Raw genomic sequence first — 57,671 nt, forward strand, 5'->3', positions numbered from 1 at the left:
GTTCACGTGCAGCCTGTAACCTTGCAGCTATGTAGAAGATTAGAATAAATACGAATGCGATTATACGGATGATTATGAGAAGACTTGGTCAGCGTCATTAAGATACTGAAACGGTCTTTTTTTGTTGTCCACTTTCATAGATATATAAGAAGGGGATATGTTAAAAAGCAAAATTCATTTAAGGAATCATATTTTAAAATGGGGCTTAACCTATATATTACATAAGATGGAACCCACTAGATTTTTGTAAGATTCATGATAAATCTGAACTTTTGTTAAAGGAGATTTATATATGGTAAAACCACTGATATTCATGCGTTGGTGTGAGTACTATAAGTTAAGTGATCGTGAGACGGACTTTGTATCTTTTTTTATGATGAATTTCTCGGCTGCCCGTTCAGGCAATCAACCGAAGCTTAGGGAGCAGTTTGTTGAAATTCAGAAAAAAACCTTTCCTGAGTACCCGTTTGATATTACCCCGGAAGAACTGGATTACTCCAAATTCGAAGGTTTGATGAAGCAGGTGTTGAAAATTCATTTTGACACGGCCGAGCTACTATACTCCTTTTACCTCCAAAAGCTGTGCGCACCTTTGGCAGAATACATTTTATCCACTGGAGAATCAGAGCCTGCGCGCATCTATTATAAGCTTATTCAAAAGGATAAAGTACGGTAGGAAAGACGAGTGTGGATAAGCAAGAGCTATTGGGATACTCAAGCAATATGGTTATTTAAGAAATTAATACTAGCTAATTAAAACAATAGTTAAAAATGTAAATATACCTTTGTGTTAAGGTAATATTATAAATCCAGTTTCAAAGAAAGAGGGTGTTGTCTTCGGCTGGAACATTTCAAGCAGGGATATGACGCTGTACCAGAACGATAAACTCGTTTGGAATCAGGAGCCTTAAAGCCTTGTAGAGCGGCACTCGTATGGGTGCCGCTCTTTTCAAACTTAAAGGAGGAAAGCGGCATGAAGGAGAAAAATAGTAGTGGTATTTGGTCCAAACGTTCCAAATGGCTGCCGGTCGTCATGGCATGCACGATTATAGTAGGGGGGGCTCTACCGACTCCAACTGTAGTTCACGGTCAAACGGCAAAGACCGTTACCATTAAAGTCGATACATCCAAGGATCGTAAGCCGATTAGCCCTTATATTTACGGTACGAATCAGGAATTGACAGGCGATGAGAATCTGACTGCCAGACGACTTGGTGGCAATCGAATGACCGGATATAACTGGGAAAACAATATGTCCAATGCAGGAAGTGACTGGATGCAGTCCAGCGATAGCTATTTATGCGACAACGCCGGATTGACAAAAGCCGAATGTGAAAAGCCAGGTGCGGTGGCAACCTCGTTTCACGATCAATCGCTGAAGCAGGGCACATATTCTTTAGTCACGCTGCCGATGGCTGGTTATGTGGCCAAGGATGGAAACGGAAGTGTGCAGGAAAGTGAAAAGGCCCCTTCTGCTCGTTGGAATCAGGTCGTAAACGCTAAAAATGCGCCGTTTCAACTACAGCCTGATCTGAATGACAATCAGGTTTATGCGGATGAATTCGTCAACTTTTTAGTGAAAAAGTACGGCGTTGCTTCAACAAAGACGGGCGTGAAAGGATATGCGCTCGACAATGAACCCGCTCTCTGGTCGCACACGCATCCGCGCATTCATGGTGAAAAGGTCGGAGCCAAAGAGTTGGTAGACCGGTCGGTAAGTTTATCCAAAGCTGTTAAAGCGGTTGACGCGGGTGCGGAAATTTTTGGGCCCGTTCTTTACGGTTTTGGCGCCTATACAGATCTTCAAACCGCACCTGATTGGAACTCTGTAAAAGGCAACTACAGCTGGTTCGTGGACTATTACCTGGATCAAATGCGCCTTAGCTCGCAAGCTGAAGGCAAGAGATTGCTGGATGTTTTCGACGTCCACTGGTATCCCGAAGCGATGGGCGGAGGCATACGAATTACGAATGAGGTAGGCAATGACGAAACGAAGAAAGCCAGAATGCAGGCGCCTCGTACTTTGTGGGATCCGACCTACAAGGAAGATAGCTGGATCGCTCAATGGAACAGTGAATTCTTGCCTTTATTGCCTCGATTAAAGCAGTCGGTGGATAAGTATTACCCGGGAACCAAGCTGGCTTTGACTGAGTATAGCTATGGCGGCGAAAATGATATTTCTGGCGGTATCGCTATGGCCGATGTGTTGGGCATCTTGGGCAAAAACGACGTTTATATGGCAAACTACTGGAAGTTAAAGGAGGGTGCCAACAACTACGTTAGTGCCGCTTACAAGCTTTATCGCAATTATGACGGAAAAAGCTCTACTTTCGGTGATATCAGCGTTAACGCGCAAACGTCGGATATTGTTAATAGCTCGGTGCATGCTTCCGTAACAGATGCATCCTACAAAGAACTGCACCTCGTTGTCATGAATAAAAGCATGGACAGCGCATTCGACGCCCAATTTGATCTTTCCGGCGAGACGACTTACGGTTCCGGTAAAGTATGGGGCTTCGACAAAAATAGCTCGCAAATTAAGGAATCCGCACCAATCACGCAAATTTCAGGCAACCGCTTTACCTATACAGTACCACCATTGACGGCTTATCACATCGTGCTGACTGTTGGCAATGATACACCTGTGGAAGGTCCCGAAAACTTTGCGCTGAGAGCTGAGACTGGCGATGGGAAAGTCGATTTGTCCTGGGACGCTTCCAGCGGAGCTGTAGGGTACAGTGTACAGCGGGCTACGTATGAAAATGGTCCTTTTACTGCTGTAGCATCCAACTTGGTCGAAACGTCTTATACAGATACCAACGTAACGAACGGCACTTCTTATTATTATAAAATAACCGCAAAAACAAAGGCGGGAATGAGCGAATCCAATGTTTTGAAAGCGGTTCCTAGAGCGCCTGTAGACGGATCGAATCGCTATGAAGCCGAAGAGGGCACGCTGAAGGGAACCATTGTGGAATCCAGCGGGACTGGCTTCTCAGGTACTGGTTATGTAACTAATTTCCACAATCCGGGGGATTCCCTGGCGATGACGATTCAGGCAGAGGCGGCAGGCTTGTACAATCTTACAATCGGCTACCGTTCTCCTCATGATGACAAACGCACGAACTTCTCTTTAAACGGCAAAGCGTCTGGCGAGCTGATACTTTCGAAATCGGCTGATTTTAAAGAGACTTCCGGTGGTAAGGTTCTGTTGAATGCAGGGGCCAATACGATCGGTTTTGAAACAGGCTGGGGCTGGTATGATATCGACTATGTCAAGCTGGAGCCAGCTACTGACCGTCCACCGCATGCGGTAACCAAAACGCTCATTAATCCGAATGCGACGATAGAAGCAAGAGCATTGATGAACTACCTGGTTGATCAATACGGGAAGAATATGCTCTCTGGTCAGGAGGAGATAAACGAAATTGATTGGCTTCAAGCCAATGTAGGTAAAAAACCAGCAATTGCAGCGCTTGACCTGATCGACTATTCGCCAAGCAGAGCGGAACACGGTCTTAGTTCCACAGAGACGGAAAAGGCGATTGCATGGGATAAGCAAGGGGGCATCGTTACCTTTGCATGGCACTGGAACGCGCCGAAAGGTCTGATCGATACGCAGGGAAAAGAATGGTGGAGAGGCTTCTATGCCGATTCGACCACATTCGATATCGAATATGCGATGAATCATCCAGAGTCCGAAGATTATACATTGCTTATTCGCGACATCGATGTGATTGCAGGGCAATTGAAGAAGTTGCAGGATGCGAAAGTTCCTGTGCTGTTCCGTCCTTTGCACGAAGCGGAAGGCAAATGGTTCTGGTGGGGCGCCAAAGGCCCTGAGCCTGTTAAAAAATTGTATATTTTGATGCATGACCGTTTGACGAATATGCACAAACTGAACAATTTGATTTGGGTATGGAATTCTGTAGCGCCTGATTGGTACCCGGGAGACGAGTATGTGGATATTTTGAGCTTTGATTCTTATCCGCAGGCAGGCGACTACAGTCCGCAAATTGCAAAATACGAAGACCTTGTTACATTGGGCAAGGACAAAAAGTTAGTTGCCATGAGCGAAAACGGACCTATCCCGGACCCTGATCTGATGAAGGCGTATCAAGCCCATTGGAGCTGGTTCGCTACATGGTATGGGGATTTCCTGAGAGACGGCAAACAAAACAGTCTTGAGCATCTGAAAAAAGTGTATAACCATCCAAACGTCATTACGCTTGAAAAGCTCCCGACTAACTTAAAAACGTATGGTATTACCGAGCAACCGTCTGTACCGGGTAGCTTCACACTGAAGGCAGCGGGCGAAACGGCGAAAGTAAAGCTGAGCTGGACAGCATCGGCGAATGCCGCAAGCTATGAAGTGAAGCGTTCGACGGCTGAAAACGGTACGTTCGCCACCGTAGCGAGCGATGTATACGAAAGCAGCTACACCGACACAGCCGTAACGGCAGACACGATGTACTATTACCAAGTCGTAGCGAAGAACGATGCAGGTCAAACGGTTTCGAACACGGCTAGCGCAGCACCGAAAGCGGATACTCAGCAGCCGACAACGGGACTGGTGCTCCAGTATCGCGCAGCGGATACAAATGTGGACGACAATAACTTGAACCCGCACTTCCAAATTGTAAACAAAGGTACAGCCTCCGTACCGATCAACGAGTTGAAAATTCGCTACTACTACACGATCGACGGCGACCGCGCGCAGACATTCAACTGCGACTATGCAATGCTGAGCTGCTCAAAGCTGAATGGTAAACTGGTTAAAATGGATAAGGCCGTCACCGGCGCTGATTATTATTTGGAAGTCAGCTTCAACTCGGATGCAGGCGTGTTAGCATCTGGAGGAAGCACGGGCGAAATTCAAACCCGTATTCATAAAACAGACTGGTCGAACTATAACGAAAGTGACGATTACTCGTATAAAGGCACGCAGACTTCATTCGCCGATCATACGAAAGCTACGTTGTATCATAATGGCGTACTTGTTTGGGGAACAGAACCGGTAGCTAATTAAAATGATATAAATACTATCGCTGAAATGAGCAGGGGGATTTAGTATCCTACCTGCTCATTTTTTTATACGAGAAAACACCTATATGATTATTTTGTAAAAAATGAAATGATATGTTTATTTCTATTCTTTTTGTAACATATCAAGAATTAGAATGGAATTAATTAGAAGGGAGGAGATGAAAAAATGTAACAGAAACGTAGCCACAGACATAAAGCAAGGTGTTTAGTAGCTTAAGAACTTTTAAAGAAGACTATTAAAAAGGAGAAATGACAAATGAAAAAAGCAATCTTAGCATTATCTATTTCTGCGTTAGCTTTATCTTTAGGGGGAGTAGCCTCTGCTTCACCAGTAAGTTCAACGGTATCAGATGTAAAACCGGCGACAGTTACGGTAACTTTTAGTCCTGCCAACGGAGAAAAGCCACCTATTAAACCACAAGACGTAGACGTACCTCTGGGTATGGGAAGTGAATACTACATGGAAGGCTCAAACTGGATGCTTTTGTATGGAAGTAACGTTATTAAGCTCACTGGTAATAAGGTTACAGTTATTGGATATGGTACAGCCCAAGTGGAAGCATATAAATCTAATGGTGCTAAGTTGGGAGTCTACACTTTTATTGTGAAAAGATAAATTAATGAAGAAAGTGAATGTATATTTCACTTTCTTCACCAAGGCTGTCGAGGTTCCTCGACAGCCTTTTTATGAACTTATCGGTAAGCTGATCTCTAGATCAGAGAAATACTCCTTTATTGGGTTACCTTCTTTATCCAATTTAAACTGACTTTTATTCCCTTCTTTAAAAATGTGTTTATAAACTTTAATAGTAATAACTTTTGGAGGGGATATAAAGGGTTCAAACTGAGAATCAGTCATTAGAACATTACCGTCTGTTGCGCTCCAACCTTTACCTCCAATTTGTTTTATTTCATTTCCCTTATCATCATAAAGTTCATAGTTTAGAAAAGGTAAAGTAGAGATTTTTAAAGGTTTTGGTAATTCGATTCGTGTAGTTATATTAGTTGTAATTGGGGTCAGCTCAATCTTTTCCAATGTATAATGAATTTTCTCATACTGGCGCTTAAGGTCAGGTGTCTGTACTATATTTTTTTTAGTATTCTTCTCAATAGGGATAATGATTTTGAATGGTTGTTGAATCCCAGACACGGGCATGGAAAGTGTTAAATCAAACTTATCTGGGAAAGATTTCCCTCCCTGGTTACGTAAATCTGAAAATTGTATAATTGTTGAATTAGAATTTTTTCCAGGTATCATATAAGGATCAATGGAGTTGCTTGTGTTAGCAGGTGCATAGGAGTTTATTTCTTCTCCATTAATAGTAAGTATTACATCGTTGATCAGTGATGATACCGTTTCATTTGTAAATCTTTTGTCAGTGGTTTGTCGTTCTAAGGCAATGGATATACGTGTTCCATCAAACATAACTTCCGGTACGCTGAGAGTCAGGCCATCGTGAGTGTCACTAAGATTTGGTTTGGATAGTAGCCCTTTTTCATCCGCTGTTTGTAAACCAAGATCACCAGCTAGCTGGAATATAGAATTCATACCTGGAACTTGTTTTAAGGATGCAGCCATTGTTGGTGAAATAAATCCAGTACTAACGACAAGTGCAAACGCTACTACAAGTGCGGCGGAGGTTCCGAAAAAGGCATTGCGAACTCTTTTTGAACGAGAGTTAGAGCGCTTATAGCGTCTTGTTTTCATTATACTATAGCGTTCCATTGTTCTATCAATTAAATCCACTTGGAATGGGGTATTCCGAATAAGCTTTTGTAAGTGCTCGATTTCTTTATCTTCCGGGTTTAAATGAATGCTCAATTTGTTTTCCTCCCTTTTCATTGTAGTTAATTAGCTTTTTACGGAGTCGCTCATATCTTTTTCGGATCGTGGATGATTTCAGTCCCATAATTGTAGCAATCTCTTCGTAGTTGTAATCCTCAAGCGAACGTAATAATAAAATCTGGCGATCTTTTAATGTTAGCTGGTCCAGTAACTCGTGAATTAAATTTGTATATTCATGTATGGGTTGTTGCTTTAGGTTCAGTTTGTACTGAATGAAGGATTTGAATGTTCTAGCGTTTCTTTTTAATAAGTCAGTGCAGTGATTTTGAGCGATTTTGTAAAGCCAAGCTGAAAAAGAAACTGTAGGTACGAACTGACGGATGTGCTCAAGCCCTTTGATGAATATTTCTTGAGCGGCATCTTCTGCTTCTTCCTGATTTTTAAGTAAGTAGTAGCAATATAAAAAGATCTGTTGTTGATAACGCCGTATGATATGTGTGTATGCTTGTTTGTCGCCTGCTTGGACCTGCTCTATGACAAGATTGATATCTGCGTTTTGATTATTTGTATTTAGCTTTTCCATTAACGCCCCTCCCTTCTGCCTATATAACTGAAAAAGATATGCATTTGTGACATTCAACTAAAAAAACTTGAAGTTTGCTTTTAATGCTTCTCCAGATGTACCTCATTTAACTTTTCAATTATCACGGGATTCATTAAAAAAAGACTTCCTTCTAAGGCATCATAAAATAAAATGACTTTATAGACCATATATTTCACTATTTTAATTATTTTGTAATGTAATGAAGTTCTTATGGTCGAAATCACATGTTAAGTATGACTTACGATATATCTGTAACTATATTGAGGGGGATTGAAATGGAACATACACCTACGATCCGCTCGACGATAGAGACCGAACTCAAGCAGAGAGGCTATACATTTAGCAGCTTCAGTAAAATATCCGGTATTAACCGTGGTACATTCAGTACCATGCTGAACAGTAACCCACCCAAGCCAATCTCCGTTCGGCAGATGGACCTGATTACCAAGGCATTGGAATATCCCGAGGGCTGGCTGTATGAGTTGTACATAGATGAATGCTTTTACGAGGGAAAAGGGCACTGGAAACGGATTAAGCCTTTTTTATTGCGTTGTGTAGAGTTAGGAAAGGTAGACTGTATTCAAAAGGTATTGTCGAGACTGACCGAGGATTTGTCCTATGTGTCGATGATATTTGAGCTTGCAGAAGAACTACACGAAGCAGGTAAGGAAAAAGAAGCTGTCCCTTTTTACGAATGTGTGGTAGAGAACGAAAGATATTACCACTCGGAGAGGCTGGCGATCAGCCAATATCGTTTGTTTTGTTATTCTCTAAATACTGATTTGGATAATAATCGTCAAGCAGCTATAAAATTTGCCCCGTTTCGAAGGAATCTTCCTGAAAATTACCAATTAGACGCTTTATTAAAACTGGCTAATGCCTATTTTCAACTTTATGATTGTGAGACGGTTATACAGTATGCTGAAGAACTGAGAGTACTAGCTACGAGTATCTATCAACAGCAGGTTAGAGGAAAATTAAAAAATCGTGAAGTTAAGCCTCTAAATACAGAAAGACGTCTAATCGTTTATTATGGTCAGTCCTTTTTACTGAAAGGGAATGCCTACGAGATACAAGGGCAATATAAAAAAGCTATGGAATTTATCCCCTACTATGCAGATTTAACTGATTTTGAAGGACTGGACGATATAGGAAAAATAGAGGCACAAAAATTTAAAGTGTGGGCAAAAGCAAATCAGTTGAGTATGGAAATCTTAATGGGGAATATGGAAAGCTTGCCTGCCTATGTTGAGCTTCTTAGAGATAATTCCCAGGAGATATTACATGGGCTACTGACTATTGTTGAGTCAGCTAATATTTACAATTATCCAATAGATGATATTTTAATTCTCTTTGCTGAAAAAATTGATGAATTCAGAGAACTAAATGTAAATATTTCTTACTATCATACGAATTATAATCTGGTCACTTATTCTCGTTTTTTTCTTGAGCTTAGTCGCTACTATTTCAATACAGGAGCTTATTCGAAAGCTATGGACGGTATGCTGAAGAGCTTCAATGCATCTTCTCAATTGAATGATAAAGCGTACTATATCAAGTCTATTACATTATTATTTGAAAAGTATAAAGATCATTCCACATACGAACAACAGGAGGAATATGGAAAATTGCTTGAAGAAGTACAGTATAATGCGAAACACATGCTTCCTTGAACTACAAAAAGGCTACGTATTTTGCTACTTAATTGAGCAGAACAGCGTAGCCCTTTTTAATTTTTCTTAGCCTAGATGGCTAATAGAGAACAATATTAAACTTATCCTTTTCCTTTGGAATCATCAGAGTTATTTTCAGAAAGCTCATTCTCTGTCGAGAAAAGCTCCTTTAGAATGCGATAAGCTTTATTCTGTTCCGCTTCACTCTGCTGGGAAAGAATATGAATACATCCCCATATCCAGGGCTGGCTTTTGAGTTCTTCATATGAATTAAAGTTAAAAAATGCAAATACGTTTGTGTTCAGCGCCTCTGCTATTTTCTCTAATGTTTTAATCTGTACATTGACTTCACCGCGTTCCAACTTCCCTATGTAGGAGCCTGTTGAATCGGATGCTTCTGCCAGTTGTTCTTGAGTAATATCACGCAATTTTCGAAATTGGCGAATCTTCGTTCCTATAAGTTTCGTCGTTTCCATAGACCTCCACACTCCTATAGTATGAGTGTAGACAAAGCTAGATCAGGCGTGGAGGTAATTAAATTGCCTAAATTAATATATATTTAGTCTCTGTGAGGACTATTTAAAAAGCATCAAATACCATAATATAATAAAACAGTGTAGAAAAGGGGTTGACCATCATCCAATTTATTCATATAATTTCTAGTATATTGTAATTGATTATCGAGGAGGGTGATTTTTTAAAATCATCTGAATATGCCGGGGGTGTTTTTATTGGAAAATGCAACCACGATTCGTTCGGAAATTGAGAAAGAATTAAAACTTGGTGGCTACACGTTTAATAGTTTTGGACAAGCTACGGGGCTTAACCGGGGCATATTTAGTGCGATGCTTAACGGAAATCCACCTAAACCTATTTCTGTGAGACAAATGGACTTGATTACCAAAGCCTTTAATTATCCAGAGGGCTGGTTATACGACCTGTATGTGGATGAATGTTTTTATGATGGAAGACCACATTGGAAAAGGGTCAAGCCGTTCCTGATTCGTTGTGTTGAAGTGGGGAACTTGCGATGTGTTGAGAAAGTGCTTTCACGCTTAATGGAAGATCTTAACCACATTCCAACGATCTTTGCTTTGGCAGAGGAGTTATACGAAGGGGGGAAGCTGCAAGAGGCAATTCCTTTCTATGAATGTGTCATTGAAAATGAAAAGTATCAGCATTCTGAGAGATTGGCGATAAGCCATTATAAATTGTTTGTTGCTTCTGTGGGTCAAGATCTGGAGAAAAATTTGGAATCTGTTCTGAGATTTATTCCTTATCGTAATCGCTTACCAGAGAGTTATCAGCTAGATGGGCTTTTAAAAATTATCAATATATATTTTTATCTACATAAATGGGACAGCGTTAAGAAGTATGGAGATGAGTTGTGTACTCTCGCCAAAACTGTTTATTTAAATCGATATGAAAATAATAATACTAAAAGACGTGTTAAGGACGAATTTAAAACAGAGAAAAATCTTGTTTTCTATTACGGCTACGGATATTTATCTAAATCTACAGCTCTCCAAAAAATGGAGAAATTTGAGGAAGCACAATCTTATATTAAATATTACGCGGATTTAAGTTGGTTCAAAGGACTTAACTCAGAAGGTGAGCAATATGTAAAGATGTTCAGCCTTTGGGCAAAGGCAAACTCTTATACACTTGATATGCTTTTAGGAAAAAGAGATGTTTTAGTAGAATATATTTCTTTTCTCAATCAACATCCGGAAGAAAAATTATCTGGTCTTTTAACTATCTTGGAATCAGCTAACAAATATAACTTCTCGGTAGATTATGTACTTGAAAGTTTTTCAGCAGAGATTGATCAGTTCAAGTTTCTTGATGATGTAAAGAATAGAAACTATTATTGTTGTTTTTTATATCAAAGGGCAATTTATGAGTATAGAAGTAATAGCTTGGAGAAAGGAACAAACTATGTTCTAGACTGTCTTGCACTTTCATTGATTAGTCGGAATGATAGTGACTTTAAACAATGTGTTGCGTTGTTTGAGGTTTACAGAGAATTTGCTACTTATGAACAAACAAAGAGATACGAAAATATAATTAAGGAGGTGAATATCTATGAAAAAAGGTTATTTAGTGGTACTAGCCTTAGGTATTCTATTTTTTAGTATATTCCCTTTCTATAATCCAAGCAGTGTAGAAAGTTCTAATGAAATTATATTATTTAATCATGGCATGGGTTGAATTTGTATAGATGTGTATAATTCATAGAAGAGAACCACCGTTCTCGAAGCCAATTCCTATGGATTGGCTTTTTTGATTTATCCCGTTAAAGGGATGAATTGGGTTTTATTATATTTTTAACCTGTAGGGAAGGTATCAGCTTGTAAACTAATGTAAATACCACACCGAACAGGAGGTTTATTGATGTGAAATGGAAACAATTGGAGGAATGCATCGAAGAAAAGCGGAAGGAATTAAATGATTTGGCGAATGAGGTGGGATTGAAGGATCGGCGGGTGTTAATCAAGTCCATGGAGTTAGATAGACTCCTTAATAAGTACAGCGACTGGAAATATAGCTATCGTAGACAACAGAGCATCCCCCAAAGTTCACAAATACAAGAGAAGCAACACGAGCTTGTCCTATCTTATTAATCTTCAAGCATCATGACAAGATAGAATCTAACTTCACCAGGGCTTCTAATACATAGTGGGATATAGAATAAACAAGATAATCTCTATTGCATCTCGTACGCTGCTCTTATCCACGTTGTTCGTACGGTTTATTGTTCTGCGTCTACATCAGGCGGAAGCCATGTATTAATGATGAATATGTATCAAAAAAACCTCCCGATTCACGTTATTACGTGACTCAGGAGGTTTTTGGGTTTTACTGTTGAAGTTGGCGTAGTACGGTGATTTCGACACGGCGGTTTTTTTGTCGTCCAGCTTCGGTACTATTGTCACCAACCGGTCGGGTATCTGCATAACCCGCATACTGAAATCCTGAGGGTGAAAGTTGCTCTCTGTCGAGAAAGAATCGGAGTACAGATAGTGCCCGTGCGCCTGAAAGCTCCCAGTTATCCTTATACATCGATGAGTTCGAGGAACGCGTGAACGGAATGTTGTCCGTATGGCCCTCAATGCTAATCGGTGTTTTCAAATCTCGAAATAGACTGGCCAACTTGGATAGTGTGTTGGCAGAGCCTTGCTTGAGTGCAGCTCTACCTTGATCGAATAAAAAGCGGTCATTTAGCGTAATGACAATACCACGCGGCTGATCTGACACAAAAATCTGATTTTCCAGTTTGTTGTCCGTAATATATTCTTGAATGACACCCATTAAATTTTGCAGTTCTTTTTCCTGCGTGCGGAATGCTTGTTCACGTTCGGTAAGCTTTGTCGATCCGGCTTCCTTTTTATCGGCTGCTGGTTGCTTGGTCGCGGGTGGATTCTTGCTGGTATAACGATCGGCAGTACCTGTAATGCCCGAGCCTTGCTCCAAAATAGAATCTCCCTTGTGGAACGTATCCTGAAGGGATTGAACAACGACATCGTATTTTTTAGCATCCAAACTACTCATGGCATACATCACAACGAAAAATATGAGCAGCAGGGTGATTAGATCGGCATAGGTAATCATCCAGCGGTCACGATGGTCTCCGCCGCCTCCTTGACCCCCACGGCGCTTACCGCGCGTTCTCATGGAAGTCCTCCTTTGGAGATGCGTCCTCAGTGCGTGAGCGACGAGGCGGTTTGCGATCTATATTTTGCTCTGAGCGGATAAAGAACTCCAACTTTTTGCGTACAAGCTTTGGATTCTCTCCGTTTTGGATAGCCAGAATACCTTGCAGCAGCAAATCCATCGTGATAATTTCACTCTCACTGGCTGCTCTTATTTTGGATGCGATGGGCAGAAAGATCAGATTGGCGCTAGCAACGCCGTATAGGGTTGCGATAAAGGCAACAGCAATGGACGGACCAAGCGCAGTAGGCTCGGTCAGGCTGCCCAGTACATGGATTAGGCCCATAACCGTACCGATAATCCCCATCGTAGGGGCATAACCGCCTGCGGATTCAAATATTTTGGCGTACCCCTCATGTTTGTGTTCAATGGCATCTAACTCAAGCTCTAAGATCTGTTTGATCTGTTCCTGCTCGGTGCCGTCGATGACCAACTGAAGACCTTCGCGCAAAAATGCATTCGGATGCTCTGATGAAATACGCTCTAGCGCAAGTACACCGGATCGGCGTGAGGTGGCAGCCATGGAAACCAAATCTTCTATATATTGCTCCGTAGGATTGTCCTCACGGCTAAATGCCATCCGTAGAGCGGTGGGGATCGTCTTCAGCTTGGAAGCGGGGTAGCTGATCACAACTGCGGCGAAAGTTCCCCCAAATACAATGAGAGCCGATGTACCTTGAAGCAGCCCGGTAAATTCGCCGCCTTCCCATAAGAAGCCACCGATTAATGCTATGATTCCTGCGATGATGCCCAATACGATGGTGATATCCAAAATTTAATTCACTCCTATTCAAGACTTATCGTTTGCATCCGCGGTAAGAAAGAGGTATAATACGGGAACAAACATTCTTATCCAACCATATTTCCCAAGTATCATTGCTCGGGAAATATCGACATAGAGTTACAGGTAAAGACGTTAAAGCTCGACTGGTGTAAAATCATGATGTTTCCATTTTAGACGATAAGGGTGATGCAGGGCAATGAGTGATATCGTTGTTAGCGATAAGACTTTTGAAATTCAGTCGGAATTCCAACCTCAAGGCGATCAGCCCCAGGCCATTTTTGAATTGGTAGAGGGAATTGCAGAAGGAAAGAAGCATCAAACGCTATTGGGTGCTACGGGAACAGGTAAGACGTTTACCATCGCACAAACCATTGCCAAGTTAAATCGGCCTACGCTGGTTATTGCACATAATAAGACTTTGGCTGCTCAACTGGCGAGTGAGTTTAAAGAATTCTTTCCGAATAACTCCGTCGATTATTTTGTCAGCTACTATGATTACTATCAACCGGAAGCATACATCCCGTCTTCCGATACGTATATTGAGAAGGATTCCAGCATCAATGAGGAGATTGATAAACTTCGCCACTCAGCGACAAGCTCTCTGTTTGAGCGTCGTGACGTTATTATTGTAGCGAGTGTCTCCTGCATTTATGGTTTGGGTTCGCCGAAAGAATATTCAAGCCTGCTGCTTTCGCTTAGAGTTGGCATGGAGAAACCCCGCAATCAGATTTTGTCCCGCTTGGTCGATATTCAATATCAGCGGAACGATATCAACTTCGTGCGGGGTACTTTCCGTGTACGGGGGGATGTTGTTGAGATATTCCCGGCTTCCCATGGGGAACATGCTATACGTGTAGAACTATTCGGGGATGAAATTGAACGAATTACCGAGATTAATGTGCTTACGGGTGAATTGATCGGTGAACGTGATCATATTGCTATTTTCCCGGCATCTCACTTTGTTACTCATGAGGATACGATGAAGGTAGCATTGGTCAACATTGAACGTGAGCTTGAAGAGCGGTTAGCGGAGTTGAAGGAGCAAGGGAAGCTGTTAGAAGCACAACGTTTGGAGCAACGTACCCGCTATGATATCGAGATGATGAAAGAGGTTGGTTTTTGTTCCGGTGTCGAGAATTATTCAGGTCCACTGACATTCCGTGAGCGAGGAGCAACACCATATACGCTAATGGATTATTTCCCGGATGATATGCTGATCGTCATTGACGAGTCCCATGTTACATTGCCGCAGATTCGTGCCATGTATAACGGTGACCAAGCACGTAAGAATGTACTGGTGGATCATGGTTTTCGTTTGCCGTCTGCATTGGATAATCGCCCGTTGAAGTTTGAAGAGTTTGAGGACAAGGTAAGTCAGATTATCTATGTATCAGCTACTCCAGGACCCTATGAGATGGAGAAGTGCGAAACGATGGTGCAGCAGATTATTCGTCCTACCGGGCTTCTTGATCCGATTATTGAGGTGCGTCCGAGCAAGGGGCAGATTGACGATCTTATTAATGAAATACGGCTTCGCATAGAACGTGAAGAACGGGTGCTGGTGACCACACTTACGAAGAAGATGTCCGAAGATTTGACTGACTATTTAAAAGAAGTAGGCATCAAGGTCCGGTATATGCACTCCGAGATTAAGACGTTGGAGCGGATGGCTATTTTGCGGGATCTTCGTCTAGGGACCTTCGACGTGCTAATCGGGATCAATCTTTTGCGGGAGGGTCTTGATTTGCCGGAAGTATCTCTGGTCACGATTTTGGATGCAGACAAAGAAGGCTTCCTGCGTTCTGAGCGCTCTCTGATACAGACAATCGGACGGGCAGCACGGAACAGTGACGGTCGTGTTATTATGTACGGCGATAAGATTACCGATTCTATGGATAAAGCGATAAAGGAAACGGAACGTCGGCGTGCGATTCAAATTCAGTATAATGAAGAACATGGGATTACCCCGCAAACCATACGTAAAAAGATTCGTGATGTTATTGAAGCAACTAAGGTGGCAGAATCGAAGAATGATTACCTTCCTAATGAGACGGGTAAACTTTCCAAGAAGGAGCGCCAATCACTCATTCAGCGTCTGGAAGCAGAGATGAAAGACGCCGCCAAGAACCTACAGTTCGAGCGGGCAGCCGAGCTGCGTGATGCTTTGCTGGAGTTGCGAGCTGATTAAACATTGAGAATAAGCTAGAAGCAAAACATATGAAAATAAAATGTTTGATTGCTTTGCTTTTAAAAATAGTGAGGGCGGCCTATGTGGTCGTTCTCTTTGCGATATATCACTTCCATGGGATAATCCAATGCGATATAGCATGACGTGAACTACGGCTAAGGAGATGAAACATTTGGCGAATGAAAGCATCATCATCAAAGGCGCACGCGCGCATAATCTCAAAAATATTGACGTGACGATTCCACGGGACAAGTTCGTCGTCCTGACAGGGCTTAGCGGCTCAGGTAAATCGTCGCTGGCTTTCGATACGATCTATGCGGAAGGGCAGCGGAGGTATGTGGAATCTTTATCTGCGTATGCCCGTCAATTTCTCGGGCAAATGGAGAAGCCGGACGTTGATTCGATTGACGGTCTGTCTCCTGCCATTTCCATTGACCAAAAAACAACAAGTCGGAATCCGCGTTCTACTGTCGGAACAGTTACCGAAATCTATGACTACCTGCGGTTGTTGTTTGCCCGGGTGGGTCATCCTCATTGTCCTGAACATGGCATTGAAATCACGTCACAGACCGTCGAACAGATGGTAGACCGCATTTTGCAGTATCCTGAGAAGACACGACTGCAAATCCTAGCTCCATTGGTATCGGGTCGCAAAGGTGAGCATAAAACACTGTTTACGGATATAGCCAAGCAGGGCTTTGTGCGGGTACGTGTGAATGGCGAACTGCGTGAATTGTCTGAGAAGATTGAGTTGGAAAAGAATAAGAAGCACTCGATTGAAGTGGTCGTAGACCGCATCGTTGTCAAGGAAGATGTGCGTGCGCGTCTGTCTGACTCTATTGAGACGGCATTGAATCTTTCAGGCGGGCAGTTGCTTGTAGACATTATGGGGCAAGAGGAGTTGCGGTTCAGCTCCAACTTTGCATGTCCTATTTGTGGATTCAGCATAGATGAACTGTCTCCGCGGATGTTTTCCTTTAATAGTCCGTTCGGCGCTTGCCCGGATTGCGATGGGTTAGGAGTTAAAATGGTGGTTGACCCTGATTTGCTCATTCCCGATCCTGAAAAAAGTGTGGAAGATGGGGCGTTTCAGGCTTGGAGTGGGGGAACTTCCACTTATTATCCTCAATTTTTACAGTCAGTATGCGAGCACTACGGTATTCCACAGGACATTCCTGTTAGTCAATTGACGACAGAACAAATGAACCTCATTTTACATGGAACGGGTGAGCAGAAGATCCGTTTCCGCTATGAAAATGATTTTGGTCAACGTAAGGAAGCCTATGTGACCTTTGAGGGGATTATCCCCAACTTGGAGCGTCGGTATCGTGATACGGCTTCTGAGGGCATACGTGAATTTATTGAAGGCTTTATGAGTGCAAAGCCATGTAACACCTGTAAGGGACATCGACTGAAAAAAGAAAGCCTGTCGGTAACCATTCAAGAGCGCAATATTGCTTATGTAACAGCCCTGTCTATCGGTGAAGCCTCAAACTTTTTCCATACACTGGAGCTGAGTGAGAAGGAGAAGTCGATTGCCAATCTCATTTTAAAAGAAATTAACAGCCGATTGGGATTCCTCGTTAACGTGGGTCTGGAATACCTGACTTTAAGCCGTGCGGCAGGCACGTTGTCAGGCGGTGAGGCACAGCGTATCCGATTGGCGACACAGATCGGGTCCAGTCTGATGGGTGTGCTTTATATTTTGGACGAGCCTAGTATCGGGCTGCATCAGCGAGATAATGATCGTCTGATTAGTGCTTTGGAGCATATGCGGAATCTTGGCAATACCTTGATCGTAGTGGAGCATGATGAAGATACGATGATGGCGGCGGACTATATCATTGATATCGGGCCGGGAGCTGGAATCCACGGTGGGATGATTATGTCGCAGGGGACCCCGCAGGAAGTTATGGAAGACCCGAATTCCTTAACCGGGCAGTATTTGAGCGGACGCAAGTTCATTCCGGTCAATACCGAGCGGCGCAAGCCTGCTGATAAGTGGCTGGAGATTCGCGGAGCCAAGGAGAACAATCTCAAAAATGTGAATGTCAAAATTCCGTTGGGTGTTTTCTCGGCTGTTACTGGTGTATCCGGCTCTGGAAAGTCGACGCTGGTCAACGAAATTTTGTACAAAACGTTGGCGCGTGATCTGAACCGGGCGAGAGTGCGTCCAGGGCAGCACAAAGAAATTCGCGGGCTAGAGCATATCGAAAAGGTTGTTGAGATCGATCAATCGCCAATTGGCCGTACACCGCGTTCCAATCCTGCAACGTATACTGGTGTATTTGATGATATCCGTGACTTATTCTCGCAGACGAACGAGGCCAAAGTACGAGGCTACAAGAAAGGCCGCTTTAGCTTTAACGTTAAGGGAGGTCGTTGTGAAGCTTGTAGAGGCGACGGCATCATCAAGATTGAGATGCATTTTCTGCCAGATGTGTATGTTCCATGTGAAGTGTGCAAAGGCAAGCGTTACAACCGGGAGACCCTGGAGGTTAAATACAAAGGAAAAAGTATTGCCGATGTGCTGGAGATGACGGTAGAGGATGCGACGGAGTTTTTTGAAAATATTCCGAAGATTCATCGCAAGATCCAGACGCTGATGGATGTAGGTTTGGGGTATATCAAGCTGGGTCAGCCTGCGACTACCTTGTCTGGCGGTGAAGCACAGCGTGTGAAGTTGGCCTCCGAATTGTATCGTCGCAGCACAGGCAAAACCATTTATATTTTGGATGAGCCGACAACTGGTCTGCATGTTCACGATATTGATCGATTATTGACGGTGCTGCATCGTTTGGTTGATTCAGGAGAGACGGTGCTGGTCATTGAGCATAATCTGGATGTGATTAAAACAGCCGATTATCTGATTGATTTGGGACCGGAAGGCGGAAGTGGCGGTGGAACGATCTTGGCTACCGGGACACCGGAGCAACTCGTGAAAGTCGAAGAATCCTATACAGGTCGATACTTAAAGCCGATCCTTGAACGGGATACAGAGCGTAGCCAAGCGCTTCAGACAGTCGATCTATAGATATCATTTAACGTACGCTTTAAAAGCCCTGCACAGGCAGGAAGGCAGAATACGAACTACTGTATTTATGCCTTCGCCTTGGCAGGGCTTTATTTTTTTTGTAAAAAAAGAAAACTTTTATCAAATTCCTGCGTTAAAGCATGTGACACGTAGTTTACCAAGCGCTGGGATAATAAATCTATACGTATATTCATCGACAGAAAGTCTCTGAGTAGTCTCTAAATTTTGGAGTTTTGGATGTTTAGGTTCGGACTTGAAGAGGTAAATATATAAATCGTCATAGCATCATACAAAGTTCCGTGCCCACGTGACACCATTACAAGTTGAAGCGAAACCGTCTCTAGTTTTATCACATCTAAGGTTCATACAACATCTCTGAGGAAGTCATGAAGGGAGCTGGAACGCTTGAAGGTTAAGCAAAGTAGAGTTTTACGTACACGTGTGTATACATGGGCAGCAGGAGCTGCTTTGGCGGCATGCTTGATGGGATATAGTGCTGCACCGTCCTATGCCTCCGAGGTGTCCGAGGCGTTTGTGCCCAAACAAGCCGAAATCGAAACAAGTGCGGCCATTGGCAGTATTAAGGATTTAGGAAACGCTCACAATTACATTCAACCCACAGCAAATGGTGGGTTTTTAACGCTGAACGTCGAGGACGATACAGAAGCAAGTGTAGTACACGTCACATATGGCAAGCTGGACAGTTCTGTGGAGGCTGTATGGAAACATCAGCAGGATCTGAACGTACAGCCTGGAACAAGCAGCAGGGGAGTCCAGCGGGAGACGTCGGATGGTGGCTTGCTGTTTCTGATTGAATATACAAAACCGAACGGAATACGAGAGTTGCAGGCTTCACGATTGGACGAGGATGGAAACACCTTGTGGTCCAAAACATTACCCACAGATGGCTTGATATCTCATGGGGAGGATTCTCAGGTTGGCTTGGAGCCACTGGAGGATGGCGGTTTCCTGGTCTCCTATCTGAACCTTGCGGAACAGTCCTTCACTGTACTCAAATACACTGAAACTGGCGATATACAATGGAATCGAACGACGGCCGGAGTGACCTCGGGTTGGCTGGTCGGCAGTCACAATGGATATTATGCGCTTTTGAACAGCTCAGATGGTCCCGTGGGGGTACAAGCAGATGTATATGGTCGCGATATCCGTGACATCCATCTGGACTTGGGATCAGGTAAAGAAATTGCCGCAGTACGTGAGTTGCCGAGCGGTCATATTGCTGTAACAGGGCTTAAAGGAAACAGCAAGCGTACACAGGTGCTAAGTAATAGTCTGCAATTATTTAGCAATACAGCGGACTACGGGGCTGACCAGGTGTATCTGCCTGAGGAGCAGCTGTATGTCCAGTTCAGTGATCAATATGATCCACTGGGGAAAACGACGAAGATGCATGGCATCACCATTACAGGCTTGAAAGAAAACGGTACGAAGGTGTGGGAAACGAGGACTCATTATAAGGAGGACAATTCCTTCGGCATCCGGTATGATACGGGATTGATATATAAGATACCTTCAGGCTACGCGGTGGTGACATCTACAACAGGCGCTCATAAACCGACAGTGCTTGATTTTGCGAAAATATTGATACCGGAGTAATCCGGTGTCTTTTTTTTGTGAAAGTGAGGGAGACGATATTGCGGGGCTGTATGGCGATAAGAAACAGCCTGCTTGTATATGGGATACAAGCAGGCTGTTAATAGGCTCTATATTTAGGATGCAACGTGGCTGGACTGTAAAATGGCAGACAGCTTTTCCTGGAAAGTCGGAATACCTACACGCTGTACATATGCGTAAAAGCTTTCGCCAGCGCTCCTGTTTTCTTTGTAGAACAGAATGAGCTCCGCCAGCACAGGTCCAACCTGATCCCCACGTACGCGACCTTTGAGCGCCTTGTTAAACTGGGCGCCTGCCCCAAGCGCTCCGCCGACAGCGATGTCGAACGCGTCGACCAAGCCTTCCGGTGTCTTTATGAGCGAGCCTTGCAGACCGATGTCCGCAATATGCTTTTGACCGCAGGAATTTGGGCAACCGATAAAATGAATGCGCACCTTTTCATCCAATTGTACGTGCTGATCCAAATACTCGGCAACGTCAACCGCCCGTTTTTTGGTTTCCACAATCGCCAGATTGCAAAACTCATTTCCTGTGCACGATACCGTACGACTCATAAAATGCTTGGGTCGTGGTGTCAGGCGTTGCAGCACGGGAGCTTCCAGTAGTTCATCCACTTGCTCATCCGGCACGCCGCTCAGCAAAATATTTTGCGACATCGTGGTACGAATCTGACCATCGCCATAGCGGTCAGCCAGTTCGGCCAGTTCATGCAACTCGTCAGCGCTAAGGCGACCGACAGGCACGTTCAGACCGACATAGTTCAGGCCTTTCTGGGCTTGAGGGTGCACACCGTCAAAATAGGCGGCTTGCCAGCCAATCGTTTTGTCCTCGCCTCTTCCGGGCATTTCACCGATATACTCGGTGAGCTTAGCCAGAAATTTGTCTGGGCCCCAATCGACAACGAGGAATTTCAAGCGAGCATGGTGCCGCTTTTCCCGATAGCCGTAATCACGGAAAATGGTGGTGACAGCAATAGCAACCTTCAGCACTTCCTCTGGACGAACAAACAAATCCAGAGACTGTGCCATATGCGGCTTGGCGGACAAACCTCCACCAACCATCACATGGAAGCCGATCACTTCTTTTCCGTCGAGGATCTTGGTGGCCGGAGTGAAGGACAGGTCGTTAATTTCAGCCTGTGCATTGTTGTACGTATTACCGGAGATAGACATTTTGTACTTACGCGGCAGATTGGAGAAGTCTCGATTTAATAAGAAAAAACGGTTTACTTCATCTACAATCTCTTGGGTATCCACCAATTCATTGGGATCAATACCAGCCAGCGGATTACCGACAATGGTACGCGGGCAGTCTCCACAGGCTTCGAAGGAATACAAGTTGACTTTTTCCAGTCTTTCAAAAATATCGGGCAAGCTTTCGACTGTCAGCCAGTGGAATTGAATCGCCTGGCGAGTGGTGACGTCCACAAGACCGCGTCCGTATAGCGCGGATATGTCTGCCAGTGCATGTGCTTGTGCTGAAGTCATGATCCCTGTGTTGATGCGGACTCGCATCATGAAATGACCATCCTTGGGCTTTTGCTGATATACCCCAGCCCATTTGAAACGATCCATATCGTCCGCAGAGATCGAGTCATAGCCTTCGTTGGCATAGTTTTCAATAATGGTACGGATAACGTCGAGACCGTCCTTTTCCAGCTTGACTAACTCGAATTTGTTAAGCTTATCGGGATGAGCGTTCCAGATTGGTTCGTAGGCCATTCTTTTAACCTCCTGTAGGTGCTTATTTATACTTTAGTGTTTTGGATAGAGGACTCATGATTTTATTCTTTATTTCCGACAATAAAACTAAGATATAATGTGATGGTATCATAGTTGGTTATGCCCGTAAATGAAGGAATGACCTAAACGGTATAACGATTATTTATCGTTTTTGCTTATTTTTTTGATATAAGGATTTGGAAAATTTATAATATAAATAGCATGAGAGGACAGGGATGCAGCAAACGGCGCCTTTTAGAAAAAGATAGGGCTTAAAGCGATTGTATACGTGTCCCCTCTATGGTAGATTTGGACTAACTGATAGAACAGGGTCATGTAAGAGAGGGAATGGTGAGTATATGCGTAAGATGGGGAAAAGGGCAGTTGTTCTGGCTTTGGGCAGCGCTCTATGTGTTTCTGGTACGGCAGGTGCAGCCAGCAGTGGGACTGCGTTAAAGGCCAAAGTCATTAATGGTGGGGTCTATGTTAACGTAAGCGATATGAATAAGGCATTAGGAACCAGCGGCGCATATAACAGCGCAAATGGTACATATACGTTATCGGCCGGTCGTGTGCCGCAGGTGGTTAAAAATGTATCTCCTTCTGTGGTCGGTATTATTGGCCGTTCAGCCACGGGAGAGACCGTAGCAGGAGGAGATCGATACAACCTGGCTCACGGCACGGGTGTCATCATTCGTACAGATGGATGGATTGTGACGAATGCGCATGTTATCGAAGGATTAGGTGATGCCGTGGTCGTAACCTCGGACGGAAAATCTTACGGAATCACCGACAGCTATAGCGATCCGATCAGTGATTTGGCATTAGTTAAAATCAAGGCAAGCGGCCTCAAACCCGCTACCTTGGCAGCTTCAACGAACAGTCTACAGGTAGGGGAGCAGGTAGTGGCTATTGGTACGCCTATATCCTTTTCACTTCGCAATTCGGCAACCTCAGGTGTGGTTAGCGGGCTGAACCGTGGTGTCAACGCTGCTTATCGTTTGATCCAAAGTGATACCGCGATCAATCCTGGTAACAGCGGCGGTCCGCTGGTCAATCTCAAGGGTGAGGTCATTGGGATCAATACGATGAAATTCTCGGCGGTCGGCATTGAAAATATGGGCTTTTCGATTCCGGCGGATACGGTGAAATATGTCATCGGCCAATTTTTCAAATACGGAGAGGTTCGGCGCGCTAGTCTTGGTCTAGGGCTGGAAGAAAGCTGGTCAGCTATCGTCGGATTACCTACCGAGGATCCTTTGAAAGTTACGAAAATTACTTCAGCCAATGCCGTTCAGGCCAAAATCAAGGAAGGCGATGAGCTGTATAGTATTAACGGTAAGCGTGTAGCTTCCGCTATTGATGTCAATGAACTGCTTAAAAACTATCAACCAGGTCAAACGGTGAGTGTACTTATGCAGTCTGACGGTGATATTGTGAAGCGCAAGCTGGTACTGACACAGGATAATGGTGAAATCTATGAGTCCATTCAGTCTGGAGAAGATAGTGAAGATTCGAACGGTTCGGAAGCCGCTGAAGATGGTGGTGTAGCGCCTTCTAAGGAAGCATCGGAGCCAGCTCAAGGAGCAACTACTGGAAAGTGAACAATAATGCCTCTTGAATCTATAAAATAAAGCTAAAGGGAGATTTACTGTGAAGCATATTCAAAGGAAAATGATGCGTAAGCTGGGGGTAGGCGCTGTCGCATTGTCCCTTCTGCTTTCCGCTTTGCCAGCAGTTGCAGCAGATCATGATAAAACCATGCTGGAATTACGGTTGCAAAGCGGCAGCAATACAGCCATCGTGAACGGTCATAATGCCAATATTACGAAGCCGTATTCCAAAAGTGGTGCACTGATGGTTCCGGCTGGTGTGTTTAAAAAGGCATTTAACAGCAAAATTCGATTAGCTGAAGATAATGTGGTTAAAATCACTAGCGGAACTCATGTTGTATCGCTAACCATTGGTAGCCGTACAGCGTGGGTGAGAGGTCACAAGGTGACACTTCCAGCTCCACCGGAAATGTCATCAGGTATTCTCATGGTGCCTCTGCGTCAAGTAGCAGAAGGGCTTGGCGGTAAGTTGGAGAAGAATGGTGCCGGAATCATTATTCGGATGGAAGCACAAGAAGAGGCAGGCACGGTAGCTGAAGAGACACCGAACATTGATAATGATGAGGGTAAGACACAGATCGGGAACAGTTACTATGACTGGTCTATGAACTATCCAACAGGGCTCGTCATTGGTCAGGGAGGTGGAGATGAGAGTATTTCCACATTTATGGACGAGAACAGTGCGTATTATATGGAAGTGCACACAGCGTCACAGCCGGTTCCGCTGAATGCGGACGATCTGCTGCAACAATTGGTGCAGGCAGCCAAGGAAACGGGAGAAACTGTGATCGATCGAAAATCCTTCCCGAAAGCGAAGGTACCTTATGCTCGTGTCATTACGAAGGATGGGGACGGCGTGCTGTGGGAAAATCGTCAGTACTATGACAACGGACGATTGTATGTAGTTTATTTTTCCGATGCTAAAGCAACGAATTATAAAGATCTGGCCCAGTATGCGGGACTTTTAAATTCCTTCAAGACCTCCTTTAATGCGCAGGATAAAAGTATTAAAGACTTGTCTACTGTCGTAGGAGGCACACGCGAGGCCGGGAATCCAGACTACGGTGTGTCACTCAGCATACCCGCAGGCTGGAAAATGGACGATCAACGGATGCAATATGAAAGTAATGATGGATCGAGCTTCCGTGTGAAAGTAACCTCAGCTCCAGCAGATGGAAAATTGGAGAACTGGGGCCAGCAGCTGCAAAAATGGCTGAGCGATTCATTTGTGTCCACGGCTTATGAGGCACAGAAGACGTATCCGCTGGAGGTTGCAGGCGTTCAAGGGTTAGTACAGGAGTACCGCTATAATTTTGGCGATGGATGGGTCAAAGAGTACAATGTGCTGATTCAGCAAAATGGATACCGCTACTTGGCTGAATACGCAGTGCCTGAAAAAGTAAGCAAAGGAAATGATCAGTTCAACGCGCTCATTTCCTCGCTTCAAATCGATTTTCAAACCGTAGCGAGTAACTTTGGACAGTTGGAAGAAGACGACTATTTGACAGACAAAACGAAAACGGTCAAAAAGACGTCAAAAGCCTATGAATATACAGTGAATATCCCACGATATTGGACCGCGATTAGCGATCAATTTGAATTGGGCGATGTAGAGTACCAGTTTACCGGAGGACGCTTTTCCATCAAAATCGACAACGACCAATCATTTGAACTAACGGTATCCCAGCTCAAGGACTTCTACGATAAGCAAGCAAAGAACTACAAAAACCTCAAAGTTGAGGAAGTTAAGGACGTAACATTTGCTGGTGTTCCGGCAGTGTCCTTTACATTCCATCGTATCGAGGAAGGCATTGGCTACACAGGCCACCAATTGGTTTTAGAACGTGATGGAAAAACGTACACCGTGACAACGACATTGAATGATGCGAACAACACGGCTGTACAGTCTAACGCACTGGATTCGACGTTAAATTCGTTTAATTTTGTGAAGTAAGAGGGTGTAGGTAAGAGATTAGCGAGGTTGTGGGGGAAGCGCTACGCGTGCCATTTGAGCCTACGAGCGCTGACGCTTCTTCGGATTCAAATGGCCCGCTTCACTGGCGCCCGCCAAATACCGCCAATCTTTTGATGAGTGAGGTAAGCAGGGAAGAGCGAAGGCAGATATTTACGGTACTTAGATCAGCCAATACGAACCCCTTTTCTCGGATTCATTGTCTGGTACGCTGTTAGCGTCAACGAGGATACCGTATTCTAAAAAGGCTGGTGTAGCTTACTAGCGCTCTAAATTGCCTAGTCTTCATCACTATTTGGCTTCCTGCTCGATAGTACTGATTACTTCGTTGTTCCTCTTGTTTTATAGGATTCTTCACCTCCAAAGTACCGTTTGACGGGAATGGGGGTGTTTTTTATGTTTTAGTAAGAGGATTTTTATGAGGAATCGCTTGGAAAGTGTAGAAGCTTGGGACGCAGTCTGGTACACTAGATTAGTTACAAGATAAGAATAACTATGCCGCAAATGTTCGTGATGCGGATTTTTTGAGTTGGATTCCATTTATCCCTCGAGCCAGTGGTTCAGAGTGGGGATGATCGGATAGGATGATAATTCATAGGGCTATAAAATAAGCAGCATCGCTGCTCTGGAAAATAACGTTTAACTCAAGGTTAATCAGTTATTTCTCCATATAGGGAGGACAAAAATGAAATCAGTAGTACGAAGAGAAGATGTTGAGCTTCTGGCACCAGCCGGTGACTGGGATTGTATGCGTGCGGCGGTGGCAAACGGGGCTGATGCGATCTTTTTCGGGGTGGAAAAGTTCAACGCACGGGCACGGGCGAATAATTTCCGCATGGAGGAACTGCCTGAAATTATGGCGTTTTTGCATAGCTATGGGGTTAAAGGTTTTTTAACATTCAATATATTGGTATTTGAAAACGAGTTGGAGGACGCTAAGGAGCTGGTCGATGCCTGTATTGATGCTGGAGTCGATGCTTTAATTGTCCAGGATATGGGCCTGGTGAAAATGATCCGCGACATTTCACCGGATTTTCCGATTCATGGTTCTACCCAAATGACGATTACCTCGCCGGAAGCGGTAGAGTTTACAAAGCCGTACAATATGGAACGGGTCGTGCTTGGACGTGAAAACAACCTGAAACAGATCCAAAAAATAGGCGATCAGGCGAGACTTCCAATGGAGGTATTCGTACATGGAGCATTATGCGTATCTTATTCTGGCCAATGCCTGACTTCAGAAATGTGGGGCGGCCGCTCTGCTAACCGTGGTGAGTGTGCACAGGCATGTCGTTTGCCTTACGATCTGATGGTGGATGGAGAGCAGAAGCCAATGGCAGATGTGACGTATCTGCTGTCACCTAAGGATCTAGCAGCGATTGACCTGATGCCTGAACTGATCGACGCGGGTGTGGTTTCTTTTAAAATTGAAGGGCGACTGAAAACACCTGAATATGTGGCAAATGTGGTCAGCAAGTACCGCAAGGCTATTGATAAGTATTTTGATGGAGATACATCCAAGACGAGCAAAGAAGATATCCGCGAGCTGCAGCAGAGCTTTTCACGCGGCTTTACGCACGGTTTTCTCGAAGGAACCAATAACAAGAAGCTGGTTGACGGGACGTTCCCGAAAAGCCGGGGGGTGTATCTGGGCCGAGTGGAACAAATCCTTCGTGATGGCGTAGTGTGCCGTATTGATGCACCGCTCAAGCGTGGCGATGGTATTGTATTCGATGCGGGAGATCCCACGCAAAAAGAAGAAGGCGGACGCGTATACGATATCCGTCGCAAGGGCGTGAAGATTGAAGGCGAAGCCGGAGAAGGCTGGATCATTGACATTGTAGCGGGACGCAACGATGTCGATCTGCGCCGTGTACACGTGGGCGATCGCATTTGGAAGACCAACGACCCGGCGCTGGACAAGCGTCTGCGCCAGTCGTACGACACGGACAAGCCGTACCGGGTCTTCCCAGTACATGTGCGGGTCAGCGGCTCCCCAGGACAACCGCTGTCGACATGGTGGACCGACGTGCAGAAAGGCACAACGGTCCGCGTGGACTCCGAGCTGGAACTTGAAATTGCCCAGAAGCGTCCGATGACGCACGAACTGCTCGAAGAGCAGTTCGGCCGACTGGGCGGAACGGTGTTCCAGCTGGAAGAGCTGGACGTCCATCTGCATGGGGACGTCATCGTGCCGATGCGCGAGCTGAATGGTATCCGCCGTCAGGCGGTGGAACTGCTCGCGGGCGAGCGCCCCAAACCGCCCGTGTACACGAAGCGGGCGGTCGAGGTGTATGACGATGCATCGACTCCGGCATCGTCTGTGGCACGCGGTCAGGCAGAGCTGACCGCGTTGTGCCGCAGCCTCCCTCAGGTGGAGGCTGCGCTCGAGGCCGGCGTGGAGTTCATCTACGCCGACTTCGAGTTCATCAAGCAATTCCCGGCAGCCGTAGAGGCAGTGCACGCTGCAGGCCGCCGAATTGCGCTGGCGACCCCGCGTATTCACATGCCGGGTGAAAATGGCTACCACAACAACATCCTGCGCCTGAAGCCGGATGCTGTGTTGGTACGCAATCCAGGAGCCCTGTATTTCTACTTGCGACATCGGTTGGAGAATCCAGACGCACATCACCCGCAATTGATTGGTGACTTCTCGCTGAACATAGCCAACCATAAAGCGGCTGATCTGTTCCTGGATTCCGGCTGCGACCTGGTTACGCCTTCGTACGATCTGAACATCCAGCAAATGGTCGATATGCTCAGACGTACGCGTACCGATAAACTGGAGATTGTGATCCAGCAGCATATGCCAATGTTCCATACTGAACATTGCGTATATTGTACCTTTATGAGTGAAGGCACCGACTACACGAACTGTGGACGTCCGTGTGAGGACCATCGCGCATCCCTGCGTGATCGGATTGGGATGTCTCATCCGGTCCGTGTGGACGAAGGCTGCCGCAACACGGTGTACAACGCGATTGAGCAATCCGGCGCGGAATACCTGTCCAACTTCCTGGAGCTGGGCGTGTCCCGTTACCGCGTGGAATTTTTGGAGGAGACACCGGAGCAAGTGCATGAGGTTATTGATCTCTATAACCGTGCCCTGCGCGGAGAAATCAGCGGAACACAAGTATGGAAGACGCTGAAAGCAACGAATCAGTTGGGTGTTACACGTGGGCAGCTGGTGAAATAAATAACTGTATATTTGTTCGGGAGCCAGAAAGATTCCGGCAGCATAATATATTTATATAGAAAGCTAGTGATTGGAAGACATGTTCTCTTTGAGGGAAGATGTCTTCTTCTTTAATCTATTACAATAATTGACCTTCCTGTTATAATCATAGACAGTATATCTTACCGTTATATTGATGACAAAGGAGTTTAACCTATGAAAATCCGTAAAGCGATTATTCCTGCTGCGGGATTAGGAACCCGATTCCTTCCTGCTACGAAAGCGATGCCTAAAGAGATGCTTCCCATTGTAGACAAACCAACAATTCAATATATTATTGAAGAGGCTGTTGCATCTGGTATAGAGGATATCATTATCGTTACTGGTAAAGGCAAAAGGGCGATTGAGGATCATTTTGACTACTCCTTTGAGCTGGAGCATAATTTGACTGCGAAGGAAAAATGGAACCTGCTCAATGAAGTGCGTAAACCATCAGAGATGGCAGATATCCACTATATTCGTCAAAAGGAACCTAAAGGGTTGGGGCATGCCATATGGTGTGCACGTAAGTTTATCGGTGACGAACCTTTTGCCGTCCTTTTAGGGGATGACATCGTTGAGTCTGAGAATCCATGCCTCAAACAGATGATTAACGTGTTCGATGAGTATCAGCGTTCTGTTGTAGGTGTAAAACAAGTGGATTGGAACGAGGTACATCGTTACGGCATAGTTGAAGGCCATGCACTTACTTCCAAAATCTCTGAGGCGGAACGATTAGTGGAAAAGCCAAAGAAGGAAGAAACTAACTCCAACTTGGCGATCATGGGACGTTATATCTTGACGCCTGATATTTTTGATATCCTGGGTCAGCAATCTGCGGGAGTAGGCGGGGAGATTCAACTGACGGACGCATTGTCCAAACTGGGAGAAAAGAGCCCCATTCTGGCCTACGAATTTGATGGCAATCGCCATGACGTTGGCGAGAAATTAGGATTCATTGAAACGACCATTCATTATGCTCTACAGCATAACGAGATTAAGGATGAAGTACTGGCTTATATGAGACAGGTTATTAAAGAGATTGACCAACAAAAGTAAACATCTCACTAAACCTAACTATGCTTCCTCAATATAAAAAAAGAGACTATCAGTATGATGTAACATCATCTGCTAGTCTCTTTTTTCTTAACTATTTCTCCGATTTCAACTGTTCAATCTGCTCCTTCTCCTTCAGATCAGCCTGAATCAGCTTATCGTACAAAGCTTTGTCATCTTGTCCCTGCTGCTGTAGGGCAGCAACGTAATAGCGAGCAACCTCACGATTCGTAGCATCGCTTAAGTCGTCCTTCAAGCCGTTTTTGAGGATGCTTGCAGCCTCAGCAGGCTTACCTGACATGAACTCAATTTTGCCAGTACTGAGTGCAATACTTGGAGTTACTTCAAAAGTACGTGGCAACTCAATTTCAGGTGGAAGCGTCTTAATATGGGCTACCCTATCCAAAACCTGCTGATAAGCAGCAAGACCTGCTTGGAAAAACTTCTGTTCTTTGGTGGTGTCTTTTTGCTCACGTGCCTTAAAGCCAACAGTGTAAGCTTGGGTAATCAACATATTGTACCAGTCATTGTCCCAGTTAAAGTTGGAAATGTTATTTTCCAAAATACTGAAGGCTTGCTCGTTCTCACCTTTTGCTCGTAAAAGGTTAACTTTGGAGTTTAACATGATTTTATTATACGGTTCTGCCTTCAGACCTGTATTTAGTACTTCTATTGCAGCGTTATAAAATTCCTCTTTTTTCGTTTGATCATACACATTCTTGTACAGTGCAGCCAAACTTATAACCGAATCCGGATGTGTAGGACGAAGTTCAAGATCCTTATTAATCGCACTTTGAATTTCCTCGAATGATGTGCTTACCGCCATAATCTGTTTGGCATATGTAGCAGCATTGGCCGATTGCACGAAGCGGAGACCTGCAAAAAGCAACACAATGCTTAGAATGCCGATGGCTGCACTATACATGATTCGAAATGCAGAAGCACTCATGGACAGGCGTTTAAGCGGTTTGCTGTCCATAGCAGCGGCCATACCACCAAGACTCATAAATACCAGTACGCCCATAAACACGTAACTCAGATTAAAGTCCAGCAAGCTATGAAGTAAGATCGAGAGTGCCAAAATGAGATATAGGAAGTGAGAATCCCGTTCTTCATCATTTTGTCTAATATAGCTGCGAATATATTTGTAGAAAATATATATGATGAATGACATTAAAATTACAAAACCGAAGATGCCTACTTCAACCAGGTACTGCATGAAAAAGTTATGGGCCTGGCGGCTGCTATAAGGATAATCCTGGTACCTTTCGTACAAGGTAGCCCACCCGCCACCACCGCTCCCAATAATAGGGTGATCTTTAATCGATTTGGCAGCATCCTGATAGAATACAAGTCGTTCCAGTACACTATGCTGCCGGAAATTGATATTTTCAAACCGGACCTGGACGTTTTCAGGCAGAACACTGCGTAGGCCAGTTCCAATAAACAGAAAAGCCAGCAAGCCAATCACTACAACTGATCCGACAGGCAGCCACAGGTTGGATAACTTACGGGAAGTCCACCCTGTGAGGGCACTTTCCAACCTTGGTGCCAGATAACGTTCAACAAGCCACAGTACGACAGCGACAGCAAGGGAGACTCCAATAAGTAATCCCCAAGCCTTGGCAGCCTCTCCGCCGTTGTAGGTCTTATTGAGTTGTAATCCCATATTTGTAATTGGCGACAAGATAGATATTGACGCTACACCAGCAATGGCGCAATGCAAGATCCATATAATTTGGCGTGCAGGTTTAAGGAAAAGCAAGAGCAGGACGAACACGACTGGCAGCATAACCAGACCGCCCCGTGACAAAGTCAGGAATAGCGAGACTAGAATAGGCACCAACATGAAGCCGTGGATAGCCTTGCCATACCATAGTTTTGATTTCATCAGACAGAAAACGGCAGCGAATAGGAAAGCCATTAGAAAGGCCGCATATGTATTCGCATATTGAAACACTGATGTCAGCCGGAGACCATTTGTATCTGTCATAACTGCATTGGTATAGCGATATTGATACACATATTGGGTAAACCAGCCTACCATTTTGCCGGCAAGCACCCACTGTCCGAACCAGTTAATGAAGCCAAAGCCTACGATGATATAAGCAATAGTCATAATCAGGTTGTGAATAATCTTATTGCCTAAGCGATCCTGTAGTAGATAGATTGAGATAATAAACAGAGCGGCATAGATGCACTGTACCACAACCATATTCATGGCCAGGTAATGTGAAGCTGCTGAAGTCAGTGAAAGCACATAAGTTAGGGGAAGCAATAATACTAATACAGTCAGCCAATCCCTTTGCTCTTCTAACTTGAATTTTTTAAAATAGGTTACGATTCCTAAAATTAATAGAATTGTGCTGATGATCAAAGCCCAATAGAGTGGCTTTTCAAAATCGAGCATTTGCCCATTGAAAAGTGCAGCCTGGAAGGGAGACCAAGTTAAAAACAGAATCATGCCAACAATTAACACCCAAAACATAGCCGGCCTTTTATCGTCACGGGTCGACGTTTTGGCCTGTTTCCCGTATACTGGATTCGACAAGGTTTACAATCTCCTTTTTTTGAAGTTAATGCTAGTATTTTAACATAACAATTATTACAACTGTACAGTTAATAGTTTTTATCAGTGCAAGGTGAATTTTAATTGAATTATGTGTACACGCACATTCACATAAAGAAATCCAACATGAGCTACACTTATCTTACCATAGTCTAACACAGCGAGCTAGAAAGCCTACACCAGTAGGGGAACATGCCAGAGCCTTTGTCAAGTAGCGTGGCAGACATTCTGCCATGACTAAGCCGAGAGCTTTGTCGGAATGCAGAGCAGGTAAATCTATCAAGCGAAACGATTTCAGGAAAGTTATGCCCAGCGCTGTTGCTCCTTGACTGCAGAAAAAAATACCTGAAGAGGCTTAGGCTCATCGAAGAGGAGCTTTAGACCTCATGGCTTCCGAACAGATTGTGTGAAAGGCTCTGTCAACCAGGACAGCATGCGTGTAACGTTGGGGAATTGGACGAAGAAATAATAGGGATCTACATTGTGAATCAATTTTGTTAGGAAAAGAGCGGGTTTTCAAAGTGAAGATGAGTTTTAGGGAAAATAACTTTGTTGAAGGAAATGCTTTGTGATCGTATTTGTATCTAATGAGTTATCTTTGTTTCATTACTAGCAAAAATTGTACAGCCAATTTTTACGTAGATACAAAATGAATAGAATCGATATTCAGTTGAATATGGAATTGATGGGGAGTAATATTCATGAAATTATTAAATTGGTTTTATAAAATTTCGAAAAAGGAAAGAATATACTATTTTGATTACAAAAAAATTAAAAATTACAAGCTCTTAGCAATGTTGCGGATAAGAAATGAATCCCTAATTCTCCAAGATACATTAGATCATTTGAGTGAATTTGCTGATGGGATTATATGTTATGATGACGCCAGTACGGATAATACTTTTGAAATTTTAAAAAATCATAAGAAAGTTATAGCAATAATTAGAAACTTTCATTGGGAGACAACACCTGAGGAACGGTTAAAAAGTGAAACAGAACATCGTGATAATCTTCTTCGGTTATCTTCGCGTTATTCTCCTGAATGGATATTTTGTGCCGACGCTGATGAGCGGTATATAGGAGAAATTAGAGAATTTATAAACTCAGATGATTCTCAAAACGTTGATATAGTTAAAATTCAACTGTTTGATGCCTATATAACCAAGGAAGATCAGCAGTCTTATGCACCTACGAGCAAACTCCTCAACTTCAGGAAATATTTCGGGCCTGAAAGACGAGATATTGTTATGTTATGGAGACCAAATGCGAGTATTAAATATATTGGATTGGATTCGAGAGAGCCTTCATATACTGAGGATAGTAGTATAGTTACCATGTTTTATTGTCAACATTATGGGAAATCTCTGTCAATTCAGCATTGGGAAGAAACTTGCGATTATTATGCTAATTATTTTCCATATGAGCCATATGGAAAAAAGTGGACTGAAAGAAAAGGAAAGGCGGTTCATGAAAAGTCAGACTTTGATCGTGCTTTGTATAAATGGGGATATGAGCTTTTCAGTAATGCAGTTAATATTAAGCCATAATTTAATTGTACAGGACGAGTTCTAAATCGTCTTTTAAACGGTTTCTGTTTTCCATAAGGGATCGGGAAATACTTTGCTACAGAGGAAAGAGAATAAAACAATAGGAGACTTTTTACGCAACGGCGGGAAACTTGACTGAGGAATGATACGGAATTGCATTATGAGTCGAATCGGCAAAGAGCTACATTTTCAAGACAAGGGCTATTTTTGGTTAAAGTTGAAGTACTATTAGAGCGAATGCTCTTTCAGAAGAGCTTCAGTCATACGAAACGATTTTTAGCATCGACATTAATGTAGTTGTATAATCCTATCTGCCTTGGGCAGATGTCGTTTAATTAAATATTTCGGTTAATCGGCAGACCTGAAATACAGATGTTAATGACCTAGAAGGAGCATGCCATTATGTTTGTCGTCTAAGGTGAGACACTTTTATCTAAAGGGTGAAATAAATATTATGTCAAAAAAGTACGTTTGGGTCTCAGGTATAACTGGGATCTTGTTACTCGCTTATTTTTATGCATTAAATGTGATGGAACCGTTGTTTGCGGATGACTTTGCGTATAGCTTTATTTTCGCAACAGATACCAAAGTAACGAGTTTATTGGATATCTTCCAATCCTTGCATGTACATTATTTTACCTGGGGTGGTCGGTTAGTTGCACATTTTTTCGGCCAGCTTTTTTTGCTACTGGGAAAACCGATCTTTAATATCATGAATGCCATCATGATGGTGTTGCTGATTGGAACAATTTTGTGTTTTGTGCGTTTAAGAATGATGAACCGTGTACAAGATGTTGGATCTTTGCTTGCGGTAGTAATTTTGTGCTGGTTCGGTCTGCCAAACTTCGGGGAAACTTCAATCTGGTTAATTGGCTCTGTCAACTACTTATGGACTACTGTATTTATTATGCTTTTTTTATTCCCTTACCGCTATCTGGCCGTAGAAAAGCCAATGCTGAAAGATAATTATCTGATTGGTGTGTGTATGGCCTTGCTTGGTTTTTTGGCCGGTATGACTAATGAAAATACTGGTTCAATTGCATGTATGCTGGTGGCAATTTTATATGTGTATTTAAAATGGATCAAGTCAAAAAAATTACCCAATTGGTTCTATACAGGCGGTATAGGCGTTTTTCTCGGATTTGCAACTATGATTGTTGCTCCGGGCAATAATAAACGATCTGAAGCGATCAATTATCATGCACCATTACTGCAGAGATTGAAAGATTATGCGCATAATCTTGAAGGGGCATTGATCGAGCAAAAGTATTTGCTGCTTGTTCTGGCTATTCTGCTTGTTATTAACATTTTTGCACTGATCTATTTCAAAGCTTGGAAATTGAAAAAGGAAAATGTCTATTTTGCGATCCTTTTTATGTTTGCTGGCTTTATGAGCTTTTTTATTATGATTGCTTCCCCTATTTTCCCTATCAGAGCCTCTTATGGGGGGGCGGCTTTTTTAATCGTGGCTTGCTTGTTTTTAATCGAAAACCTGAATATTGAATTGAAATTCTCAAGAGTACAAGCGGCGATAGTTGTTGTTTTTACGGTAGTGATGCTAATATCCATGTTTTCGGCTTTCAAAGGCTATGTGCAATTAAATCGGGAGAATACAGCTCGAATTGCGACCGTGAACGAAAACAAAAACAAAAACAATTACGACATTATTCTACCGCTGTTTACAGATGGCAATAGATACGTATTTGTCAGAGATATTGAGGATCAGCAATTTGCGTACTATTTCAATAAGTATTACGGTTTAAGCAGCGTAATTGCCGAGGATCAGGCCGTGTTGGATGCTTTGGAAAACAAGGATACTCTTTATGGCTTACCGTCCATTCTTGACCACAAAAACTTTTATTTTTACAAAAGCATAACCATTAATGACATCAAGCTGATTAAAGAGGATAATAAAGAATACTTATTGTTCATTTTTAGAAACGATACTAATGTTAATGATATGAGCAACTTAAGATTTTTTATTAATGCTTTTCCTTTAAATAATGATATTTCGCTGCTGCAGGAGGATCGCCAAAAGTTTGGATATGATAATTGGGATATGGCACCTGTAGCAAAAAAAATTAATGGAACCACATTTTTCGTTCGTGAGATTAATGGGAATCTTGGGAATTATCAAAATGTAGAAATGGGATTTTATTCAGTCGCTGACGGGCGCAAAGGAAACGTGCTTGGTTTAAACAAAGAAGAGCTTGCAGGAAAAATTGAGCCGAGCCATGATATCAAAACAAGCGGCAAGGCTTTAATGAAAGAACCATTTAAGTTGAGTGACAATATTACGATGGATGAGTTCAAACTTAATCAATTCAGTCCTGAGGAACTTCAGGTAATAACACGTCTTGCGATTTCAGACTATCAAATGCTGCATGGAATGTATCTGTTTATACACGCATATCCTGCAGATTCAGAGATCAATAATTTGCCTGCAGAGCGTGTTAAGTTCGGTTACGCCAATTGGGACTTTGAATTGGGCGCTGCAACACAAGATGGATTTTGGACTCACACAGCTAAATCCCGAATAAGGTCCTTCAAAAAAATAGATATTGGTCTTTATAATGAAAAAGGCAATATTGGCAAGGTTCTTACATTATATGATGTCCAACTATAAGATAATTGGATGATATCATGCGAAAGAAGTGATAAAGATTCTAACTCTTTTTAAAGAATTTTATAATTCCAAAGGCCTTATTTTAAAACTAGCTAAAAATGATTTTTGGGCTAAATATGCCAGTTCTCAACTTGGGATTTTGTGGGCTTTTGCCCAGCCTTTGATGACCATTATTGTATATTGGTTCATTTTCGAAATTGGATTCCGTGTAGTTCCGCTCAACAATATCCCATATATTTTATGGCTGATGTGTGGTCTTATTCCATGGTTCTTTTTTTCTGAAGCCCTTGGCAACTCGACCAACAGCTTAATTGAATACAGTTATCTGGTAAAAAAAGTTGTGTTTAAAGTCAGCATTTTGCCAAGCATCAAAATTATTTCGGCACTGTTTGTACACGTATTTTTTATGGCTTTTTTATTGTATGTGTATTTCTTGCATGGTTATGAGCCCACAATTTATATGTTGCAACTTTTTTATTATCTTTTTGCGCTGTGCTTTTTATTGCTGGGTTTGTCTTACATTACGGCTTCATGCGTCATTTTTTTTCGGGATTTGAATCAAATCGTGGCTATCATCTTGCAATTTGGAATATGGCTGTCACCTATTTTGTGGCAACCCTCTTTGTTTCCGGCCAAATATTTAACTTTATTGAAACTGAACCCTATGTATTACATTGTTGAAGGATACAGGGACTCGCTGGTGAGTGAGGTCTGGTTCTGGCAAAAGCCCGAGATGACGCTGTACTTCTGGTGTGTTTCCTTTATTGTTTTTCTGGTTGGAGCATTGTTCTACAAAAAATTAAAACCTCATTTTGCTGACGTTTTATAAGGATGGAGTGTTAAGATGAGTGCTGAAGTTGTAATTGATGTAAAAAATGTCAGCAAAATATACAAGTTATATGCCAAGCCAGCTGACCGGCTTAAAGAAGCATTGCATCCGATGAAAAAAAAATATCATAACGATTACGCTGCTCTTGACAATGTCTCATTTCAAGTTAGAAAAAAGGAAATTGTAGGAATACTCGGTACAAATGGTTCCGGTAAATCCACCATTCTGAAAATTATTACCGGTCTATTGAATCCAACGAGTGGTACAGTGAGCGTTCATGGTAAAATATCCGCGCTTTTGGAACTGGGTGCAGGGTTTAACCAGGAGCTTACTGGCATTGAAAATATTTATTTAAATGGAACTATGATGAATCTGAGCAAGGATGAAATTGATGAGAAGTTGCAGCAAATTCTCGATTTTGCTGATATTGGGGATTTTGTTTACCAGCCCGTAAAAACTTATTCAAGCGGTATGTTTGCCAGATTAGCTTTTGCAGTAGCCATCAATGTTGAGCCGGATATATTGATTGTGGACGAGGCGCTGGCTGTTGGGGATATGTTTTTTCAGGAGAAATGTTATGAGAAAATGAAGGAAATGGTGCAAAGCGGAGCTACCATTCTGTTTGTGAGTCATAGCCTAAGCGCAATCCGTAACTTTTGCAGTCATGCAGTCTGGATTGAAAAAGGCATACTGAGAGAAGAGGGACCGGCAGATGAAATTTGCGAAAAATATAAATATTTTATTGAACAAAAAGAAGCAAAAGAAATTGTAATGGCTACTGATGCAGAAGAACTTACCGATGAGCTTGCCGGTAAAGCTAAAAATAAGATTTTTGTAAAAAAAATTCAAATTAATAAAAACGTAGTGGTTACCGGAGAGGATATTGTATTCACAATTGAACTCGGTTTCAGAGAATCCGGCCTGAAATACGGTGTGGGATTGATCGTTTATAATGAGAAAGGCGACATTGTCACTCTGTTTAATACTGTTCGTGATGATGTGAAATTAGACCAGCCTTATTCCGTATTTAAAATCAAAGTGGAGAATAATGACTTTTTAGATGGACGATATTTCATTTCCGTTCATATCTCTGATGAAATGGCTATGTATCCTTATGATCGTAATGACTATGTGTCCGAATTTAGAGTATTGCCCAAGAAAAATCTGCGCGGATTGCCTGTTGGGGAAGGATATTTTAGATGTAAGCATGAATGGGAGATACTAGAGTGATATACATTGTTGGGATAATTTGGTGAATTTGGGTGGTGTATGATGATTAGAAAGATGTTGCGCTTTATTATTGTAATAATCGTCACGTTTGCTTTTGTATTTTCAGTATCTGCTATCAAAAATAGCAATCTTTTTGCCCCGGAGGTGTATAAACTCAAGACGATCAATTTGGGCACAAATCTGAATGCAAACTTTGGAGAGATTACAAATGCTAAAGTAATTGAACAGTCCTTTTCTGCCAAACAGGATGGTCTTGCTAAAGTCGAACTGTTTTTTTCTACATTTAACAGGCAAAATGACAGTGAAACGCTGTTATCTCTATATGAAGCAGATACAAACCAATTAATAAGACAGGCAAAATTCAATAACATTCAGGCCAAAGATAATGCCTATAGCGAGTTGTCCTTCGATCCTGTTGAGAATTCAAAAGGCAAGATGTATATTTTGAGGATAAGCTCTAATACAAGTGATCCTTCCCAGGCAGTAACCCTCTGGAAGGACAACACCAGCCTGGCGGACGGACATCTGTCATTTGCGGGGCAGCACCAGGAAGGCAGTCTGGTAGGCAAACTTATTTACCAGAACCAATTTACTATTAAGGATATTATAATTAACGGTCTTTTCTTTAGTTTTTTGAATATTATTCTGTTTGAATTGTTGCGATTCATAAAAAATAAGTAGGGGACAATTATGATTAATAAGTTCCGAGTAATCATGCGTGCAATTCACCTGGTTCGCGATAAAGGCATAAAAAGCTTTATCAACAAGGCTCATGAAAAATGGTTTCAACTTTCTTTTTCAGAGCCTCCTTTTGTGCCGTTGGCTGAACAGCAGCTTGAAGAACAGAAAAACAGAATATTCGACATCCAACCCAAAATTAGTATTGTCGTCCCTGTTTACAATACAAACCCCCTGTTTTTGAAGCAGATGGTTGAATCTGTACTGAACCAGACCTATTCCAATTTTGAATTGTGCTTATTTAATGGCGGGAGTACAGAGGGCGATGTCGAGAAAGTAATAAACCATTTTATATCCAAAAGTGATAAAATAGTCTATGCGTGCTCGGAAACTAATTATGGAATCTCTGAAAATACAAATCGCGCACTGGCACTGGCAACGGGAGAATATATTGGGTTGCTTGATCATGACGATTTGTTGACACATGACGCATTATATGAATGCGTAGACGCTATTAACAGACACGGTGCAGACGTCATTTATTCCGATGAAGATAAAATTATCGGTAATACACGGAAACATATCAGTGTTCACAAAAAACCAGACTGGTCTCCAGATACATTGCTGAGCTACAATTATATCTGTCATTTTTTGGTTTTTAAAACTTCGTTGCTTCAAAGCACGGGACTATTTAATAGTCAATTCGATGGAAGCCAGGACTACGATTTTATTTTAAGATTGACTGAACGAGCAATCTGTGTCCATCATATCCCAAAGGTTTTGTATCATTGGCGAATTAGCGAAAATTCCACAGCTGCCAGCTATTCAGCCAAGTCTTACGCCCTGCAGGCTGGAAAAAATGCCCTGCAGAACTATGTGTCAAACCGAAACGAATCATTGACAGTGAATGAAGGCGCATTTCATGGCGCTTTTAATATAACTCCAGTTTTAAATGAGATACAGACAGCAGCTTTGTTTTGCCTGGGCAATTGGGAAAGTACACAGTCTATAAAAGAGTACTATGCCAGTCTTAATATCTCTTCCGAATACCGACCGTTTGATGTAGTGATGATGAATTTTACTCCATTTCATAAAGATGCATACAGCATTGCCGAGCAGTCTTCATACTATAAAGTGTATGACTGCAGTGATAAAAATGTTGCTGAAGCATTAAATGGTTTGTTAAAAAAAAGTAATGCTGATCATGCCATCGTTATAAATGCGGATATTCACTCTTTGGCTGATAATTGGTACAAGATTTTAATAGCGGAAGCTGTCTCAACCGAGTCAGCTGTTATAGCTCCCAAAGTTTTGAACAAAAAAAATAAAATCAGCAGTTATGGACTTGCGGTTAGCCAAAAAGGAATTATAAATCTATATCATAATATCAATTCTAGCTTTTTTGGTTATTTCGGCCGACTTAAAATCGCACAAAATATTACGGCAATCAGTCCTGAATTGTTCCTGTTAAAAAAAGATGCCTACAAATATTATGGGGATTTTGATGAAACCTATACTACCGATTTGACCATTGTGGATTATTGCCTGCGTGTCAATTTTCTTTCTGGTCACGTTAAGCTAGTGAATCATGAGCTTTTATATACTCGACAATCCCATTCCTATTCATGGCCTAAAAATGAACGGGAAGTTATGCTAGAGAAATATAAAGATTATTTGCAAGATAGGGATCATTATTATCCACTTGATTTTTTATATAAACCTGAAGGACTTTGAATATAATCTTTTATTTTGATAGGAGCGCCTGGTCAAATGAGAATTTTATTTACTCTTCATGATTTACAATACAGTGGGGGGACGGAAACCTTTACTTATAGTCTCGTCAAAGAATTTTTGCGACAAAACCATGAAATCTTTCTTTATTCCACTCGTATTGGTCAGTTAGCAGACAAATATACCGAGATCGGTGTACTTGTCACAGACGAAATCGCTTCTTTACCTGATGATGTTGACATTATACATGCCCAGCATCGTGCAGAAGCAATCTCCGTTTATTATAAATATCCTTCTGTACCTATGGTATTCACATCGCATGGCATTATTCCATGGCAAGAGAAGCCAGTCTTTATTCCCTCAATTGTCAAGTATGTAGCTGTTAGTGAAGAGGTACAACAACATTTGATTCATAACTGGAGCATTCATGAAGATCAAATATCCATTATCCGTAATGGAATCGATCAAACCCGGTTCCATCCTAGGACCCCGGCTCATGAAAAACCCGAGACCATTTTGTTATTGTCTAACCGTTATACTTCATATGTTAAAGAGGTTTTGGAAGAAGTAGCCAACAAAGCAAACATGAAACTTAACATTGTTGGACAATCACACAACAATGTGTGGGATGTAGAAGAGGAAATTTTGAATTCCGATGTGGTTGTATCATTGGGTCGAGGCATATTGGAAGCCATGAGTTGCGGCAGACTTCCGCTTGTGTTTGATTATAATGGCGGCGATGGTATTGTAACACCGGATACTTATTATGAATTCCGTCAGAAAAATTTTTCTGGAAGGATAAACAGTGAAAAGTACAATGCCGATCAAATTATTGAATTAATTCAAAAATTCTATACGCGTGAGATTATTGAAGCCAATTTGGAACTTGCTGTTCAATTCCATGACATTAGAACGATTGCGGAACAGTATTTTGAGCTATACAAGCTTGGCGAGCAAAAAAGAGATAGTATCGTTACGATCGATCCGCAAATTATGGAGTATCTCATAGAAGGATATTCTTTTGCTGGAAAAGAGATTGTACAAAAAGAGAAGAACTTAAAATATTTGCTGGAAGTTAAAAAAGTCAATGAGGCCAATGAAGTCAGATTGAGTGAAAGCCTGACAGAGATGCAAGCTGAGCAAGCAAAACTTATGCAAGATCGAGATGAAGCAGTGAAGCAGCAGGCACAATTAAAATCTGAACTGGAAAAGACGGAAGCAACTTTGAATCGCGAAATTGTTACTTTGACGCAGATGGCAACCAGTAAAGACATTCAAATTCAAGATCTGGAATTTGAAAAAGAAGGGGTTCTTAATCAGCTGGAATTTGAAAGAGAAAGATTTCTTAACCAACTGGACCAAAAAGAAAACAATACAAGATACTTGCTCGAACTCACAAGGGAAAAAGATAAGGAACTGGAAAGTATTTATAGTTCTCGCTCCTGGAAATTGATTGCCAAAGTCAAAAAATATAGAAGATGGGTCAAAAAAGGCATAGCTAATCCAAAATTGGCGATCAAGAAACTGGCTAATCGGAATCAGTCCCTTCCTGCCCCTACTCCTGTGAAAAAATATGCGGAACAACAAGTAAATGGAGATATTCCTCGCATCAGTGTAGTCATTCCTGTATATGACCGAACAGATGTGTTGCGACAAAGTATAGATTCGATTTTGAATCAAACGTATCAAAACTTTGAACTGATCATCGTTTGCGATGGTTCTCCGGATGAAACGCTAAAAATCGTAGATGAGTATAAAGATCATGAGAAAGTTCGCATTTTTAAATATTATAACAACAGTGGTAACGCGGTACGTGGACGAAACAAAGCCATTCGTGAGGCGCGCGGAGAATTTCTGGCTTTTCAAGATAGTGATGATATTGCAGAACCAAATCGCCTGGAAATTTCGTTGAATTATATTAATGAATTTAAAGCGGATGTTGTTTATGGAGGCTGGCGAGCTCTTGTGGACGGATCACGCATGATTGATATTAAGAATGGGCAGGAAGTATTAAGTCCAGATTGCGGATATGATGAATTGCTCAAAATGTGTGTCCCTTGCCAAAGTACCGTAATGTTGCGGTTGGATGCTGTCAGAGCCGTAGGTGGACTAAAAACAAATATGCGCTATCGCGAGGACCACGAATTATGGCTCAGAATGGCGTATAAAGGATATAAGTTCAAATCAATTCCTTTGATGTTAACTAATCTTAGATTACATGGCAACAACCTGGAACTTTCGTTTAAAGACGACGATAATCACTGGTTTGATCTGATGCTGGAGGAACACAAAAACATTGTAGTAATGAAGCCTAAGATTGCCTATCTTATTCCAGGATGCGGCATATCAGGTGGTATCGCAGTAGTGTGTCAGCACGCAAACCGTTTGTTAAATCGTGGATATGATGTGCTGCTTATTACTGAGGATATTCATCGAGAGATCAACTGGTTTCCGAACCAGAAAGTTGAGATAATCGGTATTGATGAAGCACCGACTAATTTGGATATTCTTGTTGCAACAGGTTGGAGCACTGCTTATACCATTGCTGATATTCCTGCAAAGAGAAAAGTATATTTTGTTCAATCCGATGAGAGCCGCTTTTATCCTGCAGGGTCTTTTGAAAGTCAAAAGGCATGGGATTCATATAAATTCGATTATGAATATATGACGGAAGCAAAATGGATTCAAAAATGGTTGAAAGAAAAGTTTGGTCACGACTCTACCTATGTTCCTAATGGATTGGATGAGAATATTATTTTCCAAACAGATCCAATTACCAAAAAAGGCGATAAAGTAAGGGTACTGCTTGAAGGACCGATCGATATTCCATTTAAAGGGATGGAAGATGCCTTTAATGCTATTAATGATCTGGATTGTGAAGTGTGGTGTGTAAGTTCAGCGGGGAAACCGAAAAAAGAATGGAAATGCGATGTATTCTTTGAAAAGGTGCCAATGGGCCAGATGAATCAAATCTATTCCAGCTGTGATATCCTCGTTAAACTGAGTAGGGTCGAAGGATTTTTTGGTCCGCCTCTAGAAATGATGGCTTGTGGAGGAACTTGCGTAGTTGCAGATGTAACTGGTTATGATGAGTATATTGTCGATAATTATAACGCACTGGTCGTGGAGATCGGGGATGTTGAAGGCGCAAAGCAAGCTGTTAAAAAGCTTATCGAAGATACTGAGCTTAGACAGCGTCTGACTGCGAATGGTAGAAAGACAGCAGAAGAATGGAGATGGGAGCCGAGCATTGACACATTGGAAGAACTGTATTACAAAAATCTTAGTACTGGAAAGGTAGAGGTATGAGAATATTAGTAACCGGAGGAGCTGGATTTATCGCTTCTCATATTGTTGACAGATTGATTGCTGAACAACATGAAGTATGCATTGTTGATAATTTGTCCACTGGAAAGCAAGAAAATATTAATCCTTCGGCTATTTTTTATAATGTGGATATTCGCAGTGAAGAGTTATTGGAAGTGTTTGAGAACTTCAAGCCGCAGATTCTAATACATCATGCTGCCCAGATTAGTGTGTCGCATTCGGTTGTTGATCCTTCACAGGACGCATCGATCAATATTAGCGGGACGATTAATATCTTGGATTGTTGCTATAAAACCGGAGTACAAAAAATTATCTATGCTTCTTCAGCAGCAGTGTATGGCTATCCAGAAGAACTTCCTGTAAAGGAGAGTGCCAAGCTTTCTCCGCTGTCACCCTATGGACTGTCCAAGTTAACACCTGAATTTTATATTCAGTTGTACTCCAATCTTCATGGTCTTAAATATACGATTTTGCGTTACAGCAATGCTTACGGCGAACGGCAGGATCCTAAAGGAGAAGGCGGTGTGATCTCAATTTTCCTGGATAACCTTCTTGCTGGCAAGGAGATTCAAATTCACGGTGATGGTGCTCAAACTCGTGATTTCATTTATGTCAAAGATATCGTTAACGCCAATATTGCGGCTCTTACCAAAGGGGAAAATTGCATTACTAATATCAGCACACAAACAGAAATTTCGGTGAAAGAATTGTTTGAAATGATGCGTAATATACTGGGAATCGATGTTTCCGCTTATTATATGCAGGAGCGTATAGGCGATATTAAATACAGCTCATTAAGCAATCAACAGGCGCAGCTCATCCTTGGCTGGACAAGTCAATTCACTTTATATCAAGGCTTGAAAGAGACAATCAACTACTATCAGAATATTTCTGTTAAATAAACGATATAACTAATAGAAATCGGAGGATTTTTGATGAAAGGTATAATTCTTGCAGGAGGTACAGGCTCTCGCCTCTATCCCTTAACCAAAGTAACGAATAAGCATCTGTTACCTGTGGGGAAATATCCAATGATTTTCCATTCCGTATCCAAGCTCAAGCAAGCTGACATACACGATATACTTATCGTTACAGGTAAAGAGCATATGGGAGATGTCGTTAACCTTCTTGGTAGTGGCCGTGAAATGGGCGTAACATTCACTTATAAAGTTCAAGATGAGGCAGGTGGGATCGCACAAGCCCTTGATTTGGCTGAACAATTTGTAGGTGATGATCAGATGGTTGTTATTTTGGGTGATAATGTATTTGAAGATGACATTGCACCATTTGTGGACAATTTCCGCAATCAAATCACGGGTGCGAAGATTCTTCTTCAGCAGGTACAAGATCCACACCGTTTTGGAGTAGCTGAGCTTGAAGGGGAACGGATTGTATCTATTGAAGAAAAACCTAAAGACCCAAAAAGTAACTACGCTGTAACAGGTATTTATATGTTCGATCATAGCGTGTTTGAAATTGTAAAAACGCTTGAACCTTCAGCTCGTGGAGAACTTGAGATCACTGACGTCAACAATGCATATATTGCTAAGGGAACATTGACATATGATGTTCTCCAAGGATGGTGGACAGATGCGGGAACTCATTCATCTCTTGCGCGTGCTAATGAATTAGCCAAAGATATAGTGTTTGGTGAAGAGTTTGGAAAGCTAAAGATTTAGAATAAAGGGAGGATATGAACGAAATGAAAGTAATCCCTTTGAAACTAGAAGGTGCAAAAATTATTGAACCCGTGGTCCATGGTGATCACCGTGGTTTTTTTATGGAAAGCTACAATGAACAAATCATGAAGCAGCATGGAATCAACTATGCTTTTATTCAGGATAATCAGTCCTTATCTGCAGAAGCTGGCGTGATCCGAGGGCTGCATTACCAGCTTCATCCTAAAGCCCAGACCAAACTTATCCGAGTGCTTTCTGGAGCCATCTATGATGTTATTGTGGATATTCGTAAAAGTTCCCCAACATTCGGTCAATGGGTCGGGGTGATCTTAAGCGAGCATAATAGACGTCAGTTACTGGTGCCTAAAGGATTTGCTCATGGGTTCTGTACGCTCGTTCCAAATACTCAAGTGTTGTATAAGGTAGACGAGTATTACTCACCCGAAAATGATCGGGGAATTCTGTGGAATGACCCTGCGCTGGGGATTGATTGGCCAACTTCTCATGCTATTCTTTCAGAGAAGGATCAGAAGCATCCGACATTAAGGGATGCAGACATTAACTTTGATTAGAGTGATAATAGGCGGCTGTTTTGTCGTTCTGTTTCAAAATAACATGTTAAATGTATTGAAGCACGTTTGAGGAGGTATTTATGAAACTTCTTGTCACCGGCGGTGCCGGATTTATTGGCAGTAACTTTGTATTGTATATGTTAAAGCAGCATCCAGACTATGAAATTGTGAATGTGGATGCCCTCACTTATGCAGGCAACTTGGAGAATTTGAAATCGATCGAAGATCATCCCAAGCATACCTTTGTGAAAGCGGATATTACTGATGCACAAGCGATGGATCAGCTGATGCAGCAGGGAATAGATGTGGTGGTGAATTTTGCGGCAGAGTCGCATGTGGATCGGAGTATTTTGGAGCCGGAAGTGTTTGTGAAAACAAACGTACTGGGCACACAGGTGTTACTGGATGTCGCCAAGAAATATAATGTGACCAAATTTGTGCAGGTATCGACAGATGAGGTGTATGGCTCTCTGGGTGAAACCGGATTGTTCACAGAGGAAACTCCGTTGCAGCCTAATAGTCCCTATTCTGCTTCCAAGGCAGGCGGTGACCTGTTAGTTCGTGCATATCATGAAACCTTCGGTTTGCCAGTGAATATCACACGTTGTTCTAATAATTACGGTCCATATCAATTCCCAGAAAAACTGATTCCGTTAATGATCTCACGTGCATTGAGCGACCAACAGCTTCCTGTGTATGGGGATGGCTTGAACATTCGCGATTGGTTGTATGTAGAGGATCACTGTAGTGCAATTGATCTGGTCATTCATCAGGGCCAGCTGGGTGAAGTGTATAATATCGGGGGAAATAACGAGCGGACGAATGTGCATATCGTCAAAACGGTATTGGAGGAGCTAGGCAAGCCAGAATCTCTAATCTCTTATGTGCAGGATCGTCCGGGTCATGACCGCCGTTACGGTATTGATCCGACCAAAACCATGAACGAGCTGGGCTGGAAGCCCAAGCACTCTTTTGAGACTGGCATTAAAGAAACGATTCGCTGGTACTTGGACAACGAGGAGTGGTGGACTCGCATTCAATCTGGCGAATATCAGCAATATTATGCTAAGCAGTATGGTTCCCGCTTAGGTGATGTGTAAAATGAGAATATTGGTTACTGGAGCATCCGGCCAACTCGGTAAGGATGTGGTAAAGGTCTTCCAAGAGCAGGGACATGATGTTGTTGGCTATGATCGGGAACAGCTGGATATTACGGATCTGGACCAGGCGATAAAGATAGTAGGACAATATCAGCCAGAAGCGGTAATCCACTGTGCAGCGTATACAGCGGTGGATGCGGCGGAGACTGATCTTGATACAGCTTATCAAGTAAATGCGGCAGGAACACGTAATATGGTACTGGCTGCAGAAAAAGCAGGAGCTAAACTGGTTTATATCAGTACAGATTATGTATTTGATGGGACAGCCGAGCAGCCTTATCACGAATATGACAATACGAATCCGCAGAGTATCTATGGAAAGTCCAAACGGGCGGGAGAGGTGTTAACCCAGACGCTTTCCTCAAGGTACTTTATTGTTCGGACGTCATGGGTGTATGGGCTGTATGGGAACAATTTTGTAAAAACAATGCTAAAGCTTGGGCAGGAAAAGCCGCATCTTCAGGTTGTGAACGACCAGAAAGGCTCGCCTACTTATACGGTGGATTTGGCACGTTTTTTGGCAGAATTAATTCAAACGGAAAAGTATGGCGTATATCATGCATCCAATAGCGGTTCTTGCACCTGGTACGAGTTTACAAAAGCTATTTTTGAAGAAGCGGTAGACATATTGGATGCTACGATAATTGCCATACTTGAGCCATGCTCGACTGATCAGTTTCCAAGACCGGCAGCGCGCCCAAAAAATTCGGTCATGGAGCATATTGCAATTCGTACCAACGGTTTGAACAATCTTCGTCATTGGCGGGAAGGTTTACATTGTTTTATAAAAGAACTAGCTGATTTTCGAAATGATAATTAGAATGTTAGAAAGATCCCCCTGTAAGCTAGAGTTTGGGGGGGTTTTTTCTTGTGCTTAGTAAGAAGGACAGTCTATAGTATAGTAGTCAGGATATATCTTCATTTAGTAAGAGCACGAGAGTGTTTTATAAGGGGGGGATCATCTGCTAACTTTCAGAGTTCAGATCCTATTATCTACTTATAATGGAGAACAGTATATTGACGAGCAAATTTTAAGTTTGATTAGGCAAGAAGGCGTGTCGGTTCAAATATTGATTCGTGATGATGGTTCAACCGATAATACTTTGGAAAAACTAGAGCATCTTAAAAAACTATATCCACAACAAATTGTTATATTTAAGGGTGAGAATAGAGGGGTTGTGCAAAGTTTTTTTGATCTCGTGCTAATGTCCTCCAATGAGTTTGATGTTTATGCATTCTGTGATCAAGATGATGTTTGGAATAAGGATAAGTTAATAACTGCGGTATCCTCTCTGAATAAATTTGCTAATAACGTTCCTTTAATGTACTGTTCTGCAACTCAAATGGTGGATCAGTGGCTAACTCCCATGAAAAAATGGCCTGTAGCTCCGCGAAGACCCTTATCTCATTACAATGCATTAATTGAGAACGTATGTGTCGGTTGTACAATGGTATTCAATAAAACCACAATGGAATTGGTGAAGAATAATATTCCGTTAAATGTAAAAAATGTTATCATGCACGATTGGTGGATATATCTGTGTGTTTCATCTTTTGGAAAGGTCGTGTTCGATCCACAGCCAAGCATTCTCTATCGTCAACACCACAATAATGTTCTGGGAGGAGCAGCTGATGGCTGGAAAAGCAAGTGGAGCAAGAGGTGGAATAGATTTATAAACGGAAAAAACCATTATATTTTAAGTAAACAGGCTATAGAGTTTGCGCAAACGTTTCAACAGAGACTTGATGATCAAAAACAACAGGAAATTTCTAGGTTTATTAGTTTTCAAAACAAAAATATAATTAAGCGTGCTATATATATTTTTAGTGCACCATTTTATAGGCAGTCTGTAATAGACAATTTGATTTACAAGTTTGTTTTTATAATAGGTAGATTATAAAATGATTGATGCTTATTTTTAAATGGGATTTTAAATAGTTAATCTAGTTGGTAATACAAGTTCACCATTTCTGAGCGTTTTGTAGAGCTAATTTTAAAAACTTATTCTGGATTGCCTAATGTTGAAGTTAGGTTAATACCGGATAGAATAGCAATTCATCCTGGAAAAACCAACGATTCTAAAGTGTTTCCTCTATAGGAGTAGATTCACAAAAATCTCTTAAAGGACTCGCTTTAATACTTCTATGGACCCCAAGTATTTGATGTAGATATTTTTTATACAAAAAAGTGGTAATTTAGGTTAATAAGAAGGAATATTCAAATAATAGAGATATTACTCAGATTAATAATCAGTTGGCTTTTTTTGCGTCGAAAGTTTTTATAATTACAAAAAAAGTTTTAAATTTTAATAAATATGCTATAAAGAAGGGGCTTCTATGTTTAAAACTATAACAGTTCTTATACCTGCATATAATGAAGAAGAAGTTATTTACCAACTTTATTCTCGCTTAACTAAAGTAATTGATTCTATTTCTGGTTATAATTTTGAATTATTATTCGTAAATGATGGGAGTAAGGATAACACGGTTGAAATTCTTAAAAATTTAGGTAAGAAGGATAGAAGAATTTCATTAGTGGACCTATCACGTAACTTCGGAAAGGAGGTTGCGATGATTGCTGGATTAGATTTTTCCGTAGGGGATGCTGTGGTGATTATCGATGCAGATCTTCAGGACCCTCCTGAATTAATTGTTGAGATGATTAAATACTGGGAGCAGGGCTATGATGATGTATATGCGAAGCGGGCAACCAGAGCGGGGGAAACCTGGTTTAAAAAATGGACAGCATCCAGCTTTTATAAATTGCTTCAAAGAATGAGTAGAATTCCTATCCAAGAAAACACAGGGGATTTCCGATTACTCGACAGGCGTTGTATCGAGGCATTAAAACAGTTGAGAGAAACACAAAGGTATACAAAAGGTATGTTTAGTTGGATTGGATTTAACAAGAAGGAGATTTTATTCAATCGTGACTCTCGTGCGGCGGGAGAAACAAAATGGAATTATTATAAGCTTTTAGATCTGGCTATTGAAGGAATTACTTCTTTCACAACGGCACCCTTAAGATTCTCTGCAATGCTGGGGGTATTTATTTCGATAGGAGCATTTTTCTACATGATTTTTATCATAACTAGGACTCTTATTTTTGGAGGTTCTGTTGCTGGTTATGCTTCACTTATGACAGTAATTTTATTTCTTGGAGGAATACAATTGTTGTCTCTCGGTATTATTGGGGAATATCTAGGCAGAGTATTTAATGAAACCAAAAGTAGGCCACTGTATTTTGTCAAAGAGTATAGAAATGGTAAGGGTGCTATATCGGAACAAAATTATATGGAAAACAGATTCTCTCGGGGTCGGTTATGAAATTAGGTAAGGAGCTTGTAAATTACGTTGTTTTTGGAATTCTTACAACTATTATAAATTTGATTATTTATGCCCTCTTTACAAAAGTATTAGGTGCAGATTATAAGCTTTCTATTACAGTAGCTTGGTTGATATCTATAATATTTGCTTTTGTAACGAACAAGCTATATGTATTTAAAAAAAATAACTCTCAATTAACTTCGTTACCTAAAGAGTTCTCTTTATTCTTCCTTATCAGATTGTCATCTCTTTGCCTGGACTTCATTTTAATGATTGTGCTTATCCAAAATGTAAGGATGGATGATTTTCTAGCAAAAATTATTGTTAACTTTATAGTTATAGCAGTGAATTACTTGGCAAGCAAATACTTGGTATTTATGAAAAGAACAAGTGACTAAATTATTAGAAATTATCACGATTTTCTAATTAATTACAGGGTTTTCTGAATACAATTAAGATGAATCAATTCCATATAAGTATGGCAAGTGCTCTTTCTGCGGATGGCTTTCTAATTAACTACGTTAAATTATAATGCTGGTGGCTCATGATGGTTTATTGCGTAATGGTGTATATTATCATTTTACGCAGAATCAGCATGGGCTTTTCTTTGCTCTTAACATACTCCATATGTCATACTACTACAATCTACATTGGAAACATAAGTAATATTTTCTGCATAATAATAAATAAGTTCTGAAGTTCAATATTTATGGAAAATCGTAATTCATCGGTGGTTTTTTGTTAATTGAGTGGGGATTAAAGCTTCATTTTGATAATTGTTCAAGCTTATACTCTTTTATTAGACATAACTATTTTATTAAAATACCATCGAATGCGTGTTCCTTTTTGGAAATATATAGTATAATTGAAACGTGCAACTGATAGAGCTGACAAGGGCGGTCGGCTAACTCTCCCGAGGAGGGGGGTGAAGCCTGTGACAGTGTTTGAGGCGCTCAGTTTAATGCTGACGTTCGGGGCGTTAATCGTCACACTGTTAGAGTTTAACAAACGAAAATAGACCGCCCCCGCAAGGAAGGGTCTATTTTCGGCCTGATTGTTCCAAAACCGTCCGCTCTTGGAGCGTTGGTTGCGCAGGGGCTGGCTGGCACCAGCCCTTTTTCCATGTATATCTTACCACGATGAATTTTAGACCTCAACCGAGGATTTTACAAAAATCTAATAAACGACTTCCAATGAACAATATATAGATCGAAATGATTTCGTTTGTCTATATTTGCGCTTTGGAGTGACAGGAATCGAATTTTGCATAATCCTTCTAAACTATGTAAGGTTACAAGTTATGTGCTTTTTTGCGCCCCGTGGTCTGCGCGGTATGCTATAATAGGCGATAGTAGAATAGATTACTGAATTTGTCAGGAGCGTTTTAAATATGGATGTAAGCATACTGGTCGTCAACTATAATACGTGTCAATTGACGCTGGATTGTTTGCAGTCGGTGTATGCGTCCGAGACGCAATACCGATATGAAGTGATTGTTATTGATAATCACTCCAGTGACGGATCTGTTGAGGCTATTCGTGCTGCATACCCGGAGATTATGTTGATAGCCAATAAGGATAATACAGGTTTTGCCAAGGCGAACAACCAGGGGATGGAAGTAGCCAGCGGGCGTTATGTATTGTTATTGAACTCCGATACGTTGGTGCAACCGGACACGCTGGATACAATGATCCAGTTTATGGATACGCATCCGGAGATGGGGGCATCGGGCTGTAAGGTCATCCTGCCGGATGGATCATTAGACAAGGCTTGTAAGCGTGGTTTTCCAACGCCATCAGCTTCTTTTTACTATGCTTTTGGCTGGTCGAAGCGTTACCCGGATAACCCGAAGTACAATCAATATCAGCTTGGGCATCTAAGCCCGGATGATGAGTATCCAGTAGATGTACTGGTAGGTGCTTTTATGCTGGTGCGCCGAGAAACGATTGACCAGGTCGGTGGCTTGGATGAAACCTTTTTTATGTATGGTGAGGACATTGACTGGTGTTACCGGATTAAGCAAGCCGGGTGGGGCATTTACTACTACCCGCGCACATATATTATTCATATCAAAGGGGGCAGCGCTCGCCGTCGTCCTTTGAAAATTATTTATGAGTTTCATAGAGCTATGTGGGTATTTCATCGTAAGCATTATAAACAGCAATACAGTTGGATCACCAATATGGCTGTATATGCGGGGATTGCCGTGAAATTTGGAATGGCTTTCCTAAAAAATAAGTTGTCCGCACCGGTCAAGCCGGACGGCGGGGAACAATCTCATACTGAGGTGAAAGCATGATACGCAGAAATCAGCGTTTTTTAACCCAATTATATATTGTGGCGGATTTCGCGGTCATTCAGTTGTCCTTTCTGATCGCTTGGTTTTTCAAATTTGAAAGTGAATGGATCACCTATACAGAACCGCTTCCTATTCAAGTATATGGAGGCTGGAGCTTAATCTACGGCCTGATTGCCGTAGTGCTGGGGATGTTGTTTTCGCTCTATTCGCCCAAACGCAAAAAACGATTTGCAGATGATGTATTTCGCGTCACCCAGATTCATATCGTTGGACTGTTCGTGCTGTTGAGTGTGATGTTCTTCGTGAAACAAATCGACATCTCGCGGTCCTATCTGGCAATCTATATGGTTGGAAACGTGCTGCTTATTTTGTTTTATCGATTTTTCTTGAAGCAAGTTCTTAAAGCTCTCCGTCAAAAAGGGTACAACAAACAATTTATGCTTATTCTTGGGGCGGGTACTCTAGGCCAGCGATTTTATCATAACCTTGGACAGTATCCTGATCTGGGATACGAGGTAGTGGGTTTTCTGGATGATAAGCGGCATTGGAGTGAAGAGGAAGAGGCGCATTTCCGCCCGATTCTTGGAGGCTTAGATCAATTGGAGGCTACGCTGTCGCGTCTGATGATTGACGAGGTCATTCTGGCGCTGCCGCTGGATGCTCATGATAAGTACCCCAAGATTATCAACATGTGTGAAAAGGCTGGAGTGCGCACGCTTATAATCCCCGACTTTTTCGATTATTTGCCGGCTCGCCCGTACTTTGATAACTTTGCAGGTATGCCGATGATCAATGTGCGGGATATTCCACTGGATGTAGCGGGGAATCGATTGTTTAAGCGCCTATTCGATATTTTATTCTCTTTATTCGCGATTCTCCTGACCTTTCCGATCATGCTAGCAGTAGCGATTGGTGTGATGATTACATCCAGAGGGCCCATCATTTTTAAGCAGGAGCGGGTAGGCTTGAATCGTCGCACCTTCCGAATGTACAAATTTCGTTCGATGAAGGTGTTACCACCTGGAACTGAAGATACGGGCTGGACGACTGCTAATGACCCAAGACGCACACGTTTTGGTACTTTTATTCGTAAAACGAGTCTCGACGAGCTGCCGCAGTTTTTCAACGTTCTGCTGGGTGATATGAGTGTCGTTGGTCCACGCCCAGAGCGGCCCTATTATGTGGATCAGTTCCGTGAGGAAATTCCAAAATACATGGTGAAGCATCATGTTCGTCCCGGAATCACAGGCTGGGCACAGAGCAACGGGTTGCGCGGAGATACATCTATTGAGGAACGGATTAAGCATGACATCTTCTATATTGAGAACTGGTCGCTCTTATTTGATATTAAAATTATTTTCCGCACGATTCGCAACGGTTTCAAGAACGCGTATTAATACAGAAGCACCCTTCGGTTTAGCCGGAGGGTGCTTTTGCGTCTGGCAGTTGTTTTGAGCATGCGTATGTGGGGTATTGACCTGTACGAAAAGGATGTGACACCCTATGAAACGACTGATTGCTGCGGTCATTCTTTTAATGTTAACCGGCACATTTTTACTGGCTTACAAAGGGCAATCTACAGAAGAACAGACTGACTTTACCACGCACCGCGTAATTTCGCATGCCATGGGAGCCGTTAATGGTTTGGCCTATACTAATGCGCGTGAAGCGTTTGTGGAAAATTATAAAAAAGGCAGCCGCGTATTCGAGGTCGACCTGATGTTTACTTCGGATGGACAATTGGTGGCGCGCCATGAATGGACAGAATCTTTTACAGAGCAAATGCAACAGGAACAAGCAGTTGCTACAGAACAGGGCGGAAAACCGTGGAGCTACCATCAATTTAAGAACACCCCCATACACGGTTCTTATACTCCAGTAGATTGGAAGGATGTATTGGATTTATTGGAAACATACCCGGATGCTTATATTGTGACCGATACGAAAGAACAGGACCCTGCCCAGATCAAACAGTTGTTTGCACAACTGACCCGTCAGGCGCAGGAGAAAAACCCCGAGCTTTTGTCTCGTATTGTTCCCCAAATTTATAATGAAGAAATGCTGCAAATGTTGCGGAGTATTTATCCCTATCCATCCGTTATTTATACGCTCTACGCCACAGAGGATAAAGATGACCAGATTATTCGATTTGTACAACAAAATGATATAACGGCAGTAACTTTACCAGAGAATCGGGTGAGTGGTGCTCTAGTGGAAAGTTTGCGTCAGGCCGGAGCGGTATGCTACGTAAATACCATTAATGAGTTGAAGGATGCGGCTGAGTATGAACAGATGGGTGTGCAAGGTTTCTATACAGATATTTTAACGGAAAAAGAACTTAGTAAACGCAGTTGGTTGTATGCGCTACGCCCCTAAGCTGTCTGAACGGGGTGTTCCCATTTGATACGAACATTGACACCTTTTAAGCACTGTCATAGACTTAGCATAGAACGCTTTTGGATATTGGAATTCGGTTCGACTGGATCATGACAAAAGCAATGGATGCTGGAGGAATGTGTGTTGGCAGATTCAATTCAATCATGGAGGCATGTGTTTAAGCTTGATCCTGAAAAGGAACTGGATGATGAGGCACTTGACGCCGTGTGTATGTCTGGTACGGATGCGATTATGGTAGGAGGTTCATCAGGTATTACCTACGAAAATACGGTGGATTTGCTGTCGAGGGTTCGACGTTATGAGGTGCCGTGTGTGCTTGAGGTGTCCGATCTGGAAGCTGTAGTACCAGGGTTTGATCTATATATGATTCCTATGGTACTGAATACCGCTGACAGTAATTGGATTCTAGGACAGCACCAACGTGCGATTGAACAGTTTGGTTATATGATCCCTTGGGATTTGCTTGTGACGGAAGGATATATTGTTTTGAACGGTGATTCTACCGTCGCTAAGCTTACTGGTGCGGAAACTTCGCTGAGTGCTTCTGCTGCCGCCTCATATGCACAGATTGCTGACAAGCTTATGCATCTGCCGATTGTATATGTGGAATATAGCGGTGCTTTTGGGGATATGGAGCTGGTGCAAAAAATACATCGCAGTACAGAGCGCTCTCGTGTCCTATACGGGGGAGGAATCGTGGATAAATCTACCGCGTTACAAGCGGCTGCCGTTTGTGACACCATTGTAGTAGGAAACATCATTTATCGTGACTTGGCGAAAGCGCTGGAGACGGTAGCTGTGAAATTGGAAGTATAGAACGTGATTTTATGGAAGCTCAGGGAAAGGAGCATGCACGCATGCAATCAATAGATATACACGAGGCGGTAGCTCGCCTTAATCCGCCTCAGCGTCAGGCTGTGGAGGCGGTAGATGGTCCGCTGCTGATTATGGCTGGCGCAGGCAGTGGTAAAACACGGGTGCTCACGCACCGAATAGCCTACCTCATCGCAACCCGCAAGACGGCTCCATGGGGCATTTTGGCGATTACCTTTACGAACAAGGCCGCGCGTGAGATGCAGGATCGCGTATCCAAGCTGATTGGCCCACAGGGAAGAGATGTGTGGGTATCCACCTTCCACTCGATGTGTGTGCGTATTTTACGTCGGGATATCGAGCGGATTGGATTTACCTCGAATTTCAGCATTTTGGATTCTACGGATCAATTGTCTGTCATTCGGAGCTGCATGAAGGATCTGAATATAGACACCAAAAAATTTGAACCCAAAGCGGTTCAGTCTATGATGAGTACGGCAAAAAATGAACTGGTCACTCCCGAAATGTATGAGCGCAAGATTGGCGACTATTTTGAAGGGATTGTGGCGAAGGTATATACCAAGTACCAACAGCGGCTCAAAAACAACAACTCTCTTGATTTTGATGATTTGATCATGGCAACGATTCAGCTGTTTAAAGAAGTACCTGAGGTACTGGACTTCTACCAGAAGAAATTTCAATACATTCATGTTGATGAATATCAGGATACAAACCGTGCGCAGTACATGCTGTGCAAAATGCTGGCCGACAAGCATCACCGGATTTGCGTAGTAGGTGACAGTGACCAATCCATCTATCGGTGGCGAGGTGCCGATATTAGCAACAT

General features: G+C 42.4%; 42 protein-coding genes (2 of these 42 only partly in view). 35 read left to right on the plus strand and 7 right to left on the minus strand.

The features are described 5' to 3' along the window. The 4 genes from G9G53_RS06590 to G9G53_RS06605 form a co-directional block, all read left to right on the plus strand. Positions 1-19 carry the 3' end of a class I SAM-dependent methyltransferase gene (locus tag G9G53_RS06590; protein WP_029514547.1) on the plus strand. The gene continues 539 nt to the left of window position 1, outside the view, so 19 of the gene's 558 nt are visible here — the last part of the coding sequence; its start codon lies beyond the left edge, outside the window; it ends in the stop codon at positions 17-19. A gap of 273 nt (positions 20-292) precedes the next feature. Next, entirely contained in the window at positions 293-676 is a 384-nt protein-coding gene (locus G9G53_RS06595; protein ID WP_029514546.1) for a hypothetical protein, read from the plus strand. A gap of 297 nt (positions 677-973) precedes the next feature. Further along, positions 974-5,029, plus strand: a complete 4,056-nt coding sequence (locus tag G9G53_RS06600; protein WP_165146315.1) for a glycosyl hydrolase — start codon at positions 974-976, stop codon at positions 5,027-5,029. Positions 5,030-5,302: 273 nt separating this feature from the next. Beyond that, entirely contained in the window at positions 5,303-5,662 is a 360-nt protein-coding gene (locus tag G9G53_RS06605) for a hypothetical protein (protein ID WP_165146317.1), read from the plus strand. 69 nt (positions 5,663-5,731) lie between these two features. Here the strand turns inward: G9G53_RS06605 and G9G53_RS06610 are convergent, their stop codons facing one another. Both G9G53_RS06610 and G9G53_RS06615 read right to left on the minus strand, forming a co-directional pair. After that, complete coding sequence (locus G9G53_RS06610; protein ID WP_165146320.1) at positions 5,732-6,868, minus strand: DUF4179 domain-containing protein; 1,137 nt, start codon at positions 6,866-6,868, stop codon at positions 5,732-5,734. Continuing rightward, entirely contained in the window at positions 6,840-7,415 is a 576-nt protein-coding gene (locus G9G53_RS06615) for an RNA polymerase sigma factor (protein WP_165146323.1), read from the minus strand. The genes G9G53_RS06610 and G9G53_RS06615 overlap by 29 nt, the downstream gene beginning before the upstream one ends. Before the next feature lie 296 nt (positions 7,416-7,711). Here G9G53_RS06615 and G9G53_RS06620 point away from each other — a divergent pair, with 296 nt between their 5' ends. Then, the gene (locus tag G9G53_RS06620) at positions 7,712-9,109 is read left to right on the plus strand and encodes a helix-turn-helix domain-containing protein (protein WP_165146394.1); all 1,398 of its coding nucleotides are present in this window, start codon (positions 7,712-7,714) and stop codon (positions 9,107-9,109) included. Positions 9,110-9,210: 101 nt separating this feature from the next. On the opposite strand, the gene G9G53_RS06625 is transcribed toward G9G53_RS06620, so the two are convergent. Further along, entirely contained in the window at positions 9,211-9,585 is a 375-nt protein-coding gene (locus tag G9G53_RS06625; RefSeq protein WP_165146326.1) for a helix-turn-helix domain-containing protein, read from the minus strand. Positions 9,586-9,840: 255 nt separating this feature from the next. Between G9G53_RS06625 and G9G53_RS06630 the strand changes: the two genes are divergently transcribed. Then, complete coding sequence (locus tag G9G53_RS06630; RefSeq protein WP_185156346.1) at positions 9,841-11,244, plus strand: DNA-binding protein; 1,404 nt, start codon at positions 9,841-9,843, stop codon at positions 11,242-11,244. Between the two features lie 261 nt (positions 11,245-11,505). Next, on the plus strand, positions 11,506-11,733 hold the full coding sequence (locus G9G53_RS06635) for an aspartyl-phosphate phosphatase Spo0E family protein (RefSeq protein ID WP_023990607.1): 228 nt from the start codon (positions 11,506-11,508) through the stop codon (positions 11,731-11,733). 235 nt (positions 11,734-11,968) lie between these two features. Here G9G53_RS06635 and G9G53_RS06640 read toward each other — a convergent pair whose 3' ends face one another. Together G9G53_RS06640 and G9G53_RS06645 are read right to left on the minus strand one after the other, a co-directional pair. Next, positions 11,969-12,784, minus strand: coding sequence for a flagellar motor protein MotB (locus tag G9G53_RS06640; protein WP_029514538.1), 816 nt, complete (start codon positions 12,782-12,784; stop codon positions 11,969-11,971). Beyond that, entirely contained in the window at positions 12,768-13,595 is an 828-nt protein-coding gene (locus G9G53_RS06645) for a flagellar motor protein (RefSeq protein WP_029514537.1), read from the minus strand. The genes G9G53_RS06640 and G9G53_RS06645 overlap by 17 nt, the downstream gene beginning before the upstream one ends. A gap of 208 nt (positions 13,596-13,803) precedes the next feature. Between G9G53_RS06645 and uvrB the strand changes: the two genes are divergently transcribed. From uvrB to G9G53_RS06660, 3 genes are all read left to right on the plus strand, one after another. Then, on the plus strand, positions 13,804-15,795 hold the full coding sequence (gene uvrB / locus G9G53_RS06650; protein ID WP_029514536.1) for an excinuclease ABC subunit UvrB: 1,992 nt from the start codon (positions 13,804-13,806) through the stop codon (positions 15,793-15,795). 172 nt (positions 15,796-15,967) lie between these two features. Beyond that, positions 15,968-18,829, plus strand: coding sequence for an excinuclease ABC subunit UvrA (uvrA, locus tag G9G53_RS06655; RefSeq protein WP_029514535.1), 2,862 nt, complete (start codon positions 15,968-15,970; stop codon positions 18,827-18,829). A gap of 405 nt (positions 18,830-19,234) precedes the next feature. After that, positions 19,235-20,446, plus strand: a complete 1,212-nt coding sequence (locus G9G53_RS06660; RefSeq protein WP_029514534.1) for a hypothetical protein — start codon at positions 19,235-19,237, stop codon at positions 20,444-20,446. A gap of 113 nt (positions 20,447-20,559) precedes the next feature. Here G9G53_RS06660 and G9G53_RS06665 read toward each other — a convergent pair whose 3' ends face one another. Then, positions 20,560-22,185, minus strand: a complete 1,626-nt coding sequence (locus G9G53_RS06665; protein ID WP_039271414.1) for a nitrite/sulfite reductase — start codon at positions 22,183-22,185, stop codon at positions 20,560-20,562. A 359-nt stretch (positions 22,186-22,544) separates the two neighbouring features. Between G9G53_RS06665 and G9G53_RS06670 the strand changes: the two genes are divergently transcribed. The 4 genes from G9G53_RS06670 (at position 22,545) to galU (ending at position 30,043) form a co-directional block, all read left to right on the plus strand. Beyond that, positions 22,545-23,789: a S1C family serine protease gene (locus tag G9G53_RS06670; RefSeq protein WP_029514532.1), complete on the plus strand. Its 1,245-nt coding sequence runs from the start codon at positions 22,545-22,547 to the stop codon at positions 23,787-23,789. 49 nt (positions 23,790-23,838) lie between these two features. Continuing rightward, a complete protein-coding gene (locus tag G9G53_RS06675) occupies positions 23,839-25,752 on the plus strand; it encodes a stalk domain-containing protein (protein WP_165146332.1) in 1,914 nt (637 codons plus the stop codon). Positions 25,753-26,455: 703 nt separating this feature from the next. Beyond that, positions 26,456-28,966: a U32 family peptidase gene (locus G9G53_RS06680; RefSeq protein WP_029514530.1), complete on the plus strand. Its 2,511-nt coding sequence runs from the start codon at positions 26,456-26,458 to the stop codon at positions 28,964-28,966. A 195-nt stretch (positions 28,967-29,161) separates the two neighbouring features. Continuing rightward, entirely contained in the window at positions 29,162-30,043 is an 882-nt protein-coding gene (gene galU / locus G9G53_RS06685) for a UTP--glucose-1-phosphate uridylyltransferase GalU (protein WP_165146335.1), read from the plus strand. Between the two features lie 91 nt (positions 30,044-30,134). Here the strand turns inward: galU and G9G53_RS06690 are convergent, their stop codons facing one another. Continuing rightward, positions 30,135-32,591 carry an O-antigen ligase family protein gene (locus G9G53_RS06690; protein WP_165146338.1) on the minus strand — a complete coding sequence of 819 codons (2,457 nt, stop codon included), beginning with the start codon at positions 32,589-32,591 and terminating at the stop codon, positions 30,135-30,137. A 719-nt stretch (positions 32,592-33,310) separates the two neighbouring features. Here G9G53_RS06690 and G9G53_RS06695 point away from each other — a divergent pair. The 21 genes from G9G53_RS06695 to pcrA form a co-directional block, all read left to right on the plus strand. Next, positions 33,311-34,156 carry a glycosyltransferase family 2 protein gene (locus tag G9G53_RS06695; RefSeq protein ID WP_107733867.1) on the plus strand — a complete coding sequence of 282 codons (846 nt, stop codon included), beginning with the start codon at positions 33,311-33,313 and terminating at the stop codon, positions 34,154-34,156. 454 nt (positions 34,157-34,610) lie between these two features. Further along, positions 34,611-36,782: a DUF3329 domain-containing protein gene (locus G9G53_RS06700; RefSeq protein WP_165146341.1), complete on the plus strand. Its 2,172-nt coding sequence runs from the start codon at positions 34,611-34,613 to the stop codon at positions 36,780-36,782. Between the two features lie 28 nt (positions 36,783-36,810). Next, the gene (locus tag G9G53_RS06705; RefSeq protein ID WP_107733869.1) at positions 36,811-37,611 is read left to right on the plus strand and encodes an ABC transporter permease; all 801 of its coding nucleotides are present in this window, start codon (positions 36,811-36,813) and stop codon (positions 37,609-37,611) included. 15 nt (positions 37,612-37,626) lie between these two features. Next, positions 37,627-38,841: an ABC transporter ATP-binding protein gene (locus G9G53_RS06710; RefSeq protein ID WP_107733870.1), complete on the plus strand. Its 1,215-nt coding sequence runs from the start codon at positions 37,627-37,629 to the stop codon at positions 38,839-38,841. Between the two features lie 42 nt (positions 38,842-38,883). Then, complete coding sequence (locus G9G53_RS06715) at positions 38,884-39,522, plus strand: hypothetical protein (RefSeq protein WP_165146344.1); 639 nt, start codon at positions 38,884-38,886, stop codon at positions 39,520-39,522. Positions 39,523-39,531: 9 nt separating this feature from the next. Next, positions 39,532-41,253, plus strand: a complete 1,722-nt coding sequence (locus G9G53_RS06720) for a glycosyltransferase family 2 protein (RefSeq protein ID WP_165146347.1) — start codon at positions 39,532-39,534, stop codon at positions 41,251-41,253. Positions 41,254-41,289: 36 nt separating this feature from the next. Further along, positions 41,290-44,559: a glycosyltransferase gene (locus tag G9G53_RS06725; RefSeq protein ID WP_165146350.1), complete on the plus strand. Its 3,270-nt coding sequence runs from the start codon at positions 41,290-41,292 to the stop codon at positions 44,557-44,559. After that, a complete protein-coding gene (locus G9G53_RS06730) occupies positions 44,556-45,479 on the plus strand; it encodes an NAD-dependent epimerase/dehydratase family protein (protein ID WP_165146353.1) in 924 nt (307 codons plus the stop codon). The genes G9G53_RS06725 and G9G53_RS06730 overlap by 4 nt, the downstream gene beginning before the upstream one ends. Before the next feature lie 33 nt (positions 45,480-45,512). Continuing rightward, entirely contained in the window at positions 45,513-46,256 is a 744-nt protein-coding gene (locus G9G53_RS06735; RefSeq protein WP_107733875.1) for a sugar phosphate nucleotidyltransferase, read from the plus strand. 23 nt (positions 46,257-46,279) lie between these two features. Continuing rightward, on the plus strand, positions 46,280-46,828 hold the full coding sequence (gene rfbC / locus G9G53_RS06740) for a dTDP-4-dehydrorhamnose 3,5-epimerase (RefSeq protein ID WP_107733876.1): 549 nt from the start codon (positions 46,280-46,282) through the stop codon (positions 46,826-46,828). Positions 46,829-46,908: 80 nt separating this feature from the next. Continuing rightward, on the plus strand, positions 46,909-47,928 hold the full coding sequence (rfbB, locus tag G9G53_RS06745; protein ID WP_107733877.1) for a dTDP-glucose 4,6-dehydratase: 1,020 nt from the start codon (positions 46,909-46,911) through the stop codon (positions 47,926-47,928). Position 47,929: 1 nt separating this feature from the next. Beyond that, positions 47,930-48,808, plus strand: a complete 879-nt coding sequence (gene rfbD / locus G9G53_RS06750) for a dTDP-4-dehydrorhamnose reductase (RefSeq protein ID WP_107733878.1) — start codon at positions 47,930-47,932, stop codon at positions 48,806-48,808. A gap of 163 nt (positions 48,809-48,971) precedes the next feature. Further along, the gene (locus tag G9G53_RS06755; protein WP_107733879.1) at positions 48,972-49,889 is read left to right on the plus strand and encodes a glycosyltransferase family 2 protein; all 918 of its coding nucleotides are present in this window, start codon (positions 48,972-48,974) and stop codon (positions 49,887-49,889) included. A gap of 436 nt (positions 49,890-50,325) precedes the next feature. Continuing rightward, positions 50,326-51,315 carry a glycosyltransferase family 2 protein gene (locus tag G9G53_RS06760; protein WP_107733880.1) on the plus strand — a complete coding sequence of 330 codons (990 nt, stop codon included), beginning with the start codon at positions 50,326-50,328 and terminating at the stop codon, positions 51,313-51,315. After that, positions 51,312-51,713: a GtrA family protein gene (locus G9G53_RS06765; RefSeq protein WP_165146356.1), complete on the plus strand. Its 402-nt coding sequence runs from the start codon at positions 51,312-51,314 to the stop codon at positions 51,711-51,713. The genes G9G53_RS06760 and G9G53_RS06765 overlap by 4 nt, the downstream gene beginning before the upstream one ends. 542 nt (positions 51,714-52,255) lie before the next feature. After that, positions 52,256-52,333, plus strand: a complete 78-nt coding sequence (locus G9G53_RS26885) for a putative holin-like toxin (protein WP_354005523.1) — start codon at positions 52,256-52,258, stop codon at positions 52,331-52,333. Between the two features lie 372 nt (positions 52,334-52,705). Further along, on the plus strand, positions 52,706-53,614 hold the full coding sequence (locus tag G9G53_RS06770; RefSeq protein WP_165146359.1) for a glycosyltransferase family 2 protein: 909 nt from the start codon (positions 52,706-52,708) through the stop codon (positions 53,612-53,614). Next, positions 53,611-55,011 (plus strand): undecaprenyl-phosphate glucose phosphotransferase, encoded by a 1,401-nt coding sequence (locus G9G53_RS06775; protein ID WP_029514512.1) that lies wholly within the window; start codon positions 53,611-53,613, stop codon positions 55,009-55,011. The genes G9G53_RS06770 and G9G53_RS06775 overlap by 4 nt, the downstream gene beginning before the upstream one ends. A 106-nt stretch (positions 55,012-55,117) precedes the next feature. Beyond that, a complete protein-coding gene (locus tag G9G53_RS06780; RefSeq protein WP_165146362.1) occupies positions 55,118-55,990 on the plus strand; it encodes a phosphatidylinositol-specific phospholipase C/glycerophosphodiester phosphodiesterase family protein in 873 nt (290 codons plus the stop codon). 126 nt (positions 55,991-56,116) lie between these two features. Then, positions 56,117-56,827: a heptaprenylglyceryl phosphate synthase gene (locus G9G53_RS06785; RefSeq protein WP_165146365.1), complete on the plus strand. Its 711-nt coding sequence runs from the start codon at positions 56,117-56,119 to the stop codon at positions 56,825-56,827. Between the two features lie 41 nt (positions 56,828-56,868). Continuing rightward, positions 56,869-57,671, plus strand: partial view of a DNA helicase PcrA gene (gene pcrA / locus G9G53_RS06790; protein ID WP_029514509.1) — the 5' portion only. 1,522 nt of this gene lie beyond the right edge of the window; the window shows 803 of its 2,325 coding nt (coding positions 1-803); the start codon lies at positions 56,869-56,871; its stop codon lies off the right edge, out of view.

It is taken from the genome of Paenibacillus sp. EKM206P, from assembly GCF_011066155.1.
GTDB classification, from domain to species: domain Bacteria; phylum Bacillota; class Bacilli; order Paenibacillales; family Paenibacillaceae; genus Paenibacillus; species Paenibacillus polymyxa_D.

Coding starts and splice junctions, on each gene's coding strand:
- G9G53_RS06720 (WP_165146347.1), top strand. CDS start 39,532: ATGATTAATAAGTTCCGAGTAATCATGCGTGCAATTCACCTGGTTCGC.
- G9G53_RS06620 (WP_165146394.1), top strand. CDS start 7,712: ATGGAACATACACCTACGATCCGCTCGACGATAGAGACCGAACTCAAG.
- G9G53_RS06670 (WP_029514532.1), top strand. CDS start 22,545: ATGCGTAAGATGGGGAAAAGGGCAGTTGTTCTGGCTTTGGGCAGCGCT.
- G9G53_RS06680 (WP_029514530.1), top strand. CDS start 26,456: ATGAAATCAGTAGTACGAAGAGAAGATGTTGAGCTTCTGGCACCAGCC.
- G9G53_RS06765 (WP_165146356.1), top strand. CDS start 51,312: ATGAAATTAGGTAAGGAGCTTGTAAATTACGTTGTTTTTGGAATTCTT.
- galU (WP_165146335.1), top strand. CDS start 29,162: ATGAAAATCCGTAAAGCGATTATTCCTGCTGCGGGATTAGGAACCCGA.
- G9G53_RS06615 (WP_165146323.1), bottom strand. CDS start 7,415: ATGGAAAAGCTAAATACAAATAATCAAAACGCAGATATCAATCTTGTC.
- G9G53_RS06710 (WP_107733870.1), top strand. CDS start 37,627: ATGAGTGCTGAAGTTGTAATTGATGTAAAAAATGTCAGCAAAATATAC.
- G9G53_RS06780 (WP_165146362.1), top strand. CDS start 55,118: ATGAAACGACTGATTGCTGCGGTCATTCTTTTAATGTTAACCGGCACA.
- G9G53_RS06785 (WP_165146365.1), top strand. CDS start 56,117: ATGCTGGAGGAATGTGTGTTGGCAGATTCAATTCAATCATGGAGGCAT.
- G9G53_RS06695 (WP_107733867.1), top strand. CDS start 33,311: ATGAAATTATTAAATTGGTTTTATAAAATTTCGAAAAAGGAAAGAATA.
- G9G53_RS06730 (WP_165146353.1), top strand. CDS start 44,556: ATGAGAATATTAGTAACCGGAGGAGCTGGATTTATCGCTTCTCATATT.
- G9G53_RS06605 (WP_165146317.1), top strand. CDS start 5,303: ATGAAAAAAGCAATCTTAGCATTATCTATTTCTGCGTTAGCTTTATCT.
- G9G53_RS06770 (WP_165146359.1), top strand. CDS start 52,706: ATGGATGTAAGCATACTGGTCGTCAACTATAATACGTGTCAATTGACG.
- G9G53_RS06665 (WP_039271414.1), bottom strand. CDS start 22,185: ATGGCCTACGAACCAATCTGGAACGCTCATCCCGATAAGCTTAACAAA.
- uvrB (WP_029514536.1), top strand. CDS start 13,804: ATGAGTGATATCGTTGTTAGCGATAAGACTTTTGAAATTCAGTCGGAA.
- G9G53_RS06700 (WP_165146341.1), top strand. CDS start 34,611: ATGTCAAAAAAGTACGTTTGGGTCTCAGGTATAACTGGGATCTTGTTA.
- G9G53_RS06625 (WP_165146326.1), bottom strand. CDS start 9,585: ATGGAAACGACGAAACTTATAGGAACGAAGATTCGCCAATTTCGAAAA.
- G9G53_RS06595 (WP_029514546.1), top strand. CDS start 293: ATGGTAAAACCACTGATATTCATGCGTTGGTGTGAGTACTATAAGTTA.
- G9G53_RS06715 (WP_165146344.1), top strand. CDS start 38,884: ATGATTAGAAAGATGTTGCGCTTTATTATTGTAATAATCGTCACGTTT.
- G9G53_RS06775 (WP_029514512.1), top strand. CDS start 53,611: ATGATACGCAGAAATCAGCGTTTTTTAACCCAATTATATATTGTGGCG.
- G9G53_RS06760 (WP_107733880.1), top strand. CDS start 50,326: ATGTTTAAAACTATAACAGTTCTTATACCTGCATATAATGAAGAAGAA.
- rfbB (WP_107733877.1), top strand. CDS start 46,909: ATGAAACTTCTTGTCACCGGCGGTGCCGGATTTATTGGCAGTAACTTT.
- G9G53_RS06735 (WP_107733875.1), top strand. CDS start 45,513: ATGAAAGGTATAATTCTTGCAGGAGGTACAGGCTCTCGCCTCTATCCC.
- G9G53_RS06640 (WP_029514538.1), bottom strand. CDS start 12,784: ATGAGAACGCGCGGTAAGCGCCGTGGGGGTCAAGGAGGCGGCGGAGAC.
- rfbD (WP_107733878.1), top strand. CDS start 47,930: ATGAGAATATTGGTTACTGGAGCATCCGGCCAACTCGGTAAGGATGTG.
- G9G53_RS06725 (WP_165146350.1), top strand. CDS start 41,290: ATGAGAATTTTATTTACTCTTCATGATTTACAATACAGTGGGGGGACG.
- rfbC (WP_107733876.1), top strand. CDS start 46,280: ATGAAAGTAATCCCTTTGAAACTAGAAGGTGCAAAAATTATTGAACCC.
- G9G53_RS06600 (WP_165146315.1), top strand. CDS start 974: ATGAAGGAGAAAAATAGTAGTGGTATTTGGTCCAAACGTTCCAAATGG.